Source organism: Cupriavidus sp. GW823-FHT06D04 (assembly GCF_058795055.1).
In genome coordinates this window covers 112942-155483 of the sequence record NZ_JBXAHL010000017.1, presented here as the reverse complement: position 1 = coordinate 155483, position 42542 = coordinate 112942, and the positions used below count along the sequence as shown (strand labels likewise).

Annotated in this window: 34 protein-coding genes and 1 tRNA gene; 20 read left to right on the top strand and 15 right to left on the bottom strand. The window is 64.3% G+C overall.

What is annotated here, in order from left to right:
• Positions 1-497 precede the first annotated feature (497 nt).
• From AC1Q7H_RS21510 to phbB, 4 genes are all read left to right on the top strand, one after another.
• A complete protein-coding gene (locus tag AC1Q7H_RS21510; protein ID WP_211979817.1) occupies positions 498-941 on the top strand; it encodes a CzcE family metal-binding protein in 444 nt (147 codons plus the stop codon).
• Positions 942-1400: 459 nt separating this feature from the next.
• The gene (locus AC1Q7H_RS21505) at positions 1401-3479 is read left to right on the top strand and encodes a copper-transporting P-type ATPase (protein WP_041227967.1); all 2079 of its coding nucleotides are present in this window, start codon (positions 1401-1403) and stop codon (positions 3477-3479) included.
• A 368-nt stretch (positions 3480-3847) separates the two neighbouring features.
• Positions 3848-4405, top strand: a complete 558-nt coding sequence (phaP3, locus tag AC1Q7H_RS21500; RefSeq protein ID WP_013957051.1) for a TIGR01841 family phasin PhaP3 — start codon at positions 3848-3850, stop codon at positions 4403-4405.
• A gap of 267 nt (positions 4406-4672) precedes the next feature.
• Positions 4673-5416 carry an acetoacetyl-CoA reductase gene (gene phbB, locus AC1Q7H_RS21495; protein WP_013957050.1) on the top strand — a complete coding sequence of 248 codons (744 nt, stop codon included), beginning with the start codon at positions 4673-4675 and terminating at the stop codon, positions 5414-5416.
• A gap of 75 nt (positions 5417-5491) precedes the next feature.
• On the opposite strand, the gene AC1Q7H_RS21490 is transcribed toward phbB, so the two are convergent.
• The 3 genes from AC1Q7H_RS21490 to AC1Q7H_RS21480 all read right to left on the bottom strand — a co-directional run bounded on the left by AC1Q7H_RS21490 (position 5492) and on the right by AC1Q7H_RS21480 (position 8937).
• Positions 5492-5974, bottom strand: coding sequence for a DUF4440 domain-containing protein (locus AC1Q7H_RS21490; RefSeq protein WP_041227965.1), 483 nt, complete (start codon positions 5972-5974; stop codon positions 5492-5494).
• A 76-nt stretch (positions 5975-6050) separates the two neighbouring features.
• Complete coding sequence (locus AC1Q7H_RS21485; RefSeq protein ID WP_211979816.1) at positions 6051-7088, bottom strand: transporter; 1038 nt, start codon at positions 7086-7088, stop codon at positions 6051-6053.
• Between the two features lie 85 nt (positions 7089-7173).
• Positions 7174-8937, bottom strand: a complete 1764-nt coding sequence (locus AC1Q7H_RS21480; RefSeq protein ID WP_211979815.1) for an ABC transporter ATP-binding protein/permease — start codon at positions 8935-8937, stop codon at positions 7174-7176.
• Positions 8938-9180: 243 nt separating this feature from the next.
• On the opposite strand from AC1Q7H_RS21480, the gene AC1Q7H_RS21475 reads away from it, so the two are divergent.
• The 3 genes from AC1Q7H_RS21475 (at position 9181) to AC1Q7H_RS21465 (ending at position 11315) form a co-directional block, all read left to right on the top strand.
• Positions 9181-10098, top strand: coding sequence for a LysR family transcriptional regulator (locus tag AC1Q7H_RS21475; protein ID WP_211979814.1), 918 nt, complete (start codon positions 9181-9183; stop codon positions 10096-10098).
• Positions 10099-10346: 248 nt separating this feature from the next.
• On the top strand, positions 10347-10778 hold the full coding sequence (locus AC1Q7H_RS21470; protein WP_211979813.1) for a universal stress protein: 432 nt from the start codon (positions 10347-10349) through the stop codon (positions 10776-10778).
• Positions 10779-10850: 72 nt separating this feature from the next.
• Entirely contained in the window at positions 10851-11315 is a 465-nt protein-coding gene (locus tag AC1Q7H_RS21465) for a ferritin-like domain-containing protein (protein WP_153954635.1), read from the top strand.
• A gap of 18 nt (positions 11316-11333) precedes the next feature.
• On the opposite strand, the gene AC1Q7H_RS21460 is transcribed toward AC1Q7H_RS21465, so the two are convergent.
• The 7 genes from AC1Q7H_RS21460 to AC1Q7H_RS21430 form a co-directional block, all read right to left on the bottom strand.
• The gene (locus AC1Q7H_RS21460) at positions 11334-12899 is read right to left on the bottom strand and encodes a TolC family protein (protein WP_492381695.1); all 1566 of its coding nucleotides are present in this window, start codon (positions 12897-12899) and stop codon (positions 11334-11336) included.
• Entirely contained in the window at positions 12886-14865 is a 1980-nt protein-coding gene (locus AC1Q7H_RS21455; RefSeq protein ID WP_211979811.1) for an FUSC family protein, read from the bottom strand. The genes AC1Q7H_RS21460 and AC1Q7H_RS21455 overlap by 14 nt, the downstream gene beginning before the upstream one ends.
• The gene (gene mdtN, locus AC1Q7H_RS21450) at positions 14846-15895 is read right to left on the bottom strand and encodes a multidrug transporter subunit MdtN (protein WP_211979810.1); all 1050 of its coding nucleotides are present in this window, start codon (positions 15893-15895) and stop codon (positions 14846-14848) included. Before mdtN ends, AC1Q7H_RS21455 begins: the two co-directional genes overlap by 20 nt.
• Complete coding sequence (locus AC1Q7H_RS21445; protein WP_211979809.1) at positions 15892-16155, bottom strand: hypothetical protein; 264 nt, start codon at positions 16153-16155, stop codon at positions 15892-15894. The genes mdtN and AC1Q7H_RS21445 overlap by 4 nt, the downstream gene beginning before the upstream one ends.
• Positions 16156-16283: 128 nt before the next feature.
• Positions 16284-16562, bottom strand: coding sequence for a hypothetical protein (locus tag AC1Q7H_RS21440; protein ID WP_013957039.1), 279 nt, complete (start codon positions 16560-16562; stop codon positions 16284-16286).
• Positions 16563-16808: 246 nt separating this feature from the next.
• Positions 16809-18287 (bottom strand): DASS family sodium-coupled anion symporter, encoded by a 1479-nt coding sequence (locus AC1Q7H_RS21435; protein ID WP_013957038.1) that lies wholly within the window; start codon positions 18285-18287, stop codon positions 16809-16811.
• 54 nt (positions 18288-18341) lie between these two features.
• The gene (locus AC1Q7H_RS21430; RefSeq protein WP_153954629.1) at positions 18342-19289 is read right to left on the bottom strand and encodes a lactate/malate family dehydrogenase; all 948 of its coding nucleotides are present in this window, start codon (positions 19287-19289) and stop codon (positions 18342-18344) included.
• A 207-nt stretch (positions 19290-19496) separates the two neighbouring features.
• Between AC1Q7H_RS21430 and AC1Q7H_RS21425 the strand changes: the two genes are divergently transcribed.
• From AC1Q7H_RS21425 to AC1Q7H_RS21405, 5 genes are all read left to right on the top strand, one after another.
• A complete protein-coding gene (locus AC1Q7H_RS21425; protein ID WP_153954628.1) occupies positions 19497-20084 on the top strand; it encodes a hypothetical protein in 588 nt (195 codons plus the stop codon).
• Between the two features lie 29 nt (positions 20085-20113).
• A complete protein-coding gene (locus AC1Q7H_RS21420; protein ID WP_492381694.1) occupies positions 20114-21133 on the top strand; it encodes a hypothetical protein in 1020 nt (339 codons plus the stop codon).
• A 239-nt stretch (positions 21134-21372) separates the two neighbouring features.
• The gene (locus AC1Q7H_RS21415; protein WP_492378498.1) at positions 21373-24312 is read left to right on the top strand and encodes an HD domain-containing phosphohydrolase; all 2940 of its coding nucleotides are present in this window, start codon (positions 21373-21375) and stop codon (positions 24310-24312) included.
• Positions 24313-25146: 834 nt separating this feature from the next.
• Positions 25147-26817: a sensor histidine kinase gene (locus AC1Q7H_RS21410; RefSeq protein WP_492381693.1), complete on the top strand. Its 1671-nt coding sequence runs from the start codon at positions 25147-25149 to the stop codon at positions 26815-26817.
• The gene (locus AC1Q7H_RS21405) at positions 26798-27463 is read left to right on the top strand and encodes a response regulator (protein WP_211979805.1); all 666 of its coding nucleotides are present in this window, start codon (positions 26798-26800) and stop codon (positions 27461-27463) included. The genes AC1Q7H_RS21410 and AC1Q7H_RS21405 overlap by 20 nt, the downstream gene beginning before the upstream one ends.
• Before the next feature lie 47 nt (positions 27464-27510).
• On the opposite strand, the gene AC1Q7H_RS21400 is transcribed toward AC1Q7H_RS21405, so the two are convergent.
• On the bottom strand, positions 27511-28434 hold the full coding sequence (locus tag AC1Q7H_RS21400) for a LysR family transcriptional regulator (RefSeq protein WP_153954624.1): 924 nt from the start codon (positions 28432-28434) through the stop codon (positions 27511-27513).
• 113 nt (positions 28435-28547) lie between these two features.
• Here AC1Q7H_RS21400 and AC1Q7H_RS21395 point away from each other — a divergent pair, with 113 nt between their 5' ends.
• From AC1Q7H_RS21395 to AC1Q7H_RS21365, 7 genes are all read left to right on the top strand, one after another.
• Entirely contained in the window at positions 28548-29636 is a 1089-nt protein-coding gene (locus tag AC1Q7H_RS21395; RefSeq protein WP_013957030.1) for a tartrate dehydrogenase, read from the top strand.
• A 149-nt stretch (positions 29637-29785) separates the two neighbouring features.
• Entirely contained in the window at positions 29786-31141 is a 1356-nt protein-coding gene (locus AC1Q7H_RS21390; RefSeq protein WP_013957029.1) for a dicarboxylate/amino acid:cation symporter, read from the top strand.
• A 51-nt stretch (positions 31142-31192) separates the two neighbouring features.
• A complete protein-coding gene (locus AC1Q7H_RS21385) occupies positions 31193-32443 on the top strand; it encodes a glycerate kinase type-2 family protein (protein ID WP_211982269.1) in 1251 nt (416 codons plus the stop codon).
• Positions 32440-33858 (top strand): pyruvate kinase, encoded by a 1419-nt coding sequence (pyk, locus tag AC1Q7H_RS21380; RefSeq protein ID WP_492381692.1) that lies wholly within the window; start codon positions 32440-32442, stop codon positions 33856-33858. The genes AC1Q7H_RS21385 and pyk overlap by 4 nt, the downstream gene beginning before the upstream one ends.
• Before the next feature lie 10 nt (positions 33859-33868).
• A complete protein-coding gene (gene eno / locus AC1Q7H_RS21375) occupies positions 33869-35155 on the top strand; it encodes a phosphopyruvate hydratase (protein WP_211979802.1) in 1287 nt (428 codons plus the stop codon).
• 53 nt (positions 35156-35208) lie between these two features.
• A complete protein-coding gene (locus AC1Q7H_RS21370) occupies positions 35209-36195 on the top strand; it encodes a tripartite tricarboxylate transporter substrate binding protein (RefSeq protein ID WP_013957025.1) in 987 nt (328 codons plus the stop codon).
• Between the two features lie 109 nt (positions 36196-36304).
• Positions 36305-37408, top strand: a complete 1104-nt coding sequence (locus AC1Q7H_RS21365) for a mandelate racemase/muconate lactonizing enzyme family protein (protein WP_211979801.1) — start codon at positions 36305-36307, stop codon at positions 37406-37408.
• Here the strand turns inward: AC1Q7H_RS21365 and AC1Q7H_RS21360 are convergent.
• The 4 genes from AC1Q7H_RS21360 to AC1Q7H_RS21345 all read right to left on the bottom strand — a co-directional run bounded on the left by AC1Q7H_RS21360 (position 37393) and on the right by AC1Q7H_RS21345 (position 41591).
• On the bottom strand, positions 37393-38259 hold the full coding sequence (locus tag AC1Q7H_RS21360; RefSeq protein WP_211979800.1) for a c-type cytochrome: 867 nt from the start codon (positions 38257-38259) through the stop codon (positions 37393-37395). The two genes, AC1Q7H_RS21365 and AC1Q7H_RS21360, sit on opposite strands and share 16 nt — an antisense overlap.
• 43 nt (positions 38260-38302) lie before the next feature.
• Entirely contained in the window at positions 38303-39853 is a 1551-nt protein-coding gene (locus tag AC1Q7H_RS21355; protein WP_492381691.1) for a serine hydrolase, read from the bottom strand.
• Between the two features lie 642 nt (positions 39854-40495).
• Positions 40496-40582: transfer RNA gene (locus AC1Q7H_RS21350), tRNA-Leu, on the bottom strand.
• Between the two features lie 103 nt (positions 40583-40685).
• Positions 40686-41591 carry a LysR family transcriptional regulator gene (locus AC1Q7H_RS21345; protein WP_041228411.1) on the bottom strand — a complete coding sequence of 302 codons (906 nt, stop codon included), beginning with the start codon at positions 41589-41591 and terminating at the stop codon, positions 40686-40688.
• Between the two features lie 120 nt (positions 41592-41711).
• Between AC1Q7H_RS21345 and AC1Q7H_RS21340 the strand changes: the two genes are divergently transcribed.
• On the top strand, positions 41712-42536 hold the full coding sequence (locus tag AC1Q7H_RS21340; RefSeq protein WP_211979798.1) for a substrate-binding domain-containing protein: 825 nt from the start codon (positions 41712-41714) through the stop codon (positions 42534-42536).
• Positions 42537-42542: the final 6 nt, after the last annotated feature.

The following is a 42542-nucleotide window of genomic DNA, read 5'->3' as shown; positions in this document are numbered from 1 at the left end:
CTTGTTGTTTCGGTCATAAGGGCGTTTCTTTCGATATCGTCTCATGACCTCAACACACAAGAAATCTGACAGGCTCCGGGGGCGGTATCCCACGCATTGCCGCGGCTTTCAGGCGCGCAGCAGTTCGCCAAAACTAGGTACGTCTCGTCCAGTTGCCGGCTGTCCTGGCCTTGACCAGCCATGGCTTCGAGGGCGCTCAGGAGAAGATCGGCGACGACATATTGTTCTTGCTCGCATGTCCGCCTGAACACGGCAAGGACATCGTCATTCAAATGGACCTTCCCATGGGAGGAAGGTCAAGCAACGTCGGCTGTTCTTCAGGGCAATTATGAATGCCTGCCTTCTGACGTACTCATCCGCGAACGGCATCGCCGACTGGACAGGCTAGTGGCACTACAGCTTACCGGCATGTAATGGCTGCGTAACGCCCCGGTGAGAGATAGCCTCATACCATTGATTCAAGAGGTCGATGCCTCGAAACTTCAATGGAGTGCACCATGAAAACCAACAAGTCCGTGGCTGTCGCGCTGGTTCTTTCGGCGTTGTCCATCTCCACAGCATGGAGCACCGATAAGTCGAAGACCAACGCCGGCGACGACGTGGCGCAGCATGTTCAGCGCCAGGCCGCAGAACCCGCCGCAGCTCCGGCAGCAGCGCAGGTAAGCGCAACGCGTGTCGGTTCGCAGGCCGCCCTTTTTGGCAGCCAGGTAGCTGCAGGAACAGCTTCCCGCACCGTGGCGGTGACCTCCGGCATGAAGTACGTCAACGTTGCGTCCAGCGAGACCGTGACGTTCAGGAGTGGCGAGCAGGAGGCAACGTGGAAGTTTGCCGAATCGATTCGCGGAACGAACGTAGACCTGGGGGTCCTCTTGCCGGGCGTGCCGGATGCTCAAGGTGTACGCGTCTATATCGACCGTAGTCATCTCTTCACCGGCGGCTGACCTCGCCCCTGAAGGCGACTTCTCGTTGGCGGCCAACTCATCCTGGACCCGAGCGCGTTGGCCTTTGAGAGCAGTCCAGCCACCGTGCCTCCTTGCCCTTGACCTTCCAACGATGGGAACCTCTAAGCTGGCGTCATCAGGCGTGACATGGACGTCCCATCTCGAATGGCCGTCATCTTCGCGTAAGGAGCGTGTCATGAAGGTAAAAGGCAAGCCGGATGACGCAGTGGATGCCCGGCCCAACAACTGAAGGAAGCCAGGATGAACAGGACAAGCAACGAACGCGATGCAACCGAGCCTGGCCGCCACAGCGCCGGTGCACATACCTCGGCTCAGGATCAGTCCGATCCTGGTCATCATCACGAGCATGCGCATCACCATGACCATGTTCATGAACAGGCTGGCACTGGCGCCGGGGCGGCGCAGCCAGCTGCCGAGGGAACAATCTATACCTGTCCCATGCACCCGGAGATCCGCCAGGATCATCCGGGCAACTGCCCCAAATGCGGCATGGCGCTGGAACCGTTGTTGCCGGAACTGGATGAAGGAGAGAACCCCGAGCTGGTGGATTTTCGTCACCGCTTCTGGTGGACGCTACCGCTCACCGGTGTGGTGTTCGTACTGGCCATGTTCGGGCATCGCCTTGGCTGGATGCAGGTGTCGACCCAGAGCTGGGTAGAGCTTGCATTGGCGACGCCTGTGGTGCTGTGGGCGGGCTGGCCGTTCTTCGTGCGGTGTTTCCAGTCGATCGTCAACCGCAGTCCGAACATGTGGACGCTGATCGGAATCGGCACAGGTGCGGCCTATGTCTACAGCGTCATTGCGACCGTCATACCTGGCGTATTTCCGCAGGTGTTTGCCGAGCATGGCCGCATCGGTGTCTACTTCGAGGCAGCGGCGGTGATCATTTCCCTCACGCTGCTGGGTCAGTTGCTTGAACTAAAGGCCCGTTCCCAGACTTCCGCCGCCATCAAGTCGCTGCTGGGACTGGCGCCAAAGACGGCGAGGCGTATCGGCCCCGACGGAGCCGAAGAGGACGTGCCGCTCAGCCATGTCCACGTGGGCGACCTGCTGCGCGTGCGGCCCGGCGAGAAGGTGCCGGTCGATGGCGTGGTAACGGAAGGCTCCAGCGCGGTCGACGAATCGATGATAACCGGCGAGCCCATTCCGACCACCAAGCGCGTCGGCGACCGCGTCATCGGCGCCACGATGAACACGTCGGGCAGCCTCGTCATCCAATCCGAAAAGGTAGGCTCCCAGACCGTGCTGTCCCAGATAGTCCAGATGGTGGCGCAAGCGCAGCGATCGAAGGCGCCGATGCAGCGGATGGCGGACAAGGTTGCCGGCGTCTTCGTCCTCGGTGTCATCGGCATTGCGGTGCTGACTTTTGTCGCGTGGGGACTCTTCGGCCCCGAGCCGAGCTGGGTGTTCGGCCTGATCAATGCGGTCGCGGTGCTGATCATCGCATGTCCGTGCGCACTGGGTCTCGCCACGCCGATGTCCATCATGGTCGCAAGCGGGAAGGGCGCTTCCAACGGCGTGCTGTTCCGCGATGCCGCTGCAATCGAGAACCTGCGCACGGTCGATACCCTGATTATCGACAAGACCGGGACGCTCACCGAGGGTCGGCCGGTTTTTGAGCGCGCGATCGGCACCAATGGCTATGCCGAGGAGGACGTGCTGCGGTTAGCTGCCAGCCTGGATCAGGGCAGCGAACATCCTCTGGCTGCCGCGATTGTTGAAGCAGCCCGTGAGCGCGGCCTGCAGTTGGAAAAGCCGGAGGGCTTCGAGTCGAGTTCCGGGATCGGGGTAAGAGGCAAGCTGGGCGGCAGGAAGGTCGCGATCGGAAACACGGCGCTCATGCAAGCTGAAGGAATTCCCATTGATCGGCTCGTGGCGCAGGCTGATGCGCTGCGTGCGCAAGGCGCCAGCGTGATGTATCTCGCCGTCGAAGGCACGCTTGCTGGCCTGCTCGCCGTCTCGGATCCGGTCAAGGCCACCACGCCGGAGGCGCTGGCGCATCTCAGGGAAGAAGGTATCCGTGTCGTGATGGCGACCGGTGACGGGATTGCAACGGCAAAGGCGGTGGCCGGGAAACTCGGCATTGACGAGTTCCACGGCGAGGTGAAGCCGGCCGACAAGCTTGAACTTGTCAGTTCCCTGCAACAGGCAGGCGCGGTGGTGGCCATGGCGGGCGACGGTATCAATGATGCGCCGGCGCTGGCGAAGGCGGACGTTGGTATTGCCATGGGCACGGGCACTGATGTCGCGATGAACAGCGCTCAGGTCACGCTGGTCAAAGGGGATTTGCGCGGCATTGCCCGTGCCCGGAAACTCTCGCAAGCGACCATTCGGAACATGAAGCAGAACCTCGGTTTTGCGTTCATTTATAACGCCTTGGGCGTTCCGCTGGCGGCGGGCGTTCTGTATCCAATGACAGGCCTGCTGTTGTCGCCGATGATTGCGGCGCTGGCGATGAGCCTGAGTTCTGCCTCGGTCATTACCAATGCGTTGCGGCTCAGGAAGGCTGCTACATGAGCCGTGCCGTCAGCTCGGGGCGCCGCGATCCTGTTGCCTCGATCCCATTTCCGCTTCTCCCTCTTGGTGTATTCGGCGATCCGTTTCAAGCGTCCGGGGTGAGGTGCGCCCCACACGTGTCATGCACCGCAACATTTCCACGTAAATACATGTAACATAAGTGCCTTATAGTGCACGTTTATTGTCATGTTTTAAAGACTTTTTGGGTATATACCTAGGGATCAAATTAGAGGAAAGCCTCTAGGATTCGCACTCGGATGGTGCGCTGCAGGATTGGTGGCGCTGCCAATCCGCAAGCCATACGGTGGCGGATTCAATTTGCAGCACTCTTGCGCGAATCCGTTCGATCAATCCACAGGAGATTTCGCATGTCCCCTTTTATGCCCGAGCAATTTGCTGCAGTGCAAAAGTCCAGTCTGAACCAACTGTTCGCGCTGACGAACATGGCTTTTGACGGCTTCCAGAAGTTGACCGAGTTGAACCTGCAGGCAGTCAGGACGACGCTTGCCGAAGGCCAGGGCAATGTCGAAGCGGTGCTGGCCGGAAAGGACCTGCGTGACGTGTTCGCCGTGCAGAGCAATCTGGCCCAGCCCGCCGCGGAGAAGGCGGTTGCGTATGCACGCCACGTGTACGAAATCGCGTCGAACACGCAGGTGGAACTGACCAAGGCGGTCGAGGGCCAGTACGAACAGCACAACCGCAATGTGCAAGCCTTCGTCGACACCTTCGTGAAGAACGCGCCGGCCGGGTCTGAAGCGATCACCGCGCTGCTGCAATCGAGCGTAGCGGCCGCCAGCAGCACCTTTCAATCGTTCCAGGACGCCGCAAAGCAGACGGCTGAAGCCGCCAAGGCCAACTTTGCCAAGACCGCCGCAGCTGCGTCCGGCGCGGCCCAGCAGGCGGCGCCCCGCGCTTCGAAGCAGTAACGGCGTGCGGCCGGCCGTGCCGGCCAGGCCAGCGCGCTGAACAGAGATCGCAGGCTTGCAGGCCAGGGGCATCAGTTCTCCTGGTGTGAAGCACTGCGACGCCAATCTTCCCGCATCGGCATACAAGCCGGGACCGGAATCATCCGGCCCGGCTCGCCCTCGCTATTTTCGCGCCAGGGCAGTGGGAATATGGTCGGGATAGTCAGGGCAAACGCCCGTCCCGGCAAGGCAGGGGTCTTTCAACTTTACGAGAATGAAGCACGCAGCATGACGAAGAGAATTGCACTGGTAACAGGTGGTATGGGTGGGCTGGGAGAAGCCATCAGCATCAAGTTGCACGACGCAGGCCACACCGTGGTGGTGACGCACTCGCCGGGCAATGCGAACGCCCAGGACTGGCTTGCCGCGATGGCCGCCAGCGGCCGCGAGATGCGTGCCTACGAGGTGGATGTCTCCGACTACGATGCCTGCCAGGCTTGCGCTGCGCAGATCCTGGCTGACGTAGGTCGCGTAGATATCCTGGTGAACAACGCCGGCATTACCCGCGACATGGCCTTCAAGAAGATGGACAAGCCGAACTGGGATGCCGTGATGCGGACCAACCTCGACTCGGTGTTCAATCTCACCAAGCCGCTTTGCGAAGGCATGGTCGAACGCGGCTGGGGACGCATCATCAACATCTCGTCGGTCAACGCATCCAAGGGCGCCTTTGGCCAGACCAACTATGCAGCCGCCAAGGCCGGGATGCACGGCTTCACCAAGTCGCTGGCGCTGGAAGTGGCAAGAAAGGGCGTGACCGTCAACACCGTCTCTCCGGGCTACCTTGCCACCAAGATGGTCAACGCCGTGCCCAAGGAAATCATGGAGACCAAGATCCTGCCGCAGATTCCGGTCGGCCGCGTCGGCAAGCCGGAAGAAGTCGCCGCACTGGTTGCCTACCTTTGCTCGGAGGATGCGGCCTACGTGACCGGGTCCAATATCGCCATCAACGGCGGGCAGCACATGCAGTAAGGGCGCTGGGCCAGGCGCCGCCAGGTGAATGCGCGGCGGGGCCCTCGCCCTCGGTAACTGAGGCTCAGGCCTCAGTTACGTCTTCTCCGGCATGGCCGACGAGTGATGGCTTGTAATGAGCCATTGCTTGCCGTCCCAGTGATAGGTGTAGGTAAAGCGGGCCTTCACCACGGCGCCCGTTCGTGCGAAGGTGAAGGTGTAGAGCCCGGAATCCACCGCGGAATTGCATCCCAGCTCAATGGTGCGGAAGTCGATCTTCCCGGACGGACCGTTTTGCAGGAAGTGATGGAAATAGTCCTCTTTCTCCGCGACGGTCAAGCGAGGCTTGTTGGATACCGTCGGAAGAAGAATGGACCGTTCCGCATAGTTGGCCACCACCTTGTGTGGATCGCCTGTCTGCAGTGACCGATTCCATCGATCAAACAACGCCGCAATCTCCTGCTCCGACGTCATCTTGCAGCTTTCTGTGCGCGACGCCTGCGCCGTGCCTGGCGCGCCCTGGTTCATGGCGCATCCCGAAAGCACGAACGCCAGGGCAGCAATGCGAAGTAGCTTCATGGCCGGGTTCCTCAGGTTAGGGGGTTGAGAGCCAGGGGGACACTGCCTGAAGTATGGTATATCCCGCAAGCGTTACCTACCCGGCCTGCTTGCGGAATGCCCAGCGCCCGGCCAGTACCGTGAAACTTGCCACTAGCGCCACCAGTACCCAAAAGCCGTGCGGGTGTCCGGCCAGCGGAATGCCGCCCACATTCATGCCGAAGAAGCCGGCCACGATATTGATCGGAAGCGCCAGCACAGTCACCAGCGTCAGCGTGAACAGCGTGCGGTTGGTTTGCTCGTTGAGCTTGGCGGCAATTTCTTCCTGCAACAGCTTGATGCGTTCGACCAGCGCGGCCAGGTCGTTGAGTACCAGCGAGAATTCTTCGGTCGATTCACGCAACTCCTGCAAGTCCGATTCATGCAGCCAGGCCGGCGGCCGGTTCAACAGCCGGAACAGGGCGCCGGGCTCGGGCGCCAGCAGCCGTTGCAGCCGCACCAGCCCGCGCCGCATCGAACCCAGGTCGGCGCGGTTGCCGTGCAGGCGCTGCGACAGCAACTGGTCCTCGATCTGGTCGACGTTCACACCGGTCTCGCGCACGATCTGCACCAGCACGTCGGCCTGGTCACGCAACAGGTGCACCACAAGGTCCAGTGGCGAGCGGAATGCCTCTCCGCGCCGCACCGCCTCGCGCAGCCGGTCCACGGAACGCAGCGGCCTGGCGCGGGCCGTCACCAGCAAGCGGTGGTCGGCGTGGGCCCAGAGCGTGGAGATATCCGTCGACGTGACGCCGAAGTTGTAGATCACGTCGTTGACCACGGCCAGCAGGGCGGCGTCCAGGCGCTCGATCCGCGTCGAGCGCGAACCCTGCCGCAGGGCCTCGAAGAATTCGTCCGGCAGGGCCAGCTGGCCCTTCATCCAGCGTTCGCATGCGCTGTGCGACAGGTTGAAGTGTAGCCACAGGAAGGGGCGATGGTGCGCGGCGTCCGGCGGTACTGACGGCATCTGCTGCAGCCATGCCGCTGCGGCGCGGGAATCAATCTCGCGCACCGGTCCGCCGGGTTCGAACAGAAAACCGCTGACCAGACCGACCGGGTCCGAGCCATAGCCGGCCTCGACAATGCCCGCTTGCATGCAAACGCCCTCCACATCAAATGTGCCTCGCGCGACGTTAGCACGGCACGATGATGGTTGGGGCCGCTACAAGGCAGCTGGACGCCTACCACCCCAGGCGATAGTCCCTGGTCGGATGCAGCCACCACTTTCCGTTCCCGGGCAGTTCCAGGACCTGGTGGTGGAATTTCAGCAGAGTGGGGCGGTGGCTGACGCTGACAAGCGTCGCCTGCAGGTCGGCCAGCAACTGGTACATGCTTTCCTCATTGCGGATATCCAGGGCACTGGTCGCTTCGTCCAGCATGACATAGCGCGGTTTTGAGAGCAGTACGCGAGCGATGGTCAGCCGCTGTTGCTCGCCAAGAGACAGGACTTTCCCCCAGTCCACTTCCGTGTCCAGGCCGCCAAACCGGCCAGCGATGTCCTTCAGGTTGACCATCTCCAGCAACTTCAGAAGCTCCTCGTCCGGGATCCGCTGGCCAATGTGGTTCGGGTACAGCAGCTGGCTGCGCAGGCTGCCGACCACCATGTAAGGATGCTGCGGCAGGAATAGCATTTCCTGCGGCATTGGCCGCACGATGCATCCCGTGCCGTTGTTCCACAATCCGGCGATCGCGCGCATCAGGGAACTCTTGCCGCCGCCGCTGGCGCCGACGATGAGCAGGCCCTCTCCCGGGTTGACCGACAGGGTCAGGTCGGTGACCAGCGTTCGCTCTTGATTCGGCGTGCGCAAGGTGACATGTTCCAGCGCCAGGCGGGAGTCATGGATGGACTCGATCGTGGTGGCCGGCTTCACGGAGGCTGCTGCCGTCCCGGTCAGCGCGATGGAGAATGTGTCCAGTCGATCCAGCCCCGCCACGAACCGGCTCAGGTCTTCAAAGTTGTCAACGATCACGGTCAGCGCGTTCAGTATGGCGGCAAACGCGCCGGCCGCCTGGATGGCGCTGCCTACTTCAAGCTCGCCGGAAAGCACGCGTGAAGCGACGATGGCGCTGGGCAGCAGGATGGTCAGGAAGCCATAGGCATACTGGAACATGTTCAGGCTCAGCTGCCACTTGATGAGGCGGTCGAAGTTCTGGAAGGCCTTACCGAAACGGCCGCTCACATGGGTTGATTCCAGCGCTTCGCCGCGATAGAACGCGATGGACTCGGCGTTCTCACGCACCCGGATCAGGCTGAAGCGGAAATCCGCCTCCCGCCTTAGCTGGAAGAAGTTCAGGCCGATCAGGACGCGGCCGAAGAAGAAGATGGAGATGAATGTGCCGGCGATGGCATAGATGACAAGAAAGTAGACCAGCTCCCTGGAGATCGACCACAGGACGGCGCTGAATGCAATGAGCTGCAGCAGCGCGCCGATGCCGATCGAAAGGAAAAACAGGGATTGCCGCGTGAAGGTATTGATGTCCTCCGCGATGCGCTGGTCCGGGTTGTCGATCGCGGCATCTGAATTGAGCTTGTAGTAGACCCGGCTTTTGAAATACCGTTCCAGATAGTGACTGGTCAGCCAGCGCCTCCAGAGCAGGCCAAGCTTATTCCTCAGGTAGTAATAAACAGCGTAGATGGGAACTGCCACCATCAGGATATAAAGACACTTCGTGATCGAGGCCCAGAAGCGATCCGCGTCTTGCGCCGCCAGGGCCGAAGTGAATTCACCGGTCTGCTTGACGATCAGTACCTCGGTCTGGGTCTGGCCCAACAGCAGCAGGATCAGCAGGACCAGCAAGCCCGAGGCTTTCCATTTTTCCCGCGAGAACCAGTAAGGTTTTGCAATGGCCCAGTATCGGGTCCACACGTGCCGGGTGGAAGTGACGGGGCGTTTCCCTGGGGCCGAAGTGGTGCCGGTGACTCGCGACTCAGGAACGGCGCTCATATCCCATCTCCCAGCACTAACCGGATTGCATACTCGCCACATGGCCCCGCCACGGGACACGCGGGAGAACGGCAGAAGACTATGAAATGAAATATAGGCTAGCAGAATCGATGCCTGGCTGATTCGTGCTCCCTGGCCGGGCTCAGGGACTGACCCTGGACAAGCGAGTGGAGATCCGACTTGACGCAGGCCGGGAACCTGATTCCAATCCGGAAGTGACCCTTCCGCTATGACAGCCCCCGCATGGACCGCTTCGACTCGCTGCAACTCTTTACCCGGATCGTGGAACTGGGTTCCTTCACCGGCGCCGCCAGCGCGTTGGACATGCCACGGGCCACCGCGACGCACGCCATCAAGGAACTTGAGGCCCGCATCGGCGCGCGTCTGCTGGAGCGCACCACGCGCCAGGTGCGCCCCACGCTGGACGGCCAGGCCTTCTATGAGCGCAGCAAGCGCGTGCTGCAGGACCTGGAAGACGCCGAGACCTCGCTCAGCACGCAGGTGGCCAACCCGCGCGGCACGCTGCGGCTGGACCTGCATGGCACCCACGCCACCATGATCATCCTGCCGCGCATCGGCGAGTTCCGGGAGCGCTATCCGCATATCGACCTGATCGTCAGCAGCGGCGACCGGCTGGTCGACCTGGTCGGGGAGGGCATCGATTGCGTGGTGCGTGCCGGCCGGCCGCGCGATTCCTCGCTGGTGGCCCGGCGTCTTGCGGATATGCCGGAGGTGCTGTGCGCCAGCCCCGGATACCTGGCCGCGCACGGCGCGCCGCAACACCCGTCGGAACTGGCGCAACACATCGGCGTGGGGTTCTTCTCGCGCAACCATGACTACCGTTATCCCTTCACGCTGACCGTCGATGGCGAGGTGCAGGAGTTCAAGGCGCGCGGCTGGATCTCGGTGAGCGATGCCGAGTGCTATACCAGCTCGGCCCTGGCCGGCTGCGGCCTGATCCAAGTGCCGCGCTTCCGCGTGGCAGAGCACCTGCGCGCAGGACGGCTGGTGCCCGTGCTTGAGGCCTGGCCCTGCCCGGACTTGCCGGTGTCAGCGCTGTATCCGTTCCACCGGCAGCTGGCGCCGCGGGTGCGAGTGTTTGTCGATTGGGTGGCGGGGTTGTACGTGGAGCGGTTCGGGCCGCTCCGGGGGGCGGCCTGAGCCAATTCGCGCCCGAATCTGCCGCCACGCCTGAGGCATTCGCCGCGCAGATCGGGGCCGATCATGCGCGTTGGGGGCAGTTCATCAAGGATGTCGGGTTCAAGATCGATGGATAAGGGCGAGACGGTGCGTCGGCGTGTGCGCAGGTGCATCCGCGTGGGTGGCGAGAGGCGGATTCTTGTCCATACTGAACTTTGACTAGCGGGCTGTCGCTGCCCGCCGGGATCAATTGCCCAAGGAGAAGAATCGTGTTCAAGCACATTTTGCTGGCTACCGATGGCTCAGAACTTTCAAGAATGGCAATGGACGCGGCCATTGGCTTTGTCAAAGCCGGTGGCGCCAGGCTGACGGCCTATACGTGCATGGAAGAGTATCCCTACGTGGCGTCAGGCGATTCCGGCCATCCCAGGCGCAAGGCCTTCGAGGAGCAGGAGGCCGCGCATGCAACCGCCAGGCTGGAAGAGGTTGTTGCTGCAGCCAAGGCCGCGGGAGTCACATGCGAAACGGATATGACGACCTCGGTACCCTACAAGGGCATCATCGATGCCGCCGCGAGGCACGGGTGTGACGTGATCTTCATGGCGTCGCACGGCCGCAGGGGCTTGGAGGGCCTGCTGGTCGGCAGTGAAACCCAGAAAGTTCTCACCCATTGCCGGGTCCCTGTCCTCGTCTACCGCTAATGAGGGGATTGCGCGGTGCCCGGCTACGGGCGCCGGCTTGCAGTCCGAACCTACCTCAGGGAGGAATCTGCCATGTCGGAAATCGAACAGCAAAAGGTCGTCGGCGTGCTCAATCGAATACTCGAAGCTGAGCTCGCCGGTGTTGTGCGCTACACGCACTATTCATTCCTGATATTCGGCTTCGGCCGCATTCCCATCGTGTCGTGGCTGCGTGAGCAGGCGAATGAGTCGCTGCTGCACGCGCACCAGGCCGGCGAATGGATCACGACCCTCGGCGCCTATCCCTCGCTTGGCATCGGCGGACTTCTGGACAGCCACACGACCGATATCGGCGCGATCCTGCGTGAATCGCTTGCGACGGAGATGCAGGCCCTGGATCTGTACCGTGAACTGCTAAGCCTGGTCGAAGGGCGCTCCGTCGCCCTGGAAGAGTATGCGCGGCAGTTGATCCAGTTGGAGGAACTGCACGCGGGAGATGTGGAGAAAATGCTGCGCAAGCCCGGCCTTGCGGCGGCGGTGCAGCCTCGGCAGGGTTGAGCAGTACACCAGGCGGTATCACCGCACCGGCCATCCACCTCCATCGCGCACCGCGCCGACCGACCCCGTCGCCAGCGCCAATGTCGCCGCAGCGGCGAGCGCCCCGTTATAGGCGTCGGCAGACGCATTGCGCGCCAGCAGCAACTGGTTCTGCGCCAGATTGGCTTCGGTGACAGGCCCCACGCCCTTGCTATACGCGGCGAAGGCAGCGTCATAGGTGGTCTGCGCGGCCTCGGCCAGTACCCTGGCCGCATCGTAGGCGGCCAGGCTCGATTCGAGCGCGCTCTGGCTGACCACGATCTGGCGCACGGACTCTTCCTTGGCGCGCGTCAGCCTGGCCGACGCGCTGTCGGCGTCGTTGCGCGCCTGTGCCAGCACCGCGGAGCGCACCCCGCCGTCGTAGATCGGTACGGTCACGCCCAGGAACACGCTGGCGCCGTAGCGGTAGCCGTTCAGGTTGACCGTGGGCGGCTGCTGGCCGACCGGCGGAATCGCGGTGATTGCCGAGCCGCCGGACGCGTACGACGTGAATGCAGACATGAACACCTTGGGCATGAAGCCGGCCTCTGCCGCCCTGACCTTGGCCTGGCTGGCGCGTTCGATGGCATAGGCCGCCAGCACGTCTGGCCGGCTTGCAATCGCACGTTCAACGATCTGCTCGATCGAGCTGCGCATGGCCGGCGACAGGAGCCGCACCGGCATCTCGGCTATTTGGGGCCTGGAAAGCGGGGAGATGCCGATGGCCGTGACCAGTGCCAGGTAGGCATCGGTTTCGGCCCCTTGCGCCTGCACCGTGGCGAGATTGGTCTGCGCTCGATTCTGCGTGGCCTGGGCGACTTCCACCACGGTGCCGATGCCGCGCTGGTAGCGCGCCTTGGCGGCGGCAAGCACGGCATCGGCGTTGTGCATCGCCTGCTGCACGGTGGTCGCGCGCGAACGCGCGGCCTGGTAGCGATAGAACGCCGTGCTGACTTCGTGAATGATCTTCTGGTGCGCCGCGGTAAAGCCGATGTTCGCGGCAATCGATGCCTGTTCAGTGGCATCGACAATGCCCGCGCGCTCGCCGAAATCGAACAACAGCCACTGCAGCGACAGCACCGAGACCGCGCCATGCGTCGACGCGTTTGCGCCCAGCGTGCCCAGCGCCGTGGACGAAGCGCTGTGTCCGTTCTGGTAGCCGCCCATCGCCGCCGCGGAGATGTACGGCAGGTAGCTGCTCCTGGCGATGCCGGCGGCCAGTGCGGCATTGCGCGCGTCGTTCCAGGCAATCCGGGTCAGCGGGTTGGTGGATTCTGCCAGGTCGATCAGCTCGGGCAGCGTGTAAGCGTGCGTGGTATCGAGTTCGGCTGGTGGGGGCACGGATGCCAGCGCGTTGTTGGCCGGCAGCGTGTAGTCGGATGGCCGGGTTGCCGGTGCCGGCTTGCTGGCCGCGCCCGGCACGATCTCGCCGGACGCGGTGGTCTCGGGCTGCCATGGCCGGTCGGAGGCCGGCGGGGCCAGGTCGAGCGACGCGGTGGCACATCCGGCCAGCGTCACGGCGGCGACCAGTGTCAGCGGGATCGCCAGCGAATCAGGTTTGCGCATGAATGGAAGTTGGAGAGGTCGCAGCCGGTGCCTCGGCGGGCGAATCCGCCAGGCGCCGGTCGACCAAGGTCAGCAGGGCGTGACGGACCTTGTCGGCTTGTGCATCGTGGGTGCCGTTGGCAGCTTGCGCAGTTGGTGCTACAGCGTCGGTAGCCTGCGGCGTGTGCAATCGCCGTGCAATTTCCGGGTCGCCGGGAAAGCGCTCCGCGAGTAGGAACAGGGGCCCCGCAATCGCATCGAGCGCGGCCAGGCGCCGGCGCCGGTCTTCGATCCAGTCCCGCCCCGGGCTGACCGATGCGGGTTCATAGTTGGCCAGGATCAGGTCCTGCGTGATCTCGCCGTGCCGTGCCATGGCGGCCGCGGCATGGCTGCGTCGGGCATCGGGCCGGCGCGCCTCGGTCAGTTGGTGCCATTGCGTGACCAGTGCCGCCAGTGCCGCCTCGATGCGGCTGGCAATACTGACTGGCCAGATCCGCGTGAAGACCAGGTACACAACCAGATTGCCCAGCACCACGCCAATCACCCGGTCGCGCGCAATGGTCAGGTCAAAGCCCGGTCCGGAACCCTGGATGACGCACAGGTAGTACGCAAACGCCACCTGGAAGCCTGCGTAGGCAATGCGCGGCGAGCCCTGCGCCACCCATGCCGATATCCACGTGCCGGCAAACACCAGCAGCATCAGCCCGCCCACCGAGGTGAGTGATGGCACCACGTAGACAATGGCTGCCGTGCCGATCACCGCGCCGACCAGGCAGCCGGCCAGCCGCAGCGTCAGCTTTTCCACGGTTTCCGCCGCGGTGCCAAGCGACACCAGGTAGCAGGTGATAAAGCAGGTATGAATGCCGGGCCAGTTCAGCTGCTGATACAGCAAGTAGCAGAACATTGCCGCGCCGGTGGTCTTGAGGGCGTAGCGGACATGGGCCGGATTCGAGAACGCGTCGGCATCGAGGAAGCCGCCATGTGCCTGGTCGGCTTGCTCCTGCGGCGCGGGGTCGCCTGGCTCCGCGTAGCGGTTGATGGCGCCGACCAGTTCCGCGGCAACCGCTTCCTGCACGGGCGACAGCCCTGCAAGACCGGGCACGCTCAGCCCGATTTCCACCGGATAGCCGCCGGCATCGAGCATGCGCGCCATGTCGTCGAGCGTAGTGGCGATGGGCACGGCAACGGCTGCCGGCAGTTGCGCCCCGGGCTGCCGGCGTGCGACATCTGCCGCCAGCAGAATCGCCATGGTCGACGACGCGGCCTGCCGCAGTGCCAGCAGATCCTGCGCGTCGATGCTGCCTTCGATCTTCGCCAGCTTCAGCCAGCCTGCGACAGGCTGGACGCCATCGCGCAAGGCCTCGTGCAGCGCCTCTGGGTCACCATCGGGAGCCTGCAGGCTGTGTGCAGCAAGCTGCAGGCAATGGGCCAGGCGGTCGGTCGCCAGCCGGCGCGGCGCCGGGCCCAGCACCAGGTTGACCACCACATTGACGCCGAGGGGAATCGCCACCATCAGCCAGGCATAGAGCAGGGCACGCGTAGCGATTTCGCCAGACGGCACCAGCCCGAGTTCGTCGAGCCCAAAGCCGATGATCATCGCCACGATGGCGCCGACCGGCCGCAGCTTGCTGGCCGAGGCCAGGAACAGTACTGCCGCCGACACCACCGCCATGCACGCCACGCGGCGCAGCGGGTCGTCGACGCTGAAATCGGCGAGCCATATCACCAGGCCGATGATCATGCTGACCAGCACCAGCGCGGCCACGCTCATGACGATGCTGGAGGTACGGTCGGCCCGGTTGATGAAGAAAATCACATAAGCGGAGATGGCCGCCTCAGGGGTGCCGTAGATACTGGTCACCAGTACCGTCAGGGTGCAGGCCACCGTGATGCGCGTGGCAGCTGCCGCACGGCCGGGGAGCGGCGCCAGCAGGGCCCGGATATCCGCCAGGCCCAGGCGCAACTTGTCAGCTGCAGGCTGCGCCATGCCGGATCTCGACGGTTGCGCTCGCGCCCACCCTGGCCAGCGCTTCCGGCGGATCTGCCAGCTTGATGCGCACCGGGAAGCGTTTGGCCACGCGTACCCAGTTCACGGATGGCTGGACATAGGGCAGGGAGCGCGGCAGGTTCACGCGGTCGGTATCGGTGATGCCGACACCGATGCCTTCCACCTTCCCGCGGATGGCCTGGCGCCGGTCGATCATCGAATAGACCGTGGCACAGTCGCCGACATTGATATCAGCCAGGTAAGTCTCGCGGAAGTTCGCCACCGCGAACCATTCCCCGGTATGCACCAGCAGGAACAGCGACTGGTTGGGGAGCACGACCTCGCCGGACAGCACCGTCAGCCCGCTCACGCGGCCGGCATGCGGGGCGCGCACCACGGTGTCGTCAAGCGCACGCCGCGCAATCGCCAGTGCCGCCTCGCGCGCATGCACGGTGGCGATGGCGCCGGCTTCATCACCGACCGCCTGTGCCGTGGCGGCGCGCTGCACGTTGGCCTGCTTCAAAGTCACCGCGGCGTCGCGCTGCGCCACCTGCGCCTGGTCCAGCTGCTGCCTGGGCACGTAGCCGTCCGCAGCCAGCGGGCGCAACCGTTCCACCGTGCGCGCCGTGAGCGCGTAGTTCTGCTCGGCCCGTGCGATCTGGTCTGACGCCACCGCCGCCGTGGCCTGCTCGGTGGCAATCGTGCGCCGCCGCGTGCCAAGGGTTGCCTGCGCCAGCTCCAGGTCGGCACGGGCCTGGGCCACGGCCAGCTGATACGGCACCGGATCGATCTCGAACAGGACATCGCCCTTGGCCACCAGCTGGTTCTCCGCCACATGGATGCGTGCAATCCGGCCGCCTACCGGCGACGCAACGTGGACCAGGTCGGCATCGAGCGAGGCATCGTCCGATGCCGGGAAGCGAAGCGTGCGATGGTAGGCGTAGAAGGACAGCAGGGCGGCCAGCAGGACGATGACCAGGGCGATCAGTTTGCCGCGCAGCGGGCTTTTGCGGAGGCCGGCCATTTTCATAGGATGTGTCCCGTACCCAGTAGCCAGACGATTTCAGCAATCATGACGCCGATCGCCGTATTGACCAGAAGCTGGTAGCGGACCGTTTCCGCCCAGCCCGTCATGATGAAGATCCGATAGGACACGACCGCGCCGGCAATGCCAAGCACGGTGCTCAGGAGCCAGAGCGGGAAATAGGCACCGAACAGGCTGAAGGACGGCGCGCCGGCGCAACCGTAGAGCGATGCCGCCAGCGCGGCGGGCAAAAGCGTGCGTGCCATATAGGTTGGACCAGGATCGATCCACGCAATATAGCAGCGCGGATTCGGGCTTGTCCAAGGCGCGGGCAGCGTGGGCGCGCCGGTTGTCGCGTCGGCGATCCAGGATGATCGCGAACGCAGGCGCGCGGCTATGGCAAATGCTTGCCGGGGAGCGTGGGTGCAGCTCCGCGCGCGTTGATCGGGCGTGCGCTACGCGGGTCGGCGGCTTGCCTGCCTGGCTTTGCCGTATTGAACCTGCGCCCGGTGGGCATGCCGCGATTGCTGTCGGTGCCGTGCGTCGGACCGGCGAACGCGCCGATCCTGACTTCCTCGCCCATTCCCCCCACGACATGCTGCGCAAAGGCGGCCCCCGAGGCGGTAGTCAGCATGGCCATTGCCATCAGGGGGTACGCGTGGATCTTCTTCATATGTGGCTGTTTTCCGTGTGGTGGGCCCGGGCGGGCAAGGTTCAGGCAGCGGAGGGTAATTCAACCGGATGTCCGTGTATGTAAGCTATTGTTAGCGACGCCGGCAGTCGGGTAGGGATGCATGATTGGCGCGAGTTGTTCCAACAATCAAGGAATGGATAAAAGTGCTGCATGGTGCGCACTTGATGCCGTCCGGAGCCATCCCCGATCAGGGGGGGCTGGCCCATTTTCCTGCCCGGTGCGGTGTCAGACGTGCCCGAGGAACTGCCACCAAAGCGGGCCGATCACCAGCCAGACGAACATGTAGATAAGGCTCATCAGAAAGCCAGCCTTCCACCATTCCCCCTGGGTGACGTAGCCCGCGCCGAACATGACCGGTCCGGAGCCGATGCCATATTGGGTCAGGCAACCGTTGACATTGCTCAGGACGCCCAGGGCGACCGCCGCGGTGAAAGGCGGGATGCCGGCCGCGACCATCAGCGCCATGGACAGGGGGAAGAGCGCGCTGATATGTGCCGTGGCGCTGGCGAAGAAGTAGTGAATGTAGCAATAGATCGCCGCCACCAGCATATAGACGGCCAGCCTGTGGAAGCCCTCGAGGTGCGCCCCGAACTCCTTGCCGAACCAGGAGACCATGCCGTACTCATTGAGCTTGGAGGCCAGCATGATCAGCAGACCGATCCAGATCATGGTGTCCCAGGCGGACTTCTCGTTCAGGGCATCGTCCCAGGTCAGCACGCCGGTGATGAACAGCAGCGAGACGCCGAGAGCCGCCGCCAGCGTTGCGCCGATGGCCAGGTCCTCACCGAAAATCCAGAGCACCAGCAAGCCAAGGAAAATTGCCGCCATGATAATTTCCTTGGCGGAGATGGGGCCCAGGGCGACGAGTTCCCGTTGGGCCAGGGCCGTTGCATCGGGTGTCTGGCGGATCTGCGGCTGGACAATCCACAGCATGGCGACCGGAATGATGGCCAGGCACACCAGGCCGGGAACCGATGCGGCCACCGCCCAGTCGAGCCAGCTGATCGAGACGCCCTGATCCGCGGCCAGCTTGACCGCAAGGGGATTGCCAGCCATCGCCGTGATGAACATGCCTGCGGTAATGATGTTCGCGTGGAAGGCGCAGAGGATCAGATAGCTTCCCACCTTGCCGCGGGAATCCGGGTCATCGGCATGGCTGCCGAGGACTTCCGCTATCGCCTTGGTAATCGGCAGCATCACCCCGCCGGCGCGGGCGGTGATGCTTGGCATGGCGGGCGAGATCATGAGTTCGGTCAGGGCCAGCCCATAACCAAGTCCCACGGTTCGCTTGCCCAGCAGGCGCATGAACAGCAGGGCAATGCGGCGCCCCAGCCCGGTCTTGATGACGCCTCGGGAAATGAAGAAGGCGAGCATCACCAGCCAGACCAGGTCGGTGCCCGTGGATTTGGTGACGTCGGCAAAGGACACGACACCAGCAAGCACGCCTGCCGTGGCGCCGATGATGGCGACGGCGGCCATGGGCAGGGGGGCGGTCATGATGCCGGCGATGGTGGCGACAAATACCGCGAACATGTGCCACGCCTTCACCTCCAGGCCGGCCGGCGCCGGCAGGAACCAGAGGACGATGCCGATTCCCACCGGGACTAGAAATCTCCAGAGATCTTTGAGATGCCCAGCGGGGGCCGCTGGTTTCGCGGCCGGGGAGCTTGCAGGCGGTGGAGCCTTGGCGGGCGATACATCCATGATCAGCCTCCTGGCGGCGGCGTGGTTCGGTACTCCGGAGCGTGCGCGATGTCCCTACCGGTCCTGCAGCACGCTGTCGGTCGCCTCCTTGACGATGCGCGCGCTGCGCCGCAGGCTCTCGCGCTCGGTGGGGTTGAGTTCCGGGTAAGCCAGCAACTGCGCTCCGCCGCCATTGACCACCATCGGCAGCGACACGCACACCTCTGGCACGCCTTCGACTTCGGGATGTACGATGCCAACCGTGAGAATCAGGTCGGCGTTATGCACGATGGCCTGGCAGATTCGCCCGATCGCACTGGCGATGCCATAGTGGGTGGCGCCCTTGCCTTCCTTGATGAGCTTGGCCGCCTCGTGCACGGAGCGCAGGATCAGATCGCGGCTGGCTGGCCCCAGCTCCTTGCCGGTCCTGGACAGGAAGGTTTCGAGGGGCATGCCGCAGACCGTTGCACCCGACCATGCGATGACCGCGGATTCGCCGTGTTCGCCGACAACGTAGGCGTGAATCCCCGGCGCCACGACGCCCAGCCGCTCGGACAGAAGCGATCGCAGCCGTCCTGTGTCGAGAGAGGTGCCTGTGCTGATGACGCGCTCCCGCGCGCAGCGCAGGCGGTCAAAAACGACGCCAGCCAACACATCGCAGGGGTTGGTCGCGATGACGTAGATGGCATCCGGCGCCAGGGGCGCAATGCGATCCACGATTTCCGCCGCGATGCCCGCATTGGTCTTGGCCAGGTCCAGGCGAGTCTGCCCCGGCTTCACGCCGACGCCGGCAGTGATGACGACGACGTCCGCGTCGCGCGCGTTCTCGTAGTCGCCCGCATAGAAACGATTGTTTCCCCAGAATGCGGCGGAGTGGGCGAGGTCCAGCGCCTGCCCTTCGGCCCGGATTCGGGCAACATCGATGATGACCACCTCCGCGCTCGGGATGGCCACGGCCGCAAACAGGGCCGCCGAGCCGCCAACCAGTCCTGCGCCGACCACGACAATCTTGGGTTGATGCATTGGCATGCCTCCCACGTGCCTGGATAGTCGTATACCTGAATTAGGGCCCAGTCCGTGAGTGCCAACGCAAATGTGGAGTGACGGGCGCGGGGCAGGCGAATAACCGTTCGTATGCTATGGTTTATAGATCTTTTCGGTAGAAGCGCCAGCGTTGTGCCGACGCCGCCGAACGACGGTATGCCACAGACGGGGCTCGAGGAGTAAGTCATGCATCCCAGCAAGCTAATCGTGGCGGCGGTACTTGCCGCGGCAACTCTTCCGGTGCTGGCACAGCCCGAGACTCGCGTGGACACGGTGTCGGGCGTGGGGGCTACCAAGACCACCGGCACGGTCAAGGCGACCGCCACGGTGGTGGCCATCGATGCCGCCACGCGCACCATTTCGCTCAAGAACAAGCAGGGCAAGGTCACGGACGTACAGGTCGGCGAGGACGTGCGCAACTTCGAGCAGCTCCGCGTGGGCGACATGGTCACGGTCGAGTACACGCAGGCCTTGTCAGTGACCCTCGCCAGGCAGAGTGGCATGCGCTCCAGCACCGAACGCGAGACCGCCGACCGGGCCGCTCCTGGCGCCAAGCCCGGCGGCATGGTCGGGCGCGAGGTGACGGTGACTGCCGACGTGGTGGCCGTCAACGCCAAGACCGGCATGGTGACGCTCAAAGGGCCAAGAGGCAAGACGGTGGACGTGCATGTCGAGGATCCGAAGCAACTGAAGGCGGTTCGACGCGGTGACCAGGTGCAGGCCGTCTACACCGAAGCCCTTGCCATTTCCGTCACGCCCAAGCATGCCCGCTGAGTAAGGCGGCGCCGGGTGGGAGCATGCCGATGGGTTTTCTGGGGTGGTTGCGCCGGCGCAAAGCGCAAGTCCACGCGCACGACAGGCAAGAGATTGCCGAGCTGACCGAGCGCGTGACCCGGATCTATCCGCGCTTGCGTCTGGTATCACGCTACCAGCAGCGGCTTCGGCCTGCGCTCGAGCAAGCGCAGGACTACGTGCGCGAACTGGTCCAGGGTCTTCCCGCGCCGCGGGAGGCCAGCATGCAGGCATGGGGTGACGATCCCTATATTCACGCCTTCTTCGGCACGCCGCGTGACGTGCAGCTGGCCTTCAGCCGTTCTCCTGATCTGCGAGCGTTCTTCGAACAGTCGCCCGATACGCCGCAGGCGTTTGCAGTGCTGGGGATGGCGATGACCGAGCGGCGCACGCTCGGGGTTGCGCTGGAAGGCGATGTCATGCGCACGGAAGTGCCGCAAACCACCGTCAGTTTCGGCGATCATAAGGTCAGGATCATCGCTCGCAGCGAGGCCGCGCTGCGCGAGGAAATTGTGCGGCGCATGTTCGATCAGTTCAGCATGGAGGGTCTCGCCCGTTTCGCTGCCGGCAAGTCACGCCGCGACGTTCTCGCGCGCGAGCAGGCGCTGCTGGTGGCGCGCCTGCGCCTGCTCCAGCAGCAAGGCACCGGCATGCGTTCGGTGCTCGGCGGCGATGCCGACGCAAGTCCCGGCGAGCAGGCCAACCTGAGCGGGCGGATTGCCGCGAACGAGCAGGAACTTGCGCAGCTCGGCCCCGAAACCGGGGCGCTTGACCGTCAACTGGAATGTCTGGCTGAGGTCCTGGCGGACGCACGCTCCTGCTTTTCCATCGAGCAAAGACATTTGCGGCTTAGTGCCATGAACGTGCTGCTCGCGACGGACAGCGCGGGGCCGGCATACGACATCGACCTGCTCACTGCCCACGTCCCGGGCGATCCGCCGCTGGTGCGATCCGTCGAACTGGTGCGTTTCGCGCGTGGCGACATGCTGTCGCCCACCGCCCTGATCGAGGAGGCGGAGCGCCTGCTGTGAAAGCGCGGCGGCGACGAGCAGGCGCGGAGTTGTCTGGCCGCGTCCGGCTTTTGCCCGCACTACGCCGTTCTTATCCAGGCACGAACGCGCAAATGCATCCTTGTGTGCACTTTTCCCCACCGAATTGGTGCACACAGCCAGGTGTGGCTTGACGCACAGGCAAACGCATTCGAAGCTTCAGGGCCATAGTTTGCAGCGATTCGCACGCATCGCGCAGACAGTCTCCCCTGGAGGGTCGTATGCGATTGCCAAGAGCTCTTCCGCTGCATCAGTACCTGTGGGTGCTGTTTGGCTCGCTGGTCTTTCTTGTCGGCGCCTTGTCGTGCGGCATCAACTACCTGATGACGAAGGCAGCGTTGGAGGCTGCCACTGCCGACACTACACGCAGGATCAGCCAGCAGATGCTTGATGAGGTCGACGAGTTGCTGGCGCCCGCGCAAATCGCCGTCAAGCTGGTCAGCCATAGCTCTCTTGCGGAGGCCCGGACCCTTCAAGCCCGCATGGCGCGACTCGGCCTGGTGCGCGATGCACTGGAGAACGCACCTGCGCTGCAGTCGCTCTACATAGGCTATGCGGACGGCGCGTTTTTCTATGTTCGATCCTTGCGCCAGGACTCGGACCGGGCCATTTTCAAGGCGCCAGCCACGGCCGCCTATGCCGTTCGCAGTGTCGAACGCAGCGGTACGGCGCCCACCGGGCAGACCAGTTTCTTTGATGCCGATCTGGCTCACCTCTCGACAGTTGACGACACGGACTTTGCGCGCCGGTTCGACCCCAGGGCGCGCGCATGGTACCAGGCCGCCATGGCTTCTGAGGCGCTGGTGCGAACGGATCCGTACCTCTTTTTCTCGGACCGGGAAGCCGGCAGCACCTTTGCCTCACGTACACCCGAGCGCAGAGCCGTAGTGGGGGGCGATTTCCGGCTGGACTTCCTTGGGCAGATGCTGGCAAGGAAGAAGGCCACTGCGAGCACGATGCTGGCGCTGCTTGATAGCCGTGGCAAAGTGCTGGGCATAGACAGCAGGCTGCCCGAATCTTCAACGGCGCCCGACGTCGCCCAGGCCGATCTTCACGCGGCTGCGGGCGCGTATGGCATTCCGATACTCACCGCGCTGGCATCGGCCATGTCATCCAGCGGGGGCGCCCCCAGGCGCGAGACGTTGTCCGTGGACGGGGTAACCTGGTACACGACGACAGACCCGATTCCCGCTCCGAAAGGCAAGCCGCTTTTCCTGTTGTCTGCCGTACCCGAGGACGAACTGCTGGCGGATGCAAGATACCAGGCGTGGATAGGAATAGCCGTCACGGTTGGCATCGTCCTGCTTTGCATGCCATTGCTCTGGCTGGTGTCGCGCCGCATTGCCAGGCCGTTGGACGTCTTGTCAGAAGGGCTGGAAGGGATTCGCCATTTCGACTTTCATCATCCATTGTCGGTACAGACCCAAATCAGGGAGGTCAATGCGCTCAGCAGCGCCACCGAACAAATGAGACAGACCATCAGGCGCTTTCTCATCATCGTGCAGGCCATCGCTGCCGAAGGGCGCCTCGAGCAGCTATTGCCTGTACTGCTGAAAAAGACGCTGAACGAGGCTGAAGGAAAGGCCGGTATCTTCTATCTGGCTGATGGCGATGATCTCGCAGTGGTTGCCGCGCAGGATTGCTACGGCAATGACATGGCACCGGGTCTGTCGCGGCTATCGCTTGGCCAGGCCTTGCCGCTGATCCGCACCGCTGCCAGTGAAGGCAGCCCGCAAAGCGGCTGCCTGACGAAGGACGAACTCCAGTCCGCTGCATTGGGGGCGTTGTCCCTGGGCGAAGTGAATCACGCCGTCGCGATGCCGCTGGTCAATCGGCAACACGAGCTTCAGGGACTCATCCTCGTGCTGCGCGAGACGCCGATGGAAGCCGCCCAGCTTGCCTTCGTGAGCACATTGGCCAGTCTCTACGCCGGGGCGATTGAGGTTCGGGAGCTCACCAATGCCCAGCGCGAGCTGTTCAACGCGTTCATCCGCTTGCTGGCGGATGCGATTGATGCAAAAAGCCCGCACACCGGTGGCCATTGCTCCCGGGTGCCAGAGCTGGCCAGGATGCTGGCTCAGGCGGCATGCGATGCCAGGGAAGGTCCCTTTCAGTCGTTTTCCATGAGCGAGGCGCAGTGGGAAGCCTTGCACGTTGCAGCATGGCTGCATGATTGTGGAAAGGTGACGACCCCCGAGTACATCATCGACAAGGCAACGAAGCTGGAAACGCTGTACGACAGGCTCCACGAGGTGCGCATGCGCTTTGAAGTCCTGAAGCGCGAAGCCGAGATCCGCTGCCTGCGCGGTATCGCCGCGGGGGAGGACGCCGCTGACGCCATCTCGAGGCGAGACACGACGCTGCAGGAACTGGATGACGACTTCGCCTTCGTCGCCGAATGCAACCAGGGTGGTGAATCCATGGATGCAGGCCGCAAAGAACGGCTGCGCCGGATTGCCGCACGCACCTGGACCCGAACGCTGGACGACCGCATCGGCCTGTCCCCGGACGAGCGCGCGCGCAAAGCCGGCATACCCGCTGCGGCACTGCCCGCGCAAGAGCCGCTGTTGGCGGACAAACCGGAACACCTGGTGCCGCGGAGCGTGCACGATACGATTGCCGCTGGCAATCCGTGGGGATTCAAGCGGAACACGCCAGCCTATCTGTACCACCGGGGCGAACTGCACAACCTGATGGTGGGACGGGGTACGCTCTGCGAAGAAGAGCGCTTCAAGATCGAAGACCACATCGTCCAGACGCAGATCATGCTGTCGCGTTTGCCGTTCCCCAAGCATTTGCGCCAGGTGCCGGAGATTGCCGGCAGCCATCACGAGAAGATGGATGGAACCGGATACCCGCGCCAGCTGCGTCAAGAGGATATGAGTCCGCTCGCCAGAATGCTGGCGGTCGCGGATATCTTTGAAGCGCTGACTGCGGCGGATCGACCGTACAAGAAAGCCAAGACGCTGTCCGAGTCGGTCCATATCATGTCAGTGGCCGCGGCACAGCACCATATCGATCCCGAACTGTTCCAGCTGTTCCTGGCATCCGGTGTCTATAAGCAGTATGCGCAACGGTTCATGCACGCTGACCAGATCGACGAGGTTGACATTGCACGATACGGTGTGCGAAGCACGACGCGCGGGAGCGCTGAAACATGACTGATCTGCTTGAGCGATGCCACTCCGCTCCCTGCAATAAAAATCCCCCGAGGCTGTGACTCGGGGGAGTTGCTGGTTTATGGCCGAGGAGGCTGAGTGCCGGACACGTATTTTTTTAAGGGACTTTTTTCTGTAATTCCTTACATGCTGTCGCCAACGAGTCGATCGCGGTTGGTGATTCATGCGCCATCGGTGAACGCGTCGCGTCTATCCGTGACTTTCGCCCCATCTGAATAGACGTCAAATTTTGTGGTCTTCCCCCCATCGGAATATGGGTCTCGCGGCCCCATCGTGCTGGCGCCGTCAGTGTAGACATCCCGCGCCCCGATGCCGGCATAGGCAATTCCGGCACTAAGCGCCGCACTCGCCGCAGCGAGCAGTATGACTGTCTTTATCATTTTTCTTACCTCCATTTCAGGTCGTTGCAAAAACACCGAAACGATTCTTCTTTCGCTTCAGCTTGAGGGTCGCAACTTCGCACAAGTGCAATGAAATGTAGGCCCTGACAGCAAGCATATGAATAAGGCTTTTTTCCGAAAAGAGGCTAGGGGATTGCCCTAGCCGGTCGGCAGGGAAGACTCACCCTGCATTACTGCACGGTGGCGATCGAATCCGTCCGGCCACGCTTACCGCGCAGGGGAGTTCTGAAGTAGATTCATAGTAGTGTTGCGGCACCATGGTTTTGCAGAACTTCACCTTGCATCGATTCGGTGCAGGCTAGTGATTTGCCGCAGCTGCATGGAACATTCACTTTCGCAAGAGTGTCGTCATTCCGCTTAACGATAGAAATGACTGGCTGTGACAGTGTCTGTTCCCGAGGATTTGAAGCGAACAATGTTTATTATCCCGCGCAACTTAAGGCTCAGACTTTTCGTCTATACCGGATTTGTCGCTTTGGCGTATTTCGCAAGTGCAAGGCTGGGACTGGCTTATGCAGTAGTGGGCGGTGCAGTGTCTCTGGTGTGGCCTTCCAGCGGCATCGCCCTCGTTGCGCTCCTTGTCATGGGCTTCGCAGCCGCCCCCGGAATTGCCATTGGCTCCTTTCTTGCCAATATGTCGGTCGGCGTGCCACTGCCAATGGCCGCGCTGATTGGCTTCGGCGCGACGGCTGCAGCCCTGACGGCCACGTTGTTGTTGACGCGCGTGGCCCGATTCCAGATCACCCTCGACCGCATCAGGGACGTGTTGGCCTTCGTCATCCTGGCTGCGGCGGTCAGCACGGCAGTGAGTGCCCTGATTGGCGCGACCGCCCTCTTTGGAGCGGGCCGGGTGTCGGCTTCCGAGTACGGCAAAGCAGTCCTGGAATGGTGGCTCGGTGACATGATGGGGGTGCTGGTGGTGGCGCCGCCCCTGCTCAGCTTGCTTGCGAGTCCTGGCCCTGTGCACTCCGCAAAGCAGGCCGTGGAAGCGTGCGGACTGGCCGTTGCCATCCTCTGGGCAAGTTTCCTCATCTTCGGCGCTCCCGAACTTGCCGGGCACGGCTACTATCCTTCAGCCTTGGCGATTCTTCCGTTCATTATCTGGGCGGCTCTGCGCTTCGATCATCTGGGCACCACCTTCGCAACTCTGATGGTCTCGATCGTGGCCATCTGGGGCACCACGAACGGCACCGGTCCTTTTGCCGCCGAGTCTCCAGTGGATAGCCTTGTGAGATGGTGCGCCTTCGCGAACGTCGTGGCAGTAACCGGGCTGCTGCTGGTGGCGGCACATGCCCAGGAGAAGCGCGTTCATCGCCTGCTGCAGGCATCCCACATCGAACTGGAGCGGCGCGTGCAGGAGCGAACCCGGGACCTGGAGCGGGCAAACCATGAGCTGAAGCAGGAGATGGCGCGTCGTCGTCTGCTGGAAGCGGAACTGATCCGGATCGGCGATCAGCAGCAGAGGCTCATCGGCCGGGAACTGCATGACGGCCTCGGGCAGCACCTCACCAGCCTGGGCTTCTACTGCGCCACCTTGAATCAAACACTGCAGAAGCATGGCCACCCGGCTGCCGCGGACGCGGCTACCATCGTCGGACTGGTGAAGCAGGCGTCCTTGATGACTCGCAAGATTGCCCATGGCCTGGACCCGGTCGCCATGGAATCGGGTGGCCTTGCGGTCGCACTGCAAGGCCTGGCGCAGACGATCTGCGCACTGGACGGCATAGACTGCACGCTGCGCATCGGGTCAGACGTGGACATGCTGGATCCGCCGATGCAGATCAACCTTTACCGTGCAGCACAGGAAGCCGTGAATAATGCGCTGAAATATAGCCAGGGACACCACATCGGGATCGACCTCGAGCGCGAAGGCGGAATGCAGCGCCTTTCCATCAGTGACGATGGGGTGGGGGTCGACCCGGAAAAAATGGAGCGTGCTTCGGGGCTGGGTCTTCACAACCTGCGTCACCGGGCAAGCCTCCTGGGCGGCTCCTGCACGATCACCCGCAATGCTCTGGGTGGCACCACGGTTGCCATCAGCTATCCGATACCAGAGAGTCCGGGCCATGCAACAGCAGCCATCTAGCCCGGGCCGCGCGACCCAGATCCTGATCGTGGATGACCACCCCATCATCCGGGAGGGGTTAAGCCAAATGCTGAATCTGCATGAGGACCTGCACGTCTGCTGTGCGGCCGGTAGTGCCGAAGATGCGCTGGCGTTGATGACCTGCCAGCCTGACATGGCCATTGTGGACCTCAGCCTGCACTCGAATTCCGGCCTGGATCTTGTCAAGACGCTTCGGCAACACTATCCAAAGCTGGCAATCCTTGTCCTCAGCATGCATGACGAAACGCTGTTTGCCGAACGCGCACTGCGGGCAGGCGCCAACGGGTATCTGATGAAACTTGAGGCCACGGAGCATATTGTGAACGCCATCCGCGAGGTGATGGCAGGCAATGTCTACCTGAGCGCCGCCATGCATGAAAAGCTGGCGCGGGCCCTGAAGGCTCCTCAAAAAAACCCGACGGGCTCGATCGCGAGCCTTTCGGAACGGGAGTTCGAAGTCCTGCACCTGATCGGACTCGGCTTCAGCACCCGCCAGATCGCCGCGAAGCTGAATCGCAGCGTCAAGACCATCGAGGCACATCAGGCCAACATCAAGGAAAAGCTGGATATTCCCAACGGCAAGGAGCTGATGCGCTTCGCGATTCAGTGGATCGAGAGCCAATAGGCGTTGAGCTTTTTTCGCCTGCGTGAACGCTTGACTGCTTGTCGCCGCTACTTCCCAAACTCACTGAACTTCGCCGCCAGGAACTCCACGAACAGCCGGATCCGGGACGACAGCTGGTGCCGCTGCTGGTAGACGGCGTAGATGTCTGCCTCCGGCGTCGCGTATTGAGGCAGTACCTGCACCAGGCGCCCGCTGCGCAGGAATCGCTCGATATCCCACTCGGCGCGCATCACGATGCCGTGGCCTTCCAGCGCCCAGTTCACCGCGATTTCGCCGTCATTGGTGGTGAGGTTGCCGCGCACATGGACCGATTCGGTCCGCGCCTTCACCCCCTTGCCTGAGGTCAGGCGCCATACGCCATAGGCGTCGCTGCCTTGGCGGATGCCGATGCAGTTATGCAGGCGCAGGTCCGCGGGCGTATGCGGCGTGCCGTGGCTGCGCAGGTATTTGGGCGAGGCGCACAGCAGGCGTCGGTTCGGCGCCAGCTTCCTGGCCACGATGCGGGCGTCGGGCGGCTGGCCGAAGCGGATGCAGACGTCGAAGGCGTCTTCGGTCAGCGGCGGCGGGTCGGCGGAGAGCTGGAGCTGGACGTCCACCTCCGGGTAGGCAGCGACATACTCGGAAATCACTGGCGCCACATGCATGCGCCCGAACCCCAGCGTGGCATTGACCCGCAAGAGGCCGCTCGGCCGGCCCTTTGAGCGGGTCAGGATCTGGTCCAGGTCGTCGATGTCGCTGAGGATGCGCCGTGCGTGCTCCAGATAGACCTCGCCCTCCGGCGTCAGGCTCATGCGCCGCGTGGTGCGCGTCACCAGCGGCATGCCGATGCGCGCCTCCATCTGCGCCAGCCGCTTGCTGACCGCGGCCGTTGTGATTCCGAGGCCGCGTGCGGCCGCGCTCAGGCTGCCTGCGGTGGCGACTGATGTGAAAAAGCCCAGCTCGGAAGGCTGAATACCGGACGATGAAGCCATTCCATCTTTAATTTCAGGTTAAGAATGGTTTAACTCTACAAGCGATCCAATACCTTGTCCACGGCCCAGAATCCGCTCCACGTACTCAACGCGATTCAGACCAGGAGACACAGATGAAGACGTACCGCATTGCAACGATCCCCGGCGATGGCATTGGCAAGGAGGTGGTGCCGGCCGGCCGTGAAGTGATGGAGGCACTGGCGTCTGCCGGCGCAGGCTTCCGCTTTGAATTCGAAGACTTCGACTGGGGCGGCGACTACTATCGCCAGCACGGCGTGATGATGCCGGCCGACGGCCTGGACGCGCTGCGCGACAAGGATGCCATCCTGTTCGGCTCGGCCGGCGACCCGCATATCCCGGATCACATCACCCTGTGGGGCCTGCGCCTGAAGATCTGCCAGGGCTTCGACCAGTACGCCAACGTGCGCCCGACGCGCATCCTGCCCGGCATCGATGCGCCGCTCAAGCGCTGTGCCGCGGAGGACCTGAACTGGGTGATCGTGCGTGAGAACTCGGAAGGCGAATACTCGGGCGTGGGCGGCCGCGTGCACCAGGGCCACCCGATCGAGGCAGCCACCGACGTCAGCATGATGACCCGCGTGGGGGTGGAGCGCATCCTGCGCTTTGCCTTCAAGCTGGCCCAGTCGCGTCCCCGCAAGCTGCTGACGGTGATCACCAAGTCCAACGCGCAGCGCCACGCCATGGTGATGTGGGACGAAGTTGCTGTGCAGGTGGCCAGGGAATTCCCGGACGTCACCTGGGACAAGGAACTGGTCGATGCGGCCACGGCGCGTATGGTGAACCGTCCGGCGTCGCTGGACACCATCGTCGCCACCAACCTGCATGCCGACATCCTGAGCGACTTGGCCGCGGCGCTGGCCGGCAGCCTGGGCATCGCCCCGACCGGCAATATCGATCCGGAGCGCCGGTATCCGTCGATGTTCGAGCCGATCCACGGCTCGGCCTTTGACATCATGGGTAAAGGCCTGGCCAACCCGGTCGGCACCTTCTGGTCGGTGGTCATGCTGCTGGAACACCTTGGCGAGAACGAGGCGGCGCAGCGCGTGATGCAGGCCGTCGAAGCCGTGACCGCCAACCCGGCGCTGCATACCGGCGACCTGGGCGGCAAGGCGACCACCGCTGAAGTGACCAAGGCCGTGTGCGACCTCCTCGCCGCCGGCAAGCAGGCGAAGGCGGCCTGAGCGCCAGGCCACGCCAGCCGCGCGTCCCGGCCAGGCCGGGGCGCATCCTGCGGGCCTGCACGGCCCGTACAGCCTTCCGGGCATGAGGAGCAGCCGTTGAGAGCTGCGCCGGGGAGCGCTTTGCCTTAAAGACACAGCAGGAGACAGCAATGATTCATAGGCTGCTTGGCAAGCTCTATGTCCAGGTATTGCTAGGCGTTGGCGCCGGCGTTGCCCTGGGCGTGTGGGCGCCCGATATCGCGAGTGACCTGAAGCCGCTTGGCGACGTGTTCATCAAGCTGATCAAGATGGTGTTCGCGCCCATCATCTTTGCGACGGTGGTGCTCGGCATCGCGCGCATGGAGAACATGAAGGAGCTCGGCCGCGTCGGCGTGCGGGCCCTGATCTACTTTGAGGTGTTGTCGACGTTTGCGCTGGCCCTGGGCCTAGTCGTCGTCAACGTGGTCCAGCCCGGCCATGGCATGAATATCGATCCGGCGCACCTGGACACCAAGGCCATCGCCAGCTACACGCATGCCGCGGAGAAACCGCACACGTTCATCGACTTTATGATGAACCTGGTGCCGACCAGCATCGTCGACGCGCTGGCCAAGAACGACATCCTACAGATCCTGGTCTTTGCCACGTTGTTCGGCATTGCGTTGTCGCATATCGGGGCGCGCGCCAGGCCGGTGGTGGATTTCCTGGATTCCTTTACGCACGGCATCTTCACTGTCGTGGGGATGATTATGCGGCTGGCGCCGATCGCGGCGTTCGGCGCCATGGCCTTTACCGTGGGCAAATACGGCCTGGGCTCGGTGGTCTCGCTGGGCAAGCTGATGGGCACGATGTACATCACCTGCTTCCTGTTCGTGGTGATCGTGCTGGGGGGCGTGGCCCGGCTGTCCGGATTCAGCCTGTGGAAGTTCCTGAAGTACATCCGCGATGAGCTGTTCACCGTGCTCGGCACCAGCTCGTCGGAGTCGGTGGTGCCGCAGCTGATGCGCAAGCTGGAAAACGCCGGCGTCAGCAAGCCAGTGGTGGGGCTGGTGGTGCCTTCCGGCCTGACCTTCAACCCGGACGGGCAGTGCATCTACTACACCATGGCCGCGATCTTCGTGGCCCAGGCGACCAATACGCCGCTGACCATGACGGACCAACTGGTGGTGCTTGGCGTGCTGCTGCTGACCTCCAAGGGTTCGGCGGGCGTGACCGGCTCCGGCTTTATCACGCTGGCGGCAACGCTGGCGTCGCTGGGCAAGATCCCGGTTGCCGGCATGGTGCTGCTGCTCGGTGTCGATCGCTTCATGTCCGAGGCGCGTGCCATCACCAACACGATCGGCAATGCCGTGGGCACACTGGCCATTGCACGATGGGTGGGGGCGGTGGACCGCCGGCAACTGGCCGATGCACTGGACGGCAAGCTCGATGACGAAGCCGATGCGGTGCCGGCGAGCCGGGATGAAACCCCGCTACGCGCACGCATCGCCGCCGCGGCGGATGCCCACGCCAATCTGATGCACTAAGGGGCCGACGTGACCAAGCCATATTCCGAGCCCACCGTGCTGCTGCAGCGCATGTTCGAAGCGGCGGTCGCCGCCGCGCAGCCTGCCAGGACCCTGGCGCGGCACCTGCCGCCGCCGCCGCGCGGACGCACCGTTGTCATTGGGGCCGGCAAAGCGTCGGCGGCCATGGCGAACGCGCTGGAGGCGGCATGGCCCGGCCCGCTTGAAGGCCTGGTCGTCACCCGCTACGGCTATGCGGTGCCGTGTTCGCGCATCGAGATCGTGGAGGCCGCGCACCCCGTGCCGGACGACGCCGGGCTGGCCGCTTCGCAGCGCATGCTGGAGCTGGTGGCGGGCCTGGGCGAGGACGACCTGGTGATCTGCCTGGTCTCGGGCGGCGGGTCGTCGCTGCTGCCACTGCCGCTTGCCGGCATCACGCTTGACGACAAGCAACGCGTCAATCGCGCGCTGCTCAAGTCCGGAGCCACGATTTCGGAGATGAATTGCGTGCGCCGGCACCTGTCCGCCATCAAGGGCGGCCGGCTGGCCGCGGCCTGCTATCCGGCGCGGGTGCTGAACCTGCTGATTTCCGATGTGCCGGGCGATGACCCGATCGATATCGCCTCGGGTCCGACCGTGCCTGACCCGACCACGCGCGCCGATGCGCTGGCCATCGTCAAACGGTATGCGATCGACCTGCCGCCCAACGTGATGGCAGTGCTGGCGTCCGACGCCGCAGAGACGCTCAAGCCCGGCGACCCGCGCTTGCCGCGCATCCGCACCGAGTTCATCGCCACGCCCCGGCTGGCGCTGGAAGCGGCTGCGCAGGTGGGCCGCGAGGCCGGCTATGCCGTGCACACGTTGGGCGACGCCATCGAAGGCGAAGCCCGCGATGTCGGCAAGGTCCTGGGCGGTATCGCGCTGGAAGCCGCCAGGCATGGCCAGCCGTTTGCTGCGCCGTGCGTGCTGCTGTCCGGTGGCGAGACCACGGTCACCGTGCGCGGCGCGGGCAGGGGCGGCAGGAACGTGGAGTTCCTGTTGTCGCTGGCGCTGACGCTGCGCGGCGAACCCGGCATTCATGCGATCGCGGGCGACACCGATGGTGTCGACGGCCAGGAAGAGATCGCAGGGGCCGTGCTCGGCCCCGACACGCTGGAACGTGCCTGGCGCGCCGGCCTGCGCCCGCAGGATGCGCTGGCCGCCAACGACGGCCATGGATTTTTCGAGGCGCTGGGGGATGCCGTAGTTACCGGTCCCACGCTGACCAATGTCAACGACTTTCGCGCGATCTTGCTGACGCGCGCATCTGGAGCATCCGCATGAGACGCATTCGCAACGCCAAGATCGTGGCCACGCTCGGTCCCGCCAGTACAGACCCGGCCACCATCGAGCGCCTGTTTGACGCCGGTGCCGATGTGTTCCGGCTCAACTTCAGCCACGGCACCCATGCCGACCACGAGCAGCGGCTGCACAGCATCCGCGCCATCGAGCAGGAGCGCGGCCGCCCCATCGGCGTGCTGCTGGACCTGCAAGGACCCAAGCTGCGCATCGGCACCTTTGCCGATGGCCCGGTGAAGCTGGCCGCACAGGCGGCATTCCGGCTGGACCTGGATGCCAGCGTGCCGGGCTCGGTGGAGCGGGTCAGCCTGCCGCATCCGGAGATCTTCGCGGCGCTGCAGCCGGGCGCGGAACTGCTGGTCGACGATGGGCGCGTGCGCCTGCGCGTGGAGCGGTGCGGTCCGGAGTACGCCGAAACCACCGTGATCAACGGCGGCACGCTGTCCGACCGCAAGGGCGTCAACGTGCCGGGCGTGGTGCTGCCCCTGTCGGCGATGACCGGGAAGGACCGGTGCGACCTGGACTTTGGCCTGTCGCTGGGCGTGGACTGGATTGCGCTGTCGTTCGTGCAGCGCGCCGAGGATATCGAAGAGATCAGGCAGATCGTGGACGGCCGCGCCGGCATTGTCGCCAAGCTGGAGAAGCCCGCAGCCATCCAGAGCCTGGAAGCGATCGTGGCGGCGTCGGATGCGGTCATGGTCGCACGCGGCGACCTGGGCGTTGAAATGCCGGCGGAACAGGTGCCGTCGCTGCAGAAGCGCATCGTGCGCGCCTGCCGCAAGGCCGGCAAGCCGGTGATCGTTGCCACCCAGATGCTGGAGTCGATGGTCAGCGCGCCGGTGCCGACGCGCGCGGAGGCCTCCGATGTGGCGACCGCCATCTACGACGGCGCCGACGCCGTGATGCTGTCCGCCGAATCGGCCTCGGGCAGCTATCCGGTCGAGGCCGTGCAGATGATGGACAGCATCATCACGCGCACCGAAGCGGACCCGCACTACCACGAAGCCATCCAGGCCTCGCATTCGGAGCCGCGCGCGGAAGCCGCCGACGCCATTGGCTATGCCGTCCGGCACGTGGCGAACCTGCTGCGCGTGCCTGCCGCGGTCACCTACACCAGCTCAGGCTACTCCGCGCTGCGCATGGCGCGCGAACGGCCCGAAGTGCCGATCCTGGGCATGACGCCGCGCGTGGCCACTGCGCGCCGGCTGGCGCTGGCCTGGGGCGTGCATGCGGTGCTCTGTCATGAAGTGGTCGATGTGCTGGAGATGACCGAGCTGGCCAGCCGCACCGTGCTGAAAGAGCAGTTCGGCGTGGCCGGGCAGCAGATCGTCATCTCGGCCGGCCTGCCGTTCACCGTGGCCGGCACCACCAACCTGCTGCGCATCGCGCAGGTCCAGTAAGGGGATCTACATGACTGCAATCAGGGAAATCCGCGGCTACGAGCTGCTCGATTCCCGGGGCAACCCGACGGTGGCGGCCCAGGTCGTGCTGGCCGATGGCGCGGAGGGCTTCGCTGCCACGCCGTCCGGCGCATCCACGGGATCGCGTGAAGCGCTGGAACTGCGTGACGGCGACAAGCGACGCTATTTCGGCAAGGGGGTGCAGAAGGCGGTGCAGCACGTCAACGTCGATATCGCGCGAGCGCTCAACGGCCTGGACGCCGCGGACCAGGCTGAGGTGGATGCCTGCCTGATCCGCCTCGATGGAACGCCAGAGAAGTCGCGCCTTGGCGCCAATGCGCTGCTGGCCGTTTCGCTGGCCAGCGCCAAGGCGGCAGCGGCTTCGGCCGGCTTGCCGCTGTACCGGTCGGTTGGCGCCGGGAGGACAGAGAACCGCCTGCCGCTGCCGATGATGAATATCGTCAACGGTGGTGCGCATGCCGACAACAGCGTCGATATGCAGGAGTTCATGATCCTGCCGGTTGGCGCGCCAAGCTTCTCCGAGGCATTGCGCTGGGGCGCGGAAGTGTTCCATACGCTCAAGGGCGTGCTGAAGGCGCGCGGCTTAGCCACGGCGGTGGGCGATGAAGGCGGATTCGCGCCGGACCTGGCGTCGAACGAGCATGCGCTCGAGGTCATCATGCAGGCCATCGAAGCCGCCGGCTTCCGGCCCGGCCGTGACATTGCACTGGGCCTGGACGTAGCCAGCTCCGAGTTCTATTACGGCGGCCGCTATGCCTTGCAGTCGGAAGGCTGCAGCTATGACGCGCACGGCTTTGTCGACCTGCTGGACAGCTGGGTGCGCCAGTACCCCATCGTCACCATCGAGGACGGCATGGCGGAGCAGGACTGGCAAGGGTGGCGTCTGCTGACCGAGCGCCTGGGCGGGCGCGTGCAGCTGGTGGGTGACGACCTGTTCGTGACCAATGCCGCGATCCTCGAGGAAGGCATCGCGCAAGGCGTGGCCAACGCCATCCTGATCAAGCCGAACCAGATCGGCACGCTGACCGAGACCCTGCAGGCCATCACGGTGGCGGAGCGGGCCGGCTACGCATCGGTGATGTCGCACCGCTCCGGCGAGACGGAAGACACCACCATCGCCGACCTGAGCGTATGCACCGCGGCCACGCAGATCAAGACCGGCTCGCTGAGCCGCTCCGACCGCGTGGCCAAGTATAACCGGCTGCTGTTTATTGAGGCCGAGCTGGGGTGCGCGGCCACATTTGCGGGAAGGCAGGCAATTTCGCAGGTGAATTAGAGCGTCAACCCGCCGAAGCTGGCGGGAAACATAGAATATTCAGGAGACAAATCATGCGTGGTACTGAACTCGTGCGTCGTATTTCCGGTGTGGCCATGCTGGCAGCCGGCTTTATCCTCAGCGGCACTTGCCTGGCACAGGAATGGCCGGCCAAGCCGATCACCCTGGTGGTGCCGTTCCCGTCGGGCGGCACCACCGACGTGCTGGCCCGCGCGCTGGGCGACCAGTTGTCGAAAAGCCTGGGCCAGCCCGTGATCGTCGAGAACCGGCCCGGCGCCGGCGCCACCGTGGGCGCGGACTACGTCGCCAAGGGCAAGCCCGACGGCTACACCCTGCTGATGGGCGCGGTCCACCATACCATCGCCAGCAGCGTCTACAAGAAGCTGCCCTACAGCTTCCAGAAGGACCTGGCGCCCATCGCCACGGTCGCCATGGTTCCCAACGTGCTGGTCATCAATGCCGCCAAGACTTCGGCGAAGAACGTTACGGAACTGGTGGCCCTGGCGAAGAAGGCGTCGCCGGAGTTTGCCTATGGCTCCAATGGCAACGGCACCGCGCAGCACCTGATCGGCACCCAGTTCCAGGCCGCCACGGGTGCGCCGCTGCTGCACGTGCCTTACAAGGGCAGCGGCCCGCTGACGACCGATCTGCTCGGCGGGCAGGTGACGATGTCGTTCGATACCCTGACGCCGGTGCTGCAGCACATCAAGTCGGGCAAGCTGCGCGCCCTGGCCGTGACCACCGCGCGGCGCTCCAGTGTCCTGCCTGATGTGCCGACGCTGGAAGAGGCGGGGCTGAAGGGCTTTGATATCGGCACCTGGTTCGGCGTGCTGGCGCCGGCCGCCACGCCGGCGCCCATCGTGACGCGGCTGAACGCCGAGATCGTCAAGATCGTGAAATCGCCGGACTTCCAGCAGCGCATGGCGGCGGTCGGGGCCGAGCCGATGGCGAGCACCCCGCAGGAGTTTGCCAAGAGGATCCAGGACGAGACGGTCAAGTTCGCCAAGCTGGTGAAGGACGGGAAGGTGACGATCGAGTAGGTGACCAGCGGTCATTCGGTTCCTTGCCTTCTCGCCTATATTGAACTCTGCCCGGCATCGCCTTATGCGATGCACGGGCGGACTGCGGGTAGCGGAAGGAGGGCGCGCCATGAAGATCGCGAGCATCGAAGCCATCGTCCTGCGCGTTCCGTTCACGGTGGGCGGCGTTCCCGCCGCGGGCGTCTGGGGCGGCGCCGGGATGCAGGCCGCCGACTCGCTGCTGCTCAAGGTGTCGACCGACGACGGGCTGGCCGGCTGGGGCGAGACCTTCGGATTCGTGGGGATTCCGGCGGTCAAGGCTGCCATCGAACAGATGCTGGCACCTGCCTGCATCGGCCGGGACGCAACCCAGATCGACGCCATCGGCCTGGACCTGCAGCGCAGGTTCCATGTCTTCGGGCGCAGCGGGGCCATCTTCTACGGGCTGTCCGCGCTCGATATCGCCCTGTGGGACCTCTGCGGCAAAGCGGCCGGGCTGCCCGTTCACCGGCTGCTCGGCGGCGCGCGGCGGGACCGCCTGCCTGCCTATGCCAGCCTGATCCGGTATGCCGATCCCGCAACGATCGCGGTCAACGTCAGGCGGGCCATCGCCGATGGCTACCGGAGCCTGAAGCTGCATGAGGTCGACCTGACGGTCATCCGCGCCGCGCGCGAAGCGGCAGGCCCGGATATCGAGATCACGCTGGATACGAACTGCCCGTGGCCGCTCCATGAGGCCATCGACATGGCGCGCGCGCTGGAACCCTCTTCGCTACGGTGGCTGGAAGAACCCCTGTGGCCGCCGGAGAATTACGCCGGACTGGCCGCCCTGCGCCAGCAGTGCGCCATCCCGGTCGCCGCCGGCGAGAATGCCACCACGCTGATGGAGTTCCAGCACCTGCTCAGTGTGGGCGCCGTCGATGTGGTGCAACCCAGCCCGGCCAAGATGGGTGGCATCAGCGCCTTGCGCAACGTCTTTGCGCTGGCCGAGGCGCACAACACGCAAGTGATGGTCCATACCTTCTATGACGGTCCGGGGCTGCTGGCCAGTATTCACGCCACGGCAGCGCTGGGGGATGCCGCGGCCATGATCGAATGGCGCTATTTCGACATGGACGCGCAAGTGCTTGGCGATGCCGTGGTGCCGCGGAACGGCATGATCGCGGTACCCACTGGCCCGGGCCTGGGCATCGACCCGGATCCGGAGGTCATTCAGCGCTATCGCGTTGCGTGAGCGGGCGCGGCCGCCTTGCGCCCGGCCATATGGCGCAGGTATGCCAGCAGGTCCTTCAGGTCCGCGCTGGACAGCGTCTGTTCGTCGATGGCCGACATGCGCGAGTTCGGCCACCAGCGCAATGACTGCGGGTCACGGATCAGCCTGGCCAGCTTGTCGTCGCCCAGGTACTCCACCGGGTTGTACGGCACGTTCAGGTCGGGGCCGAGGTTGGCGTCGCCGACCCGGTTGAGGGAGTGGCACGAGAAGCAGACGCGCTGGAAGGTTGCGAAGCCGCGCATGACCGGTCCATCGGCAGGCTGGCCAGCGGCGGGCCGGATGGCTGCATAGCGCTCGGCGGGCGACGCGGTGATGTCGATGCGCACGATGCTGTAGGTCCAGTGACTCTCGTTGATCGCCGCGGCGGCGCGCCCGGATGGCACGGTCCAGATCAGGCGGAACGGGCCGATGTCCTGGTCCTTGAGCCTTGGCCACGGCGCGGCGGGGTTCTCGACCGCCAGCCACGCGCGTGGCCCGTCGGCGCGCTCGGCCAGCAACAGGCGCATCGGCAAGTGGGCAACATAGCCATCGCTGGCCGCGGTCGTGGCACTGGCGCTGTCGTTCACCGGCATGCCCTGCAGCAGGGCTGTCAGGGGGATGGCCTTGAATGTGAGGCGGCGCTTCAGGTTGTCGTCATCCACCGGCACCTCGGCCAGGCGCGGATCGCGCAGCAGTTCGTCGCGGGTCCAGCTGCGCTGCTGCGTGCCTGCCGAAATGGTCAGGGTCGCTGGATCCGCGGCGCACGCCGGACCTGCCAGGAACGCCAGGGCGCAGCCAAGCGCGCCAACGGCCTTTGCCAGCCAGCTACTCATGCGTCATTCTCCTGGTTGAATTGGCCCGGCACAACTTGCAGTACTAGCGGACAAACATGCCCAAGCCTTCGTGGTCGTAATACTCCAGCCACACGCGGTCGCTGGAGAACGCTGCCTGCGAGATCGTGCCCGGCGTGGCGTTCTCGTTTTCGAGCGTAAAAGTGAAGACGTCTCCGTCCCAGTGGCTCAGCGGCAGCACTAGCGGGGTGGCGCCCAGCGTCATCACCAGCGTGCCGCCCTGGTCGGCGACCTGCAGCGGGCCGTAGTAGTCGTTCTGGTAGGTGCCGGTGTACGCCGACAGTGCACGCGCCGGCAGCGGACTGGCGGGGCGCGGCTGACCGACCAGGCGGCCTTCCGGCGCCAGCAGCGGCGCGAATGCGTCGCCGTAGATCTTGCCCCAGTCGCGGCGGATGGCGCCGTATTGCACCAGGTCGAAGAACTGTGCGCTCAGGGTTTCCGGAACGCCGATGGGCTGCGCGTTGGTCAGCGTCACGATGGCCAGGTTGAGCGCCGGCAACGCGGTGAAGTTGGTGGCCGCGCCGGCCACGAAGGCGCCGGAGTGGTTGTAGGAGGTCAGGCCAAGTTCGGTGGTGCCGACATTGAAGCCATAGCCGTAGTAGCCGGCAGGGCGTCCGTCGACGGGCGGACTGCTCTGCATCTGCTGGCTCAGCGCGGGGGCCAGCGCGGCGGCGTCGACCACGCGTTGCCCGGCGAACTCGCCCTTGGCGAGCAGCATCGCCAGCCATTTCGCCATGTCGTTGACCGAGGCACTGACGCCGCCGGCGGGGGATTGCGCATCCGGCATCCGGCCCGCGCCTTGCACCCAGTTGCCATTGACTCTGACGTGGCCCAGGGCGCGGTTGTCGCGTGCGGCAAAGTCGGCGTAGCGCGAACTGGTGCGGGTCATTCCCAGGGGTTGGTAGATGGCTTGCTCGGACAGCTTGGCCCAGTCGATCCCGGCCGCGGTGGCGACCGCCTCGGCGGCGGCGGTCAGGCCAAAGTTGGTGTAGGCGTAGACCGCGTGGAACGGATGCAGCGGCAGGTAGCGCAGTCGCGTCAATACTTGCCGGCGGTCGTATCCCATGTCTTCAAGGAGGTCGCCGCCGTGGTCGGGCAGGCCGGAGCGGTGGGCGTAGAGATCGCCGATGGTGACGGCCTGCGTGACCTCGGCGTCGGACAGCGCAAACCAGGGCAGGTGCGCGCGCACCGGCGTATCCCAGCCGATGCCGCCACGGCCGACCTGGCGTGCCACCACGGTGGCGCCGACGGATTTAGACACCGATGCCAGCTGGAACACGGTGTCGGCATCGACCGGCGCGGGGTCGGTCACCAGCCGACGGCCGAAGCCTTTGGCGTAAACGGTCTGGTTGCCGCGCACCACGGCGACGGCCATGCCCGGCACGCGGGAACTGGCCATCAGGTCGGCGGCCAGCTTGTCGAGCTGGGCAATGGCCTGGGTGATCTGGGATTCGGGAACCGGCTCGGGAGGGTTGGGCGGATCGTCATTGCCGCCGCCGCAGGCGGGCAGGGCGGGGACAAGCAGGCCGCCCAGCGCGGCTCCCAGGAAATGGCGACGCTCTTGTAGTTTGCCCACGGTAGGTCTCCGTAGTGATTCTTGTCAGGCGGCACGGCCGCGCCTTTGGATAGGAATAATGTACGCGATCGGTGACGGAGTGGCGAATGCGAAACGTCTTATCGCCGCACTATAGCGGGGGCGGGAAACTGCAAGCCTCGCCGAAGGGTTCGGTGAGCGGGGGTGACAACCCGAAAGAACCTCGGCAGATTCGATCTCATTCAATCAAGAGTCGCGCGGGCAACCATGTTTCCATGGCGGGCCGGGCGGGGCAGTTGCAAGGCTGGCCGGGTCTTCTTCTGCTGAGGTTCCCCGGTATGTCACCCCCGTTGTCAGGCCCGCCACCTTCCTCTCACCTGGGCTGGCGGGCTCTCTCTGGTTAGTAGGAGATAAGCGCGATGCAAATGTCTACCCATCACCCTGCAGGATCCCGGCATATCGTGCCGGCTGGTACGATCGACTCCCTTGAGCAAATGCCCTCCTGTTGCTGGTTGAAATCGAGAGCGAGCGTTCGGAGGGTTGCCACAACGTGTATTCGCTGTTGGCAATGGTGAAGGCGCAGCTGGACCAGACGGCGGCAAAGCTGTGCGCGGATGAATGACGAGTCCGTCGAGGCAAAACAAAAAGCCCGCACTTTCGTGCGGGCTTTTCGCTTTGAAACCTTGGTGCCCAGGAGAGGACTCGAACCTCCACAGTGTTGCCACCGCTAGGACCTGAACCTAGTGCGTCTACCAATTCCGCCACCTGGGCAAGGTGAGCGCCGGATTTTACAGCGCGCTGCGGATTTTGCAAGTCCCTCGGCCGGCTTTGGCGCAAGAAATCCAGTTGAGATGCGGTGGGCCGCTGTTGCTGGTCAATCGGCGGACATTTCAGCCTCAGAAGTGAGGATGTCAAACAGCGCCTTGGCCGCAGGCTGCAACGCTCGGTCGCGACGGCGTATCAGCGCCAGGACACGGTCCACGGCAGGCTCGGTCAGCGGGATGGCGCACAGGCGGGGATGATCGCGTGGCAGTGCCAGGCCCGGCAGCACGGCCATGCCGAGGCGGGCTTCCACCAGCGCCAGCACGCCAACGACGTGGTTGGCTTCGTAATAGATGGTCGGGCGCTGTTCAAGATGGGCGATGGCATTCTCGATCAGGGCGCGATTGCCGCTTTGCCTGGACACGCCGGCCATGCGCTGCCCCGCCAGGTCCGCCCATGCGACCGACTTGCGATCGGCCCAGGGATGGTCGCGCCGCAACACCAGCAGATAGGGCTCGGTACGGATCGGGCGGAACTCGATATTGGGTTCCTGGGAACCCATGAAGTTGAGCCCAAAGTCCGATTCGCCCGACAGCACGCTGGACAGCGCCGCGTTGGCGCTTTCGTCGATCACGCGCACGCGCACGCCAGGATGACGGGCTGCAAACACGCTGATGGCATCGGGCAGCAGATGCGCCGCGGCAGACGGTATCGCCGCCACCGTCACCAGCCCGCGCCGGAGCGCAGCTTCGTCACCAAGGCGGAACACTGCGCTGTCGAGAATATCCAGAGCAGCCCGCGCTTCCTCTAGGAACTGCCTGCCGACGGGTGTCATCTCCACGCGGCGGGTGGTGCGTTCAAGCAGGCGAGAGCCGAGCGTCTTTTCAAGTTTGTCGATCCGGCGGCTCAGCGCTGGTTGCGAGATATGCAGAGTCTCGGCTGCCACCCGGAAACTGCCTTTCTCCGCCGTGGCGATAAATGCCTGCAAATCCTCAAGTGCGAAATTGATGCGTGACATGCATGAAATCATCAGAACATTGCAATTCACAGAATAGTGTTGCGCGACTACTCTGGCAATGCAGAAGAACGAGGAAGACTGGAGCTCTTGCGGCGCCAGCAACGAGATCAAGGAGACAAAATGAAGCTGACCGCCCTGGCCGCCAGAAAGGCCGCACTGGTTTTCCTGGTATGGCTGGCCGCGCCCGCCTGGGCAGACGATATCCATGTGATTACCTCGGGCGGTTTCACCGCGGCATACCAGCAGCTGGTGCCGCTGTATGAAGCCGCCACGCAGGACCGGATCATCACCGCCTACGGCGCGTCGATGGGCAATGCACCCGATTCCATCCCCAGCCGGCTGGCACGCGGCGAGACCTTTGATGTGGTGATCCTGGCGGACTCGGGTCTCGACAAGCTGATAGCGGAGGGCAAGGTGGCAGCGGGCAGCCGGGTGGACCTGGCGCAGTCGCTGATCGGCATGTCGGTCCGCAAGGGCACGCCCAAGCCCGACATCAGCACCGTGGAGGGCCTGAAGCAGACCTTGCTCAACGCTAAATCGATTGCGTATTCAGCCAGCGCCAGTGGGACTTATCTGTCTGGTGAATTGTTCCACCGGCTCGGCGTCGCGGACCAGATCAAGGACAAGGCCCGCAAGATCAACAGCGAGCGCGTCGGCGCCGTGGTGGCCCGAGGCGATGCGGAAATCGGCTTCCAGCAAGTCAGCGAGCTGCTGCCGTTCAAGGAGCTGGATTTCGTCGGCCCGCTGCCAGCCGAACTGCAGCAACGGGTCTTCTTCTCCGCCGGGATGGTGGCTGGCCACCAGAGCGCTGCGGCTTCGCGGTTTGTTCGGTTCCTGGCGTCCCCGGCGGCAGCCACGATCGTGCGAACCACCGGGCTGGAGCCGGTTGCCACGCCGCTGCCGCCGCCGGCGCCCCCGGTCCTGGGGCAGCCGCAAAAACGCTGAACCGCG

Bases quoted from the DNA above. Each gene is read 5' to 3' on its own strand.
- AC1Q7H_RS21510 (WP_211979817.1), top strand. From the start codon at position 498: ATGAAAACCAACAAGTCCGTGGCTGTCGCGCTGGTTCTTTCGGCGTTG.
- AC1Q7H_RS21505 (WP_041227967.1), top strand. From the start codon at position 1,401: ATGCACCCGGAGATCCGCCAGGATCATCCGGGCAACTGCCCCAAATGC.
- phaP3 (WP_013957051.1), top strand. From the start codon at position 3,848: ATGTCCCCTTTTATGCCCGAGCAATTTGCTGCAGTGCAAAAGTCCAGT.
- phbB (WP_013957050.1), top strand. From the start codon at position 4,673: ATGACGAAGAGAATTGCACTGGTAACAGGTGGTATGGGTGGGCTGGGA.
- AC1Q7H_RS21490 (WP_041227965.1), bottom strand. From the start codon at position 5,974: ATGAAGCTACTTCGCATTGCTGCCCTGGCGTTCGTGCTTTCGGGATGC.
- AC1Q7H_RS21485 (WP_211979816.1), bottom strand. From the start codon at position 7,088: ATGCAAGCGGGCATTGTCGAGGCCGGCTATGGCTCGGACCCGGTCGGT.
- AC1Q7H_RS21480 (WP_211979815.1), bottom strand. From the start codon at position 8,937: ATGAGCGCCGTTCCTGAGTCGCGAGTCACCGGCACCACTTCGGCCCCA.
- AC1Q7H_RS21475 (WP_211979814.1), top strand. From the start codon at position 9,181: ATGGACCGCTTCGACTCGCTGCAACTCTTTACCCGGATCGTGGAACTG.
- AC1Q7H_RS21465 (WP_153954635.1), top strand. From the start codon at position 10,851: ATGTCGGAAATCGAACAGCAAAAGGTCGTCGGCGTGCTCAATCGAATA.
- AC1Q7H_RS21460 (WP_492381695.1), bottom strand. From the start codon at position 12,899: ATGCGCAAACCTGATTCGCTGGCGATCCCGCTGACACTGGTCGCCGCC.
- AC1Q7H_RS21455 (WP_211979811.1), bottom strand. From the start codon at position 14,865: ATGGCGCAGCCTGCAGCTGACAAGTTGCGCCTGGGCCTGGCGGATATC.
- mdtN (WP_211979810.1), bottom strand. From the start codon at position 15,895: ATGAAAATGGCCGGCCTCCGCAAAAGCCCGCTGCGCGGCAAACTGATC.
- AC1Q7H_RS21445 (WP_211979809.1), bottom strand. From the start codon at position 16,155: ATGGCACGCACGCTTTTGCCCGCCGCGCTGGCGGCATCGCTCTACGGT.
- AC1Q7H_RS21440 (WP_013957039.1), bottom strand. From the start codon at position 16,562: ATGAAGAAGATCCACGCGTACCCCCTGATGGCAATGGCCATGCTGACT.
- AC1Q7H_RS21435 (WP_013957038.1), bottom strand. From the start codon at position 18,287: ATGGATGTATCGCCCGCCAAGGCTCCACCGCCTGCAAGCTCCCCGGCC.
- AC1Q7H_RS21430 (WP_153954629.1), bottom strand. From the start codon at position 19,289: ATGCATCAACCCAAGATTGTCGTGGTCGGCGCAGGACTGGTTGGCGGC.
- AC1Q7H_RS21425 (WP_153954628.1), top strand. From the start codon at position 19,497: ATGCATCCCAGCAAGCTAATCGTGGCGGCGGTACTTGCCGCGGCAACT.
- AC1Q7H_RS21420 (WP_492381694.1), top strand. From the start codon at position 20,114: ATGGGTTTTCTGGGGTGGTTGCGCCGGCGCAAAGCGCAAGTCCACGCG.
- AC1Q7H_RS21415 (WP_492378498.1), top strand. From the start codon at position 21,373: ATGCGATTGCCAAGAGCTCTTCCGCTGCATCAGTACCTGTGGGTGCTG.
- AC1Q7H_RS21410 (WP_492381693.1), top strand. From the start codon at position 25,147: ATGTTTATTATCCCGCGCAACTTAAGGCTCAGACTTTTCGTCTATACC.
- AC1Q7H_RS21405 (WP_211979805.1), top strand. From the start codon at position 26,798: ATGCAACAGCAGCCATCTAGCCCGGGCCGCGCGACCCAGATCCTGATC.
- AC1Q7H_RS21400 (WP_153954624.1), bottom strand. From the start codon at position 28,434: ATGGCTTCATCGTCCGGTATTCAGCCTTCCGAGCTGGGCTTTTTCACA.
- AC1Q7H_RS21395 (WP_013957030.1), top strand. From the start codon at position 28,548: ATGAAGACGTACCGCATTGCAACGATCCCCGGCGATGGCATTGGCAAG.
- AC1Q7H_RS21390 (WP_013957029.1), top strand. From the start codon at position 29,786: ATGATTCATAGGCTGCTTGGCAAGCTCTATGTCCAGGTATTGCTAGGC.
- AC1Q7H_RS21385 (WP_211982269.1), top strand. From the start codon at position 31,193: ATGTTCGAAGCGGCGGTCGCCGCCGCGCAGCCTGCCAGGACCCTGGCG.
- pyk (WP_492381692.1), top strand. From the start codon at position 32,440: ATGAGACGCATTCGCAACGCCAAGATCGTGGCCACGCTCGGTCCCGCC.
- eno (WP_211979802.1), top strand. From the start codon at position 33,869: ATGACTGCAATCAGGGAAATCCGCGGCTACGAGCTGCTCGATTCCCGG.
- AC1Q7H_RS21370 (WP_013957025.1), top strand. From the start codon at position 35,209: ATGCGTGGTACTGAACTCGTGCGTCGTATTTCCGGTGTGGCCATGCTG.
- AC1Q7H_RS21365 (WP_211979801.1), top strand. From the start codon at position 36,305: ATGAAGATCGCGAGCATCGAAGCCATCGTCCTGCGCGTTCCGTTCACG.
- AC1Q7H_RS21360 (WP_211979800.1), bottom strand. From the start codon at position 38,259: ATGAGTAGCTGGCTGGCAAAGGCCGTTGGCGCGCTTGGCTGCGCCCTG.
- AC1Q7H_RS21345 (WP_041228411.1), bottom strand. From the start codon at position 41,591: ATGTCACGCATCAATTTCGCACTTGAGGATTTGCAGGCATTTATCGCC.
- AC1Q7H_RS21340 (WP_211979798.1), top strand. From the start codon at position 41,712: ATGAAGCTGACCGCCCTGGCCGCCAGAAAGGCCGCACTGGTTTTCCTG.